This is a genomic window from Georgenia wutianyii, from assembly GCF_006349365.1.
Taxonomy (GTDB): Bacteria; Actinomycetota; Actinomycetes; order Actinomycetales; family Actinomycetaceae; genus Oceanitalea; species Oceanitalea wutianyii.
This window is the reverse complement of the sequence record NZ_CP040899.1, coordinates 2,116,177-2,173,847: the sequence shown is the minus strand read 5'-3', so window position 1 is coordinate 2,173,847 and position 57,671 is coordinate 2,116,177. Positions and strand designations below refer to the sequence as shown.

Here is a 57,671-nt window from a genome sequence, read left to right as displayed (position 1 = left end):
GACCGTACGCGCAGGTGCAGGTACCAGGGACCAGGCGAACGCGGCCGCCCAGGCGTCGGCGTGGACCTTGCGGTCCAGGTAGTCGGTGGAGTGCTCGTAGTCGCGCCACCGGCGAGCGAGGGCGCGCACGGCGGCGGCGTCGTCCTGGGGCTGGAGTAGCGCTGCCCGAGCCCGGGTCAGGGTGTGCGTGGGTGTTGTGGCATCGAGGTCGAGGTCGAGCTGGTCCTGGCCGCGCCCGTGGGCGCCACGTTCAGCGCTGTTGCGTTTGCGGACAGCGGTGGCGACCTGCTTGTCGTCGCCCTCCAGCGGCTTGAAAGCTTCGTCGGGGACACCGGCGGCCAGCAGAGCCGGGGTGGTGCCGAGGAGGGAGTTGCCGACACGGATGCGGGCGTCGAGGAAGCTGAGCGCCTTGCCGGGTTCGACCGCTTCGAGCCAGAGGGAGACCTTGGCGAGCTCGGCGGCGAGCGGGTTGAGGTCCACTCCGTACACGCAGCGGCCGACCACGTCTCGGAGGGCATGGCGCACGTCGGCCGGGGTGGGCTCGTCCTCCCCGGAGCGCGCCGACGCCAGGCGCTGGGCGATCCGGCGAGCGGCAGCGACGATGAAGTGCCCCGAGCCGCACGCCGGGTCGCAGACGGTCAGAGCGAGCAGCCGTTGTTCGGCTTCTTGCGCGGTGCGCGCGCCGGCGACCGCGTCGTCCAGGACGGGGTCCAGGGCGGTGTCCAGGAGTGCGGAGACCAGCCCCGGAGGGGTGTAGTAGGACCCTGTGGTCTTGCGCTCGTTGCCGCTCAGGTGCTCCAGGGTGAAGCGGTGGTCCTCCACGGAGACCCGGGGCACTAGCTCCAGGAGAGCCTCGTAGACGCTGCCGAGTTCCTCGGCCCCTAGGTTGCGGTAGTCGACCGGCTGCAGACGCTGGCCGGTCGTCGGTAGCCAGGCGAGATCGCGGACCGCCGCCAGGAACGCGTCGTTGGCCAGTTCGGCGCCCAGCAGCGGCTCGCCCTGACCGTCCTCAGGGTCGAACAGCCCGCCGAGAGCGGGCAGGGCAAGGTCGGCTTGCCCGTCCCCGCCGAGGGCGCGCAGCACCAGGCGTTGGGCTTGCCACAGGTCGGCGTACGAGGCCGATCCTTGGCGCTGGCGGGCCTGAGTGCGCAGGCGCTGGGTGGACAGGTAGTCGGTGTAGCGCTGGCGGGCAGCGGCGGGTGCGGCCGGGTCCAGCAGGACACCACGGTCCTCGGTCACGAAGAGGAAGAGCAGGCGGTAGACCAGCCGCAGCAGGTGGCGGTGGAAGTCCTCGCTGCGCATCGCACCGCTGCTCAGGTCGGCCCGTAGGGCGCTGTTGCCCGGATGGGCCAGGAACCCGGTTCCCAGGTGGGTCAAGGCGTCCTCGACACCCGAGCGGAGCTTGTCCAGGGCGCGCGCACCGGCCTTGACCGAGTCGGCGCGCCACAGCTCGAGCCAGCACTCGGTGATGGAGGGCTCGCCGCCGTCGACTGCGCGGGCTTCGAGGCGGGACTGATGACAGGTCTGCCAGAACAGGAGGAACTCGGCGAAGAGCTCCCCGTCGAAGATGGCCTCGAGGTCGAACTCGATGAACGCCGACCCGGCAAGGGCGGTGGAGTCGCGCAGCAACCGCAGGCGCAGCCCGTTGGACACGATGGCCCACAGGTGTTCGTCGGTGCGGTTGAGCAGCTCCTGGACCATCGCCTGGGGGGCCCGGGTCGCTCCTTGGACGCCGGGGTTGCGACGGTCCAGGTCGACCCCGGGGGCGAGCAGGTGGATGGGTACGTGCTGCCACAGGTGGGAGACGGGGTAGTGATGGTCCTCGACGTCGATCCCGCCGGTGTGGGCGGCTAGACGCCCGTAGCCCAGTTCCTGCAAAAGGACCAGCAGCCAGCGCTCACGGACCGCGGCGGCACTGGTGCTGGACATCCCGCCCGGTTCGCGGGCCTGTGCCTCACGCCACGCTTCCCAGGCGCCGGTGAGGTAGGTCCAGGAGCGGTTGGCGGCATCGCGGATGCTCTCCCTTCCCGGCAGGTGGTACGAGGCGGCGGACCTTGATGTGGGGTCGCCGATGTCTCCGGCCTGGAGGTGCTGGAAGAGAGTCGGGGGGACGATGCCGCCCTCGAGGCGGATGGCCTGCAGGCTGCTCATGCCGCACCTGCCGGGAGGTAGACGAACACGCCCAGCAGGTCGACTGGCAGCTGAGGTTCCACCGACAGGCCCCGCAGTGTGAGGGCGCCGGCGCTCTCGCGGCCGCGGGCGGTCTGACGCACACGGGTATGGGCCTCGTGCAGCTGGTCGGCGGTGCGGTGCGCCTCCGCCTTGAGCTCGGCGTCCAGGTGGGGCAGGGCGCCCAGTACGCCGTCGATCATGGCGCGGGCGCGGTCGGGCGGGGTGTTGGCGGTGGGTCGGGCACTCATCAGGGCGGTGACCTCGTCGGCGGTGAGCCAGGTGGGGTTGGTCGGGACTCCGCGGAAGGCGAGCGTGCGTGCTTCCTCGGCGACCTCTGTACGGGTGCCGTGGCGTCCGGGCAGGGTGAGGTGGACGCGGAAGCGTGCCAGCAGCAGGACGGTCACGCCCGTGACGTCGGTCGTGGTGATCACCCCGGCTCGACGGGCGGGGCGAAGGTGGTGTTCCAGGCGGGGGTCCAGGGCGCCGTCCAGCACGAAGCGGGCCAGTGCTCCGACGCGCTCGTCGGTGCGGACCATCACGGCGGCACCCCGTGGGGCGGGCAGGTCACGGACCCACGCCAGTCTGTCGGGTGCGCTCAGCACGTCTCGCAGGCCGACGGGCACCGAGTGGGTGTGCAGGAGCAGACCGTCGGGTCGCGAGTCGACGCTGCCACCGACATCGGCGAGCGCGGTCCGGACGAAGCGCTCGACGTCATGCGGCCGTCCCAGGCGCGAGCGTGCGGCCTCAACCTCTCGGGCGACGTCGGACGGGTGGATGGAGGCCTGCGCGTACCGGCTGCGTGAGGCGGTCTCCTTCTCGGCAGCGGAGGTCCACTGCTCGTCCAGGTCGGCGACTTCCGGGTGAAGGTCAAGGTCAAGCGTGAGCTGTTCGCCTTGGCCCCCTCGCAGCAGGATGCCCTCCAGGAGGGCGGCCAGGACGCGGTCGTTGGTGTCGCTGGGTACGGGGACGCTGATGCCCAGGTCCTTGCGGATCTGGGCGTGTTTACGCAGGAGTACGTCCAGGACGATGCCGTCGATGCCGTTGTCGTCTCCGTACATCGTCACGGCGTGCACGATGTCGGCGGTCTGTCCGAACCGGTCGACGCGTCCCTCGCGCTGCTCGTGGCGGGTCGGGTTCCATGCCAGGTCGTAGTGGACGACGGCCTGGAAGCCCTCTTGCAGGTTGACGCCCTCCGACAGGCAGTCGGTGGCTACCAGGACCCGTCCGCCTGCGGTGTCCTGGTCCAGCAGGCCGCGGACGCGGGCGGCGCGATCCTCTGGTGCGAGCTCGCCGGTGACCACCTCGATGGGGACCCGTGCGAGTTGAGTCCGCAGATGCTCGGCGACGTAGTGAGCGGTGGGGATGAAGCGGCAGAAGACGATCGGGGAGATGCCCTTCCGCAGCAGGCCCTTCACCTGGGTGACCAGGGCCGTCAGCTTGCCATCCTCAGCAGGCGTGAGGGCCTCCGCGCGGCTGGCGAGGTCGGCCAGCAGTACGGCCTCGGGAGAGGCGGCCTGAGCTGGGATCGCGCCCGGTGCGGTGTCGTCGGCGTCGGTGGTGTCGTCCTCGACCTGGTCCAGGACTGCCGCCCGGCCGATGAGATCGGCGCCGTCCGGGGTGTCTGCAGCGGCAGATGCGGATCGGGCGCGCAGTGTTGCGGCCGCGGCCGCCGGCGAGGAGGCCAACGATCGGAGCAGCGACAGGGCCGACCACCATCGGACCCGCTGTTGGAGGGTCGTGCCGGATCGGTCCTGCACCTGACCGCGGGCGTAGGCGACGGCGTCGTCGAACAGGGCCCGGTATGCGTTGGACAGGGTGTAGGGGACCTCGCGGCTCTGGCGGTCGCTGGGGAACGTGGTTCCCTCGTTGAGGTATTTGCGCACGTCACCGCGGCGCCGCTGCACAAGGTGCCGCGCCAGGCGTTGCCGCGCGTTGTCGCTGGACAGGTCAATGGCGGCCAGGCCAGGGTCGAGGAGGCCGAGCATGTTGCGGAAGGCGCCCTCGTTGCCGGAGTGGGGGGTCGCGGTGACCAGGACGAGGTGTCGGTCAGGGTCGGCGGCAAGCTGCTGCAGGAGACGGTAGCGCTGGGTGCGGCCTCGCCCAGCGGCGCCGGCGTCGTCCACCACGCAGGTGTGTGCCTCGTCGACGATGACCAGGTCCGGGGCTGCCCGCAGGAAGTCGTCGCGACGGCGATCGGCTTTGATGAAGTCGGTGGAGACGATGGTGATGGGATGACGTTCGAAGATGGACTCCCCGTAGGCCAGACCGCGCTGCAGGCGGGTGACCGTCGAGCCCAGGACAAGCTCGGCGTGGAGCCCGAACTTCTCCCGCAGCTCGCCTTGCCATTGCTCGGCCAGGGACGGGGGGCACAGGACCGTCAAACCCCTCGCGGTGCCCTGGGCGAGGAGCTCGGCACCGACCAGGCCGGCCTCGATGGTCTTGCCGATGCCGACGTCGTCGGCGATGAGAAGCCGGACTGTCTCTTGGCGCAGTGCCATCAGCAGTGGGACGTACTGGTACGGCCGCGGGTCGACCGCTAGGGATGCCAGCGAACGGAACGGTCCCCCGGTGGAGCGGAAACCGATCCGCAGGGCGTCGCGCAGCAGGGCGGCGGAGCGGGCATCACCGAGGTCATCCGGGCTCGGAGGGGGAAAAGTGGCCGCTTCGACGGTCTCGACCGCCGGGAGGACCCCGGCCAAGTCGGCGTCGCCGCCTGCCAGAGGACGCAGGACAAGAAAGTCCTCGACGCTGTCCGGTAGGACGACCCATTCACGGCCACGGGCGCGGACGAGCGTACCGGGGGCGAAGCCGACCATCAGGCTGTCCCTCCAAAGACACTGGGGTTTTTCGTAATCGCCGCCTCGAGGGAGTCGGCGGGACCCACACGCACGACGTGCCACCCACCGAAGACAAGTGGGGTGACATCACGGGCGTGACCATTCTCGAAAAGCACGACAGCGTGAGCACTATCGAAGACCAGGTCCACGCTGACGCCCTCGACCTGGGTGTCGGTGCGGGTCGGGCTGCGCAGCCCGCGGAGGGCCAGCAGCTCGACCAACTCGGCGGCTCGGCCCGTGAGTACGCGCTCAAGGTGCGTGGGCGTGTCAGAGTCGTCGGGTCCGTCGGGGCCGCCCGGACCCTGCCGCTTGCCGCCCTCCTCGGTCGGATCAGGGAAAGTGCGCGAGCGGGCCAGACGCAAAAGGACGGAAGTGGCCTGCCGGCGGTCGATCTGCTCGTGGTGGCTCTGGTTTCCGTAGGTAAGCAGGCACCGATAGCAGCCCCGCACGCATGCGTCGGGTTCGTCCTGGCCCGTGATCGGGTCGACGTGGATGATCCGCAGAGCCTCCGCGGCAACCCGGGCCAGCGCATCGTCCTCGGAGTGGAGGCGGCGCAGCACGCCCGCGCCGCCTTCGGCAGCCTCGACCAGCAGGAACCGGCCCTGCTCGTCGTCGTCGGGCAGCTGTTCGCTGGTCAGCTCAGAGTCCTCGAGCTGGAAGGTCGCCTCGATGCCGCGCTCCACGGCGAACATCAAGGTGTACCGCTCGGTGTCGGTGAGGGTCTCGGCCCACCGGACCACGGCGATGTTGCGGCGGTCCTCGACGTAGGGGATCACGCGTGCCTTGCGCTTGACGTCGGCCGCAGCAGGAATGTCGTCGTCGGGGGCGTCCTTATCCAGTTCGGCTGCCTTGGTGTCGGACAGCCACTGGCCCTTGACGGTGTCGAGCCAGAACCCTCGGTCGGTAGTCGTCGCCCGCTTTCGTGGGCCGACGTTGGTGACGCGAAGCTCTGCGGCATCCCCGTAGCGCAGGTCCAGGACCGGGGTTCCCCCTTCGCGAGCCTGGGCACCGACACTGCCCGGTGCTGCGCCCCGGGGCAGGAACCGGTAGGTCGTGATCATCTCGAACCCGGCGCGTTGACGTTCTTCCTCATCGGCACTGATGCGGTCACGTCGGCGCGTGATGACTGTCTGCATCGGGAGCAGGTTGTTCAGCGCGTCCTCCAGCGGGCGTCCGCAGCTGTCGCATACGTCGATCCCAGGCTGACGGTCGTGGTGGTACCCGCAATGGAGGCACAGTCGCACCGCCGTGAGGGCCACGTTGCCGCCGTGGCCAGCACCCGCATCCTGACCGCTCTCGGGGCGGGGGAGATTGACGCGGAAGACCTGGTAGCGCGCCCCCTCGTGGTAGATCAGCGCGTTGGGCCCGAACTCCCGCAGCGCCAGGAACCTGGGTCGCTGCAGCCAGGTTGAGCCTGCTCCACGTTGCCCGGGCACGTAGGCGGCCAGGGGCAGGCGGGGGAAGGAGTAGCCGGGAAGGAAACCCTCCGAGGCGAAGTACCGGTAGGGGTAGAAGTCGCCCTGACCAAACGTGTCCATCTCGTTGAGCAGGAGGTCGCGCTGCCGACGCGCCTCGCTCTGGCGGGCCTCGGCGTTCTGCCGGTCCCTTTTCGGCAGTCCGGCGTCGGAGGCCATTCTGTACGCCGCGTCCATCTCGGCTCGCGCGGTCTGGTCCAGCGTGCGCCAGCGGTCGCATGCAGTGTCGAAGCTCGCGGCGGCGCGGGCCACGACGTCGTCGACCCACTGCGGGGTCCACCAGGCGGCCGCTTGTAGCTCGGGCACCAGAGGGTGCAGGACAGCACGGGCCGCAGCGGAGGCCCTGGCCGGTAGGTCCGGGTCGGCAAAGGCCGCGAGTAGGTCGGGTGTGACGGGGTAGCCCGGCTGGTCGACCTCGACGACGTCCTTCATCGACCGGCCAAGGCTGGCCGGGGTGCATGCGAGCCAGATGGCGTGCACGTGGGAGCGGAGGAGGTCCTCGTTCGCCAGGTCGATCCTCGGCGGAAGGACGCGTCCGGCGACCATCTGGTCGCTGCGCTTGAAGTAATACGAGTCATGGGCGTTGCCGCTGGCGCAGTAGGTGACCACGACAGCGGGCTGTCCAGAGCGACCCGCCCGTCCGGAACGCTGGGCGTAGTTGGCCGGGGTGGGCGGAACGTTGCGCATCGCGACGGTGTTGAGCGAGGCGATGTCGACCCCGAGCTCCATTGTGGGCGAGCAGTACAGCAGCTTGAGCTCGCCGGTCCGGAAGCGGTTCTCGCGGTCCTGCCGGTCCTCGGCGCGGACCTGGGCGGTGTGTTCGCGGGCGACGAGTCCGGCGAGTTCACGACCGGCATCGCGGTAGAGGTCCCGAAAGAACGGGACGACCCGAGGAGCCTTCTCCGCGGCGAGGGTCCGGCGAACGGGGTCCGGGGCACCGTGCTCGCCGTCGGAGGGCAGCAGGCGGATCTGGTGGGCCTTGAGACGGAACCCGTCGACCGGACCGTCCTTGGCCCGGGCGAGGAAGCCGTTGTCGGCCAGGAACGGGACGAGGGACTCGATGACCTCGTTCGTGGTGGTGAGGTCCAGCCTGCCGGCGTCGGGAAACTCCCGGGCGAGCCAGCGACCGAAGGCGCCCCTGGCGGACAGGGACAGCACATTGCGGGGACTTCCCTGGGTCTGGGACCCGATCGCGGCGATGCCTACGTAAGGGACCTGCTCGTTCTCTTCGACCGTCCAGACCCCGGTCAGGTGCTCGCGGCTCAGGGTGCGCAGGCGGTCGATGTGTTCCTGGCTGAACAGATCGGTGTCGATCGCCATAACCCGGCGGAACTCGTCCAGCAGGACTTGGACGATCTCGTAGCGCAGACCTGGTGCCGCTGAACGCAGGAGCTCGTGCGTACTGGTCCAGTACTCCTCGGCCTTGCAGAAGCGTTCAGCGATCGGGTAGTGGACGCGGATCAGCCCGGTCTGTTCGAGGTTGGGAAGGGTGATGCGCCAACCGCGCTTGAGGTCCAGCATCGCCCGAAAGGCGACCACCTGACGCAGTGCTCGCTGTGCCTGGGACAGGTCGAACGCGTTCGGAATCTGGGCGTAGTGGCGCGGGTCCAGGGAGAGGACCTTCGGCAGGGTCTCGGCGAACTCCAGTGGGTCCAGCCCTCCTGCTCCCTCCGCGGCTGTGGCCGCCGCGAACACCGCGGAACGCAGCTGCCCGACCAGGGCAAAGTCGTTGACGTGACCGGCCTGCAGGCTCGCGTCCTGACGGTTGTCGACGAACGTGAGTAGCTTCCGCACCTCGGTCGGAAGTCCTTCGGCGGCGTCGAGCGACCGGACGATGCTGGTCGACAGCACGGTCATCGCCGAGGACCTGCCCTCCTGGTCCAGGGCCACGACCTTGGAGAGCTCAGAGGTGCGGGGCTGGTTGTACGTCACCCCGCAACGCAAGCAAAAGAGCAACGCGCCTGGAATCCAGGTCGCCAGAAGGTCCGAGGTGGCCTCGTTCAGGTCTTGTGGAAGCGTGGCTTCACCCATGGGGCCCACCCGCACCGGGCGAGGGACCTTCTTGCGTCGGGAGGCGATCACCTTGGTCCCCGACGTCGTCTCTTCCAGCCATGACGTGGGGAGCCGGTCGATCGGGTCGGCCGGCCAGGGGTCGGCGGTGTCGACGAACAGGTAGCCGTCGTACTCGTCGGTCAGCTGGAGCCCGGTGCGCGCGACGAACCGCTGGCGCCTCTCGTCGTGGCGGGCCATGAGGTACTCCTGGCCGCACTCACGACAGAAGGCCAGCGGGTACAGGCGCCGCTCCGGCGAAGGCACGACCACCTGGTACTCGTGCTCGATGGCCCGAGTGGCCTCTGGCTCGGCGGTGACGTAGACGGAGGCACCCTTCGAAATGAACTGGTGCAGGCGGAAGGCGAACAATGGCCGGCCGGTCGCTGGGTCCTTGGCGCGTGAGCCGGCCAACAGGGTCTGGCGGATGGCGATCTGGCACGCCACCGGGCGTCGGCCGGTTAATTCGGCAAGCGCTGCTCCAGCCTGCTCGACGGTGCGGGGTGTACTGCGGACTAGGACACCAGATTCCGGCTCAGCGGTCAGGCCAAAGGTGTCCTCAATCCACGAGGCGAGCGGATCCGACCTCAGCGACCCATAGCCAGCGCTCAGGGCCGCGTCGGACGCCTCCGCGTCGCCGCGGGCATCGACGGCGGCCGCCAGGGCGCCTGGGTGAGGCGTGCGGTCGGTGGTCGCACGCACCAGGGTCTCGGTGATGATGTGCTCCGCGGCCACCGCGCTGCCAAAGATTCGCGAGGCGACCTCCGCAACCTCGCGGCGCTGCTCGGCGACGGTCTGGGCCGTGGACATCGTCGCGGAGGTACCGATGCACTGGAGGGCATCCCCGGCGCCTGTCGCCTGTCGGACACGGCGTACCAGCATGGAGACGTCGGCTCCTTGCCGCCCCCGGTAGGTGTGCAGCTCGTCCAGGACGAGGAACTGGAGCCCGCGTGCCGCGCCGAGGAGCTTCTCGCGCTCCTTCGGGCGAGTGAGGACCAGTTCCAGCATGACGTAGTTGGTGAGCAGGATGTCCGGTGGATCGGCGAGGATCCGCATCCGGTCCTCCTCGGACTCCTGGCCGGTATACCGCTCGAACGTCACCGGCTCGTTGCCGTCCCCGAAGCCTTCGTGAAGGAACTTGCGAAGCTCCTCGCGCTGGCTGTTCGCCAGGGCGTTCATCGGGTACACGACGATCGCCTTGACGCCCTTACCGCTGCCCTGGCGCAGGACCCGGTCCACGATCGGGACGATGTAGGCCAGGGACTTGCCCGACCCGGTCCCCGTCGTCAAGGCGTAGGAAGCCCCCGTCGCCGCGACCTCGATCGCTTCGCGCTGGTGTCGGTGGAGCGTCAGCGGGCGCGAGGTCGACGGCTCGTTCTTACCCACCCGGAAGATGTCACCGGCGGCGGCATGCAACACGCCCGATGCGACAAGCTCGTCGACCGTGCCCCCGCTCTCGAACGACGGATTCAGGGAGAGCCATGGGTCCGGCCACTGGGCGCCGCGGGCAGCCTGCTCGCGCACGGAGTCAACGATGCGTTCGTCACGAAGGTCGACGAACCCCTCGGTGAACTTCCGGTAGTCGTCGATTAGCGCTTCGTGGACCTTGAACGCATCCATGTCGTTGTCGTCACGCTCACTCTACATCGTTGGGAGCCGTTGCAGCAGTGCCGTCCAGCATCCCGGGACTGCAAGGCCTCATACAATGTACCGGGTCTGCTGCACGGATACGTGACATCTGATCTGTGGTGCCGGCAGGTGCCACTGGAAAGATGTGCACTGTGCCGAAGCCGTATCCCCAGGAGTTCCGCGACGACGTCGTTCGTGTCGCGAGGAACCGTGAGCCGGGTGTCCATCTGAAGCAGATCGCTGCCGACTTCGGCATCAGCGAGTCGTGCCTGACGAACTGGATGAAGACCGCCGACGTCGAGGACGGCAAGAAGCCCGGCACGACGTCAACCGAGAACGCCGAGCTGCGGGAGGCGCGGAAGCGGATCCGGCTGCTGGAGCAGGAGAACGAGGTCCTGCGCCGGGCGGCGGCGTATCTGTCGCGGGCGAACCTGCCGGGAAATGACGCTTCTATGCCTTTGGTCAAGTCATGCGGACCTGCAGTTCACGGAAGATGGAGCGGCAGACGTAGCGCTTGAGGCATCGTCGGATCTCGCGGTTGCTTCGACCTTCGCCGCGGCGCCGGGCGACGTAGTCGCGGGTGGTGGGGTCGTAGCTCATGCGGGTGCGCACGATGACGTCGAAGGCGCGGTTGAGCTGACGGTCTCCGGATCGGGACAGACGATGGCGTTGGGTGTTGCCTGAGGATGCGGGCAGCGGTGCGATTCCGCCGAGCGCGGCGAAGGCAGCCTCGGACCTGACACGTCCGTGGTGGGAGTATGCGCAGACGATGATGGCTGCTGTCACCGGCCCGATGCCCGGGTGCTCTTGGAGCCCGGGGGCGAGTTCGTCGGCGAGGAGCCGGAGCTCGTTGTGATTCTCGCGCAGTGCCGTGGTCTGCTCGAGCACAGCAGTTGCCAGCCGGCGCGCCTCGCGCCGTGCGACTACTAGCGGGTCGGCTGGTCGCTTGCTGCGGGTAATGCGCCAGGCGGCGATCGTACGGATCTGCGCGTCGCTGACTGCCTTCCTGGCGTCGATGCCGAGGTCGACACTGCGCAGCAGCGCGTTGAGTGCGTTGCGGTTGGCGGTGCGCTGCTGGTCGATGATCGAGCGGGCGGCGAGGAGCACGCGGAGAGCTGCTCGCCGTCCGGTCTGCCGCGGCCGGGCGAGCTGGTCGTAGTGACGTCCCAAGACAGACCTGGCGGCTGCCTCGGCGTCCAGGGCGTCGGACTTTCCTGTGTGGGCGTGGGTTACGCGGGCGCCGGGACGGACCTCAGCAACGTCGAAGCCTTCCTCGGTCAGTGCGGCGGTGATCCCGGCGCCGTAGGACGAGGTGCCTTCGACGGCTGCCAGGAGGCTGCCCTGGGTCCGGCGCAAGATCCACGTGATCGCTCGCGCGGTGCCGGCTTTGCTTGTCGGAAAGGACGCCGTATCAAGGACTGCGCCGCTGCGGGCGTGCACGAGACAGTAGGTGTGGTTGCGAGCGTGGGTGTCGATGCCGACGACGTGCTCGAAGAGTTCAGCAACGATGGTCATGGGACTCCTGACAGGTTGAGCGGAACATGGCCAGCTCGGTCCCGTGAGGTCGCTCAGAGCCACATCTGTAATGAGTCACGCCCGGAAGTGGAGCGCCCCGGGCGGACAGGCTTCTAATCAAGACATCTGGGCGCAGGGACCGACCCTCGACCCGGTGCGTGGACACGTCATTTTCAAGACACCGCCCTGGAGCGAGTCGGATATACCCGGAGTCACACGCGTGGGCCGAGGGCCAGCCTCCCAGCCAGCCACGGGCCAGCCGCTGTCCATTACAGATGTACCCGCTCGTCCGCGAGCTGGCCGAAGACGGGATCCCCGTCACGGTGACGTGCCGGGTGCTCAAGACCGCTCGCCAGCCCTACTACCGCTGGCTCGCCAACCCGGTCACCGACTCCGAGCTCGAGCAGGCCTACCGCGCAGGCGCCCTGTTCGACGCCCACCGCGATGACCCGGAGTTCGGCTACCGCTTCCTGGTCGACGAAGCGCGTGAAGCCGGTCAGCCCATGGCCGAGCGGACCGCATGGCGGATCTGCTCCCAGCAGGGCTGGTGGAGCGCGTTCGGCAAGAAGCGCGGCAAGAACGGCAAGAGGCCCGGCCCGCCGGTCCACGACGACCTGTGCGTCGTGACCGACGACAAGGGCCGGCAGCGGCACGAGTTCACCGCCGAGGGTCCCAACCAGCTGTGGCTCACCGACATCACCGAGCACCGCACCGGTGAAGGCAAGCTCTACCTGTGCGCGATCAAGGACGTCTACTCCAACCGGATCGTTGGATACTCCATCGACTCACGGATGAAGTCACGCCTCGCGGTGACCGCGCTCGACAACGCCGTCGCCAGGCGCGGTGACATCGCCGGCTGCATCGTGCACTCGGACCGCGGGTCGCAATTCCGCAGCCGGAAATTCGTCCACGCCCTCAACCGCCACGACATGGTCGGATCGATGGGCAGAGTCGGCGCAGCCGGGGACAACGCCGCCATGGAGAGCTTCTTCAGCCTGCTCCAGAAGAAACGTCCTGGACCGCCGCTCATGGGCTACCCGCGACGAGCTCAGGATCGCGATCGTCACCTGGATCGAACGGACCTTCCACCGCCGCCGACGGCAGGACGCTCTCGGACGGTTGACCCCCATCGAGTACGAGACCATCATGACCACGCCAGCCACTCAGGCAGCGTGACCCAACCTGTCACCTATCCGTGCAGCAGTGCCGTCCACTTTCAGCCGTCGTTGACAGTCGTGCCGGGCTTCACCCCGTCCTCCACATCGCGCTGTTCATCCAGTTCGTCAGGCACCACTTGCTGATGCCGACCTCAGCAGTGATCTCCTTCAGATGGAGACCCGGCGCAGGTTCCTTGCGACACCGGACCACGTCGTCGCGGAACTCCTTGGGATACGGCTTCGGCACAGTGCACGTACCCAAGGCAGCCCCGTGGTCCCGTGGTGCTCGTGACGAACGAGGACGCCGGCTCGGACGGCGACATCATCGCCGCCGGCGCCCAGGAGGTGGGCCCCGGACCGGCGGTAGGGGTGCGAACCTACGGGGGGCGGGGGGATTGAGGGGCGGTCACGCTCTGGGAGTGCGGCCGGCTCGTCCACCTCTGATGCCGGGTCGCCAATCCGCGTCGCTGCCGCTGACCGCCGAGCTGGCCCGGGCCGGCATCGCCGGATCCATCGGCACAGTGGGAGACGCGCTGCCGGACGCGCTGTGGGAGTCGGCGATCGGGCTGTTCAAGAACCGAGGATCATCGACGGTGGACCAGCCTGGAAGAACCACGCCGATGTCGCGACGACCTCTTCAGATAAGGATAGAGAGGGCCGACGCGTCGTCGTCCGGGGTATGCCGAGGACTTTCCGATGGTCGCGGCGGCGCCCGGTTATTCACCGCCGTCAAAAAAGCGTTCAATGCTAGAGCACAGCATATAGTTCACCCGTGAGAGTCGATTGTCGTTTCGCAAGGTCTGGCCATAGGCTACTGGTGTGCCCTTGAAGAGAACTGTCTCCTCCTCCTGTAGGTGCCGTAATGGAGGGAGCGTGGTGCGGCAATAGACCAGAGAGAGTGCCTCGTCGGGGTCGGGTACTGCATGGCTAAGAAGTTCTATCGCAGAATCTTCACCCACGATACTTATCGTGGCGTCGCGCGTGGCGGTTTGGCTCGCAACTTCATCGCTTAGTGGCCCGATCTGGACGAGCCAGTCAATGCCGCCCATGGGCTGGGCGGCCACTACGCGCCCGAGCGACACGACGCCTTTCCCCGCGTATCCCGCCGCCTGAGTCACAAGGTCTGGTAGGCCCGCGACCTCTGATGCTGGCAACTCCTCCCAGCTGTGCCATTCCTCGTAGTCGAAAGCGTCGAAATGCTCGACGATAAACTCGTCGGAAAACATCACCGGCTCGGCGCCGACCCAGATGTTAGCGTCTTCTACTTCGGCAAAGAGCTCGCCGACTTCCCTCTGCTCTTCTGTTGGTTGCAATGCCATTACTGCGATTATCCATGCAACAACTAGCGCGACCGCTCCGGTGCTGTGCGCTAGTTTATGAGAAAACCGAAGTGCGAGGAAGGATGCGACGATTACGCATAGTAGGGCTATGAATACTCTATGTATAAGCGGTAGGTCGACCAAGAAAAATTGTACTACGGCGAGAACTCCCGCGAACGTCGCGGCTGTGTTGCGGAGCCATCCGATAGGCAGTGTGCCCTCCTTCGGCTCTTGCTTAGTGGGCGGCCGTCCATGCTTCTTGGCCACCTTTTGTGAATTGCTTCCCGGCGCGTTCGTGGATGGGCCCCCTTTGCGCGCCGGCGTTTTCGCCGATGGGCCGTCCTTGCGGACGATTGGTTCCTTGGGGCTGCCGCTATGCGACTTGCTTTCGGCCATGTCTATCCCTCCCGAGTGCACAGTATCGCGCCACGGCCGGAACGGCGCCCGGTACGCGATCGAGTGACTGGGAGCTTCTTCGAGCTTCACTCCCGAACCGTTCGCTCGGTACGGAGTCGCCGCCGGTTGGGGCGTGATCTTCGCATCTGAGGTCGACGATCACGTCAAATGACAAGGGCCGTGTCTCGCCACGGGCGGGGGCGTTGGGCACGGCGATGTTTAGCAACCTCGTCCGCAAGAGGAGGCGCGCGTGTCCCGGTCGGACGCAAACCTCGCCGGGTCCCAAGTGATCCATGTGCCGGGCACCAGGACCCAGATCTGGGAAGTAGGGGGTGCGAAGCGTGGACGCGCCAGGGAACAGGATGTCGGTGAGACCATCGTGGATGGCGCCGACGTGGATGAAGTCATAGTGGTCGGCTCGTTGTCTAGGGCGTGGTCGGCCTGAATCGCCCCGGGTCTGGTGGAGGCTCGCAATCCATGGAGGATGAGAGTTATGGCAGCACCCAGGGAGTATCCCGATGAGCTGCGTGAGCGGGCCACGAGGATGGTCGTCGAACTGCGGCAGGCCTGGCGACGAAGAACGGTGCGATCCAGCGCGTGGCCGAGCAGCTCGGCATGCATCCCGAGACCCTGCGCAACTGGGTCCGGCAGGCTGAGATCGACGTCGGTGTCCGGCCGGGCACCACCACTGTGGATGCGGACCGGATCGCGAAACTTGAGCAGGAGGTCTGTGAGCTGCGGCGGGCCAACCACATGGCGGATTCAAGCCATGTGGTTCGCGCGCCGCAACTCACGGTTCTCCTGCTCGAGCTTGGCGATCCGCTCGGCCTCGGCGCTCGTGGTGCCCTGACGCGTGCCGCCGTCAATCTCGGCCTGCCGGACCCAGTTACGCAGGGTCTCCGGATGCATACCAAGCTGCTCAGCCACTCGCTGGATCGCTCCCTGCTTCGTGGCAGGGTCCTGCCGGAGATCCACGGCCATCCTCGTGGCGCGCTCACGCAGCTCATCGGGGTACTTCCTAGGTGCTGCCAGGACTCTCATCCTCCATGGATTGAGAGCCTCCACCAGACCCGGGGCGATTCAGCTAGGCCAATCGCAGGAGTCACTCGGCCAACTTTGCGATCGGGCAGTCAGGTCAGTTCACCTCAGGACACCTGGTCCGATAATGCCCGGGAGTGCGGCAGTGCCCGCACCGCCGCACGGCTGGCGTCCGCGTCGCCGTCACGGTGGCGACGGGCGCACCGCTCACAGCCGCCGGGGCGCTGGTCGGAACCAGGTCATCGAAGTAGTCCGACACGCTGAGGGCGTCGGCTGCGCGGTTGAGCTGGCGCAGCTCCGTGGTCGTGAGGACGCCGTCGGAGAGTGCCACCTCCCGCATGAGCTCCAGGAAGCGCTCGTTGAGTGCCGCGACCTGCGCCGCTCCCATGCCGGCCGAGCCTGCGATCCGGGCAAGCGCGCGTGCCTCATCACCGATGATCTTGCCGTCCGCCAGTGCCTCGCCCAGAACTTCGAGATACGCAGCGGCGGCGGCGTCGTCGAGCTCCTGGGTCGACATAGGCAGACGGGCGAGAAGTGAGCTCATCCAGCCGTCCTGGCCCTTGCGCAGGCTGACTGCGCGGGTCACGGGGCGGCAACCACCGACAGGGAACGGTCCCCGCAGATCGCGTCCGGGTGCGCAGGGGTAGGTGAGGGATCCGGCGTGACGGTCCATCATCCTGTTTAGGAGACCCGCCACCGCCCGCACATCACCCAAGGCGGCATGCGCGTCAGGCATGGCGATTCCCGCATGCTCCGCCAGAGTGGCGAGCTTGTAGTTCGGGGTGTTGAAGGTCTGCTTGCCGAGCCACAGAGAGCACAGGGCCGGCATGGTCGAGGTTCGTGCGCCGACCCGGCTGAGCTCCGCTGCCAGGAACCGCTCCTCGAAGGCCGCATTGTGAGCGACGACCACCGCCCCGTCGAGGCGGCTGAGGATCTCGCCGGCGACATCGCCGAAGAGCGGAGCGTTCCTGACCATCTCGTTGGTGATCTGGTGGATGAAGACTGCTCCGGTGTCTCGCCCCTCAGGGTTGAGGAGTGTGGAGTACTCGTCCTCGATCCGGCCAGAGGCGTCGACGCGCGCGATCGCGATCTCGATGACGCGGTCCCCATTGCGCGGGGAGAAACCAGTCGTCTCGACGTCAATGACGGCGAAGGGGCCGTCATGCCGAATCCCTCCCTTCCGGCCGAGCTCCGCGTAGGAGAAGAGCGGACCGACCCGGCCCGGCTCGGCGAACGGCACGCGGGAGCTCGAGTCGGCCTTTGGCCGCGGCGTCACGGTGACCGGCGCGGGAGCGGGCGCAGGCGCGGCTTCAGGGCGACGGCGAGTGGGCTTCGCGGGGCGTCGCGGCCGGAACAACAACAGCGCTAAGGCAATGACGGCGAGGCCGATGAACAGTTCCACTCATACTCCTTTAGAGGCTCACACACAGGTTGTGCCCCCCTTGGTCGTGAGCCTAGGGGGGAGCTCGGACATTGCTGTTCACCGGCACCTGAGAACAGACGCCGGCGTCTGGCAGCGGCGGTGCCAGTCACGGGCTCGTCCAGCGCTAGCCTGAGCGCGAGGGGTCCCAGCAGGAGGTCATCATCGAACAACAGCACAGCCCGACCGTTGCAGCTGAGGCCCGGCTGACCGGCGAAATCGTGCTCACCGAGGAGTTTGCCGCAGCGCTGCAGATCCTCGAAGGAGGTGGCAACCTCTTCCTCACCGGGAAAGCCGGCACCGGTAAGTCCACGCTGATCCGGCACTACCTCGAGCGCACCAAACGGCGCGTCGTCGTCGCCGCCCCCACAGGGATCGCGGCGCTCAACGTCGAGGGCTACACGATCCATCGGTTGTTCAGCTTCCAGACCACCACGAGCCTGGACGACGTCCGCTCGGGAACGTATCGGCCCGGTCGTTTCGCCACCACGCTGCGCCAGCTCGACACGCTCATCATCGACGAGGCCTCCATGGTGCGGGCCGACATCTTCGACATGGTGGTCACCGCTCTCGAGCGGTTCGGCCCGCAGCCCGGGGAACGATACGGGGGAGTTCAGCTGGTTCTCGTCGGGGACCTGTTCCAGCTGCCGCCCGTCGTCACGACCGGCGAGGAGGAGTACTTCAGTACCCGGTACGAGACGCCGTACTTCTTCTCCGCAGACCAGTTCGAGCGGGCTGACTTCCCGACTGTCGCCCTCACCACGGTCTTCCGCCAGCGGGGCGACCAGCGGCTCACCGCCCTCCTCAACGCCGTCCGCGAAGGAGTGCTCATCGAGGAGTCCCGCCGCGAGCTCAACTCCCGGACCAATCCCGACTTCGTCCCTGGCGACGACGAGTTCTGGTTGACGTTGGCGCCCACCAACCGAGTGGTCGACGCCCGCAACCGCCGCCACCTCGAGCGGCTCCCGGGCGACGTCATCGAGCACCGTGCCACCGAGCGCGGCGATCTCGGCCTGTTTGACCCGCCCGTGGAGCGAATGCTCCAGATCAAGGTGGGCGCCCAGATCATGATGGTCACCAACGACGGAGCAGGTCGTTGGGTCAACGGCACCCTCGGTCGCATTGCCGGGATCGAGAACGGCGAGCAGGGACTGCAGGTGGCGGTTGAGTTCCGTGATGGCTCGGCAGCGATGGTCGGTCCGTACACCTGGGAGGCGACGCGCCCAGTGGTGGAGGCCGGCGGGCTGCGGCACGAGGTGGTGGGTTCCTACACCCAACTGCCGTTCAAGCTCGCGTGGGCGATCACCATCCACAAGAGCCAGGGCCAGACCCTCGACCGGCTCGTCGTCGACCTCAGCGGCGGCGCCTTCGACTACGGGCAGGTGTACGTCGCGCTGAGCCGGTGCACCTCTTTCGACGGCCTGGTGCTCACTCGACCGGTGCTGCCCAAGGACCTCAAGACCGACCGGAGAATCCTGCGCTTCCTCCATTCCGCCACCGCGTCAGACGCCGCGACGGGGCGGTGCGCGCTCGCGATCCTCACGGTCGGAGACGAGGGGCGGATGTCACGCCCGCGGCCGGTGGAGATCGCCGTCGCGTTCGAGGACGGCACCGCGCTCAGCACCCTCGTCAACCCGGAGCGCGACCTGGCAGATGCGCGCACGACGTACGGGATCAGCGTCGATGACGTCCTGATGGCACCGACGCTGGCTGAAGTCTGGTCCGTCCTGCTGCCGCTGCTCGACGGCCACACGCCGGTCGGCGTGGAGACGGACAGGACACTGGGGCTCATTGACTTCGAGCTCAAGCGGCTCGGCACCGTGTCCTCACTCCCCTTGGGCATCGACGTGCCACGGGAGCGACTCAACGACGACGAGCGTCGGGGTCTCTCCGCCGGCACCGCTCTGGCACGCGCACGTGCTGCACTGTCGGCGTATGCCCGGCTCCAGCCGGAGGACGAGAGCGCGAGTGCCTTCACCGCCGTCGATGGCGCGGAGGCAGGAGCCAGCTACCTGCTGACGCGAGACCCCGACGAGCCCACGCCGTCGAGCGCGGTCCTGCCGACCTTGTCTGCGCTGGTGGAGACCAGCCGCGCGGTGAGCGACGTGCTGCTGCGCGGGGCAGGGGCAGCTGAGGTCCGTGACCGCGCGGTGTTCCTCAGCGATCCTGAGGTCGGCTCGGCGCTGCGCGGCATTGTCTCTGACCGACTCCACGCCGTGGTGGAGCGTGCCTCATCGCTGCCCCCTGTGCTCGCGGACCGGCTACGTGGGCTGGAGCAGATCCTCGGGATCGACGTCGTGAGCACTCTGCTCGGTGATGACGACGGCTCGGCCATCGGCGCCGTCCTCACACCGGGCACTCGGGTCTGCTTCACCGGGACGGCGTGCTTGCCGGACGGGCGGACGCTCAGCCGGGAGGAGATGACCGCCCTGGCCGAGGAGCGCGGCCTGGTGCCGGTAAACACGGTGACGAAGAAGAAGTGCGACGTATTGGTCGTCGCTGAGGTCGGCACGCAGTCGGGGAAGGCCCGGAAGGCAAAGGAGTACGGTCACCCGGTGTTCTCGGTGGCCGACTTCCTCGCGTGGGTCGACGGGACGTAAGCCCTTCCTTCGCGGATCATGCGGACGCGACCGACGCCTCCTGGAAGAAGTCCATCGGCAGCGGCCGGCGCAGTTTCCACGTGATGGCGATGGGCCGCTCACCCCGGTGGTTGACGTAGTCAGCGGGTCCGAGGAGCAGGTAGGGCGCCGTGCCGAGCGGCCCAACCTTCCGCGCGCGGGCGAGGAGCAGCACGTGCGAGCCCAGTTCACGGTGGTTGAGATACCGCTGGCCAGTCGGTGATGCCACGGTGGTGCGGGACTGGGACTCCCAGTGGAAGAGGCGCGGGCTGATCGCGTAGTCGTTGTACATCGTCGTGGGGGAGTAGTCGCGTTCGGACTTCTTCAGCGTCACGAACAAGGCGTCGGTATTCCATGGCTTCGAGTAGAGGACGCCCTCACGGAAGCTGTCAGCCCGCCGCTCCAGGCTTGCGTGATCGAGTGCCGCCACGATCTCGTCTCGGCTGTAGTGGGCGTGCGTCCTCAGCCCGAGCCTGGTGAGCGGTCCGTCGATCCCCGCCGGGACGTGGGTGATGGAGTCGAGCCCGAGATTGATGACCTCGCTGAGCTCGCCCCGGGCCGCTCGCTCGGGGCGCAGTGCCGCGAGTCCCTCGGCGTAGGACCCGAAGCCGCCTCGGTCCGGCCAGAGGCTGAAGAAGAGCATGCGGGCGTACCGCTGCTGGAGCTCGTCGACGGCGTCGTAGTCGGGTGCGTCCTCCGCGAGGAACGCCAGGTAGGCGGCCCCGCGCTCCAGGTCATCGACGTGCGCCAGGGCCGTGGCTCTGCGAACGAGCTCCTCGTGACGCGGTCCCCGCTCGGGAATGGCCAGGCCGGCGTCCGCTCGCAGCTGTGTCCAGCCGCGCTTGGGCTTGAGAACGTCGGCGAGCTCTGCGTCGGTCTCGCGCAGGAACGTCGCGAGCGAGACGTCGTCGTGCTCTCGCTTGAGCGACCTGAGCTCGTTGACGAGTGCAGCCCACCGCGGCTGCACCTGGGCCTTGATGCCATCGAGCACGATCTGCTGGCTCTGCCGGTCGAGCACGATCTGGCACCCCGACGGCAAGAACGGGAACCCCTTCTCGATCTGCTCGCGCAGGCCCTTTCGAGTGGCTCCCGTCAGGGAACGGAACTTGCGGTCGAACCGGAACTCCCTGCGCTGATGACCGACGAAGTCGAGCGCCGTCAGCACGGCCTTGGTCGGTGCGGCGCGCAGTCCGCGGCCGAGCTGCTGCAGGAAGATCGTGGCGCTCTCGGTGGGACGCAGGAAGAGGACGGTGTCGACCTCCGGCAGGTCGATCCCCTCGTTGTAGAGGTCAGCGGTGAAAAGGACGTTCACCTCACGCGACCGGAGGTCCCTGAGCGCCTGCGCGCGGGCATCGGATGGCGTCCCGCCGGACACGGCACGCGCGGGGATACCCGCAGCGGTGAACGTCTGGGCCATGTATTCCGCGTGCCGGACCCCGACGCAGAAGCCCAGGGCGCGCATCTGGCTGACGTCGCCGACCTTGTCCTGCAGCTCCTTGAGGATGATCCGCGCTCTCGCGTCGTTGCCGGTGTAGACGTTCTCCAGCTCCGCCTGGTCGTAACGACCGCGCTTCCAGCTCACATCCCGGAGGTCGACGTTGTCCGAGACGGCGAAATAGTGGAACGGGCTGAGGAGCTCTGCTTCGAGCGCGTCCCACAGTCGCATCTCGGCAGCTGTTCTCCCGCCGAAGAACGCCTCGCTGACGTCGATGCCGTCGGTGCGTTCCGGGGTGGCGGTCAGACCAAGGAGCTCACGGGGTGCGAAGTGGTCGAGGAGTCGCCGGTACGACGCGGCGTGGGCGTGGTGGAACTCATCGACCACGAGGATGTCAAAGGCGTCGGGCGGGATCGAAGCCAGCTCGTTCGTCACGGACTGGATGGTCGCGAAGACGTGCTGCCCGTGCTGAGGCCGCTGTCCCTGGCCCCACAGCTCTCCGAACGATCCATCGGCCAGGACTTCTCGGTAGGTGCGCTGCGCCTGCTCGAGGATCTCGATGCGGTGCGCGACGAACAACAGCCGCCACTCCTGCGGTGCGCCAGCAGCGAGATTGCGGTAGTCCAATGCCGCCACGACTGTCTTTCCGGTCCCCGTTGCGGCGACGACGAGGTTTCGGTGGCGGTCGTGGACGGTGCGTTCGGCGTCCAACTGCTCGAGGATCTTCACCTGGTGCGGGAACGGCCGCACCTCCAGCCCCGAGAGGTTGAGCGTCGAAGTCGAGGGCTTGCGTCCTGACGCGGCGGCGAGTGCGGCGTCGAGGCGGTCTCCGTCCCGGTCAGGGTCGTAGTCGATGTAGGACGGGTCGTTCCAGTAGGTCTCGAAAGTCGCGTCGAACTTGTGCAGGAGGGCGGGAGTGGCGACTGCGGAAAGCCGGACGTTCCACTCCACGCCATCGAGCAGGGCGGCGGTCGAGAGGTTGGAGGACCCGACGTAGGCGGTATCGAATCCGGTACTGCGACGGAACATCCAGGACTTCGCGTGGAGTCGGGTCCGCGCGATCTCGTACTGGACCTTGACCTGCGCGCCGAAGTCGTTGACGAGACGGTCGAGCGCCCGTCGCTCGGTCGCCCCGACGTACGTCGTCGTAATGACCCGCAACCGGCCGCCCCGAGCGGTGAACGCGCGCAGTGGCTCTTCGAGGACGCGCAGCCCGCTCCACTTGACGAAGGCGCAGAGCAGATCGACCTGCTCCGCTGAGTCGAACTCAGACCGCAGCTCCGCTCCCAGGTTCGGGTCACCCTTGGCATTCGTCAGCAGCGCGGCGTCAGACAGCGGGGTGCGCGGGCGGGAGTGCAGAACCTCTGCCACGTGCGCCTGAGGTTTGGGGCGAACCGCATGGAGTTGGCGCACGGGCGACTGCACGCTCGCCTGCGCTGCCTCGATGTGCTCGAGGACGTCGTTGATGAGGGTCAGCCGCGTCTGGGCGTTCTTCGTCTCGCGTAGAGCCCGCTCGAGCTCCTCCGCAACATGCCGCGCCAAGATGCTCGGAGCATCTGCCTCATCGACCTCCTGCTCGTCAATGACGCGGTGAGGCGGGAGTGAGTTGAGCGTCTGTTGCAGCGATGTGGTGATGAGCGATTCGTAAAGCCCGTCGTGCACGGTGGTGTCTCACGTTCCTCGTGGGCTGTCATCAGCCGAGATATCTACCTCGAGCTTAGGCGAGCGGGACTGCTGCACAAGGCCGGTAGGGCGTCTACGCGCTCAAATCGGATGCCGCCCTCGCGTCAGCGGGTGCTCCCAGCATCATCTCTGCCCCAGCGGCGTCGGCGACCGACGACGCTCTCGAGGACGCCGAAGAGATGGGTCTTATCAATGCGTTCGGCATGTTCTGGCGCCGCAGCGAGATCGACTGGAGCGTTCGCTCCTCGCGCCTGACTGGCGTCCAGTAATCGGGTCCTCAAAAGGTTGACTTCGGCGATCAGGTCGGCGTTCACCTTCTCTACGACGGAAACCGCGTCGTATACGTCGGGCGTGTGACCCACCCTCGCCTCGGTGCCAGGCTGTGGGAACACACCCGAGACCTGCTAACCGGGCGTTGGGAGCGCTTCTCCTGGTTCGCGTGAGAGGTGTACAGGATGACGGTATTCTCTCGCCCACACCGACCGCTGCCATCGGGCTGGCGGCTCTAATCGCCACGATGGAGGCCCTTCTCATTGAAGGGCTGGAGCCGCCGCAGAATCGGCGTCAAGGTGACGGCTTCAGTGCGGTTGAGTTCATCCAGATCCCGGACCGCGCAATTGAAGAAAGGTGTCGGCGCGAGGTGCTAATGGACCTCGTAGGGTGCTCTCCCGACTCGTCGGTTCGCTGAGCGAGTGTGCGTCGTGGCACGGACGGAGCCGATGCCACGCCGGCCCAAAGTGGGCCCCATCGATGTCTGCTCAGGATAGCGTCGGGCATGGCACCTAATAGCGAAGGAGCTTCGATGCACGACGAGTCCAGAGAAGGAGTCCCGCCCGTTCTACTCTCGTGTGGCGACAGTTGAGAGTGACCGTCGGCTCCGAATCACCACCGGTGGTGGGCCCGGGTTGGGTCGACACGAAGGTCAGCCCGATCATGGGCCTGTTCCCGCTCGCAGTCGAGCGGTACCTCAATGCGGCCGTAGCCGTTCACGCGCCGGGCGTGACGACGGTTACCACGGGGGCCCGCTACTACGCCCTGCACGGACTCGCGGCTCATGAAAAGGCGTCGAAGGGCCTGAGCGATGCCCAAGCCCAGGACCTGATGCGACGCATCGAGGTGGTCTTTGGCCTGGCCTGCCTCGTGCATGCCCATTCCGATCAGCACCCAGAGGACTGGAACGTCGAGGCCCACGGCGCCGACTTCCTACGCGCTCGCCTCAACGAAGGACCGGTGTACCTGGATCAGGCCGCCGGGGTGGGTACGGGCACGTACGCGAAGGCTTCGTGGGGGTTTTGGGGCCCATACAGGGGCTCGGAGATGACGTTGAAGGTCTTGGACACCAAGGGCCTATGCCCGGGCGACCGGTACGACGATGCCGCCGTGCGGGGCGCCCTCTCTGGCGTGCTCGATGTCGCCGAACGTGGCCAGGTCAGCGCAGACGACGTCGCCCACCTTGGTTCCGCGTGCCTGTGTCAGACCCGATACGGGAGCGACGGAGACTGGCTCGCTAACCTATTCGCGGGCGACCGACACGGCGAAGGCGTGGGCCACATCCTCGGCGAGACCATGGCGATGTTCGCCAACGCGATCGGGACCGCCCGCATCGATGACGAGGACGACCTCTATCGCTTCGCGATGTATCACCCCGCACACCTTGATTTGCCAGAACCCGACGATCGTCAGATACGGCGCCGCTGGCGCGGCATCGTCATGCGTGCTGAATCAGTCACCGCGTGGCGCTACCTGTGGGCCGACCTCTGCTCGCTCCTGCCTGCCCAAGGGGCGATGCCGGTCCATGAACTCCGGCAGTGGCTCGCCGACCACGCTCCTGTCGGCACTGTCGCTGACTTCGCGTCGTTACTGCCGGCCACCCGCGACGCAGCGGGGGTTCCGCTGCCCGCTGAGCGCGACCCATCACTCGATCATCTACCGGAACCGATTCGCCGGATCGCCGTTATCCTCCTGGGAGCCCGCAGGCTCGACGAGCTCACCGGCGCCGAACTCCTCGGCTTCCAAGGGCCCCCCGACAGACCCGAAGCCGTGGAAGAGCTCTCGCCGTACTGGGTCCGGGCGGTCACCCGAAACTGGGCCAACAGGTCGCTCCGCGACTTCAGTTCATACCTTGTCGACACCATGCTTAACCGTTCGCAACGGGTGGCGCTCCGTAAGTCCCGCTACCACGCCAAGTCAGGCAGGTTCACCATCCCGGCACGCGTCAACGTTCGCGATGACTTGGTTTTTCGCGTCTATGGGGAAACTCCGCGTCGCCCAGGGCTGCGATGGCGGCAGCTGCTTTCCATGGGGCGTCAGGTGGGACTCTTCGACCGCGCCGACGGCGTGTGGACCCTGGGGCAGCGGGGTGAGCTTCTTGGCGACGGCTCCTGAGGCGGCTGTCTCCGCAGAGACCGTTCCCGGACTACTTGCTCACCTGTGGGACGAGGCCTCACGTCCTGACCGGCAGGCAAGCGAAGCGCTATACCTGACTTTCAATGTCAGCCTCGAGTTCTTCGAGACCAGGCTTCTCGGCATCAGCAGGGCAGCAGGCGCGGCCGTCACCGTTATCGCGGATGCGAACCACTACGCACCGAACTCGCGCGCCATCAGTGGAGCCGGGAGGTCCTACGTCTCCGGTCTGGCCGCCATACCCGGGGCGTTCCATCCGAAGGTGACCGTTCTCGCGGGTCCAGAGCGCGCGCTCATCGGCATCGGATCGGGAAACCTCACGGTCAACGGGTGGCACCGCAACGAGGAGACGCTCACCCTGGTCACCGCAGACCGTGAGCATGGCTGCCCCGCGATCGTCACGGAAGTGATCGCCTGGCTTCGCGGCCTACCCGACCTCGTGCCCATCACCCGCCTCGCGGCAGACGGCATCCAGCGAACCGCCGCGGAGCTAGCGAGGCTCACGTCCGTGGCACCCCCGCTAGACACCGGCCACCGCCTCGTCACTACGAGCGGTGCCTCGATCATCGACCAGCTCCCAGTCGGGCACGCGGAACGCCTCGACCTGTATGCCCCCTTCCATGACCCCCAGGGAGCGGCGCTTGAAGCCTTGCTGACCCGGTATCGTCCCAAGGAGTTACTCGTAGCGGTCCAGCCCGGCCTCACCGTGATCGATCCCCACGCGCTTCAGCGAGCTGCGGCCAGCCACGGCGCCGCCCTCACCTTCCAGCCGGCTGGCGACGTGTATCGCCATGGGAAACTGCTTCAGGCCGTATTCTCCGACGGCACCGGATGGACGCTCACCGGAAGCCCCAACCTCACCGCGGCGGCTCTTCTGCGCCCCGTCGAGCAGCTTGGCAACTGCGAAGTCGGCGTCCTGGCGCCGTTAGCAGGCTCCCTGTACCCCGGCCAAGACGACGCGATACCCCTGGACAACGTACCGACGGTCCGGATCGACGCACCCGGCGAGGAGAAATCCGAGCGCGAGCGGTTCGGTCAGGGGCTTCCTGTGCTCCTCGGCGCTGTCCTCAACGGCAACCAGCTCGACCTCCAGTTCGCGAAACCGCTGCCCGCCGGAGTCGTGCTCGAGGCAAGCCGGTTCGATGACCTGCCCGAGCAGTATGTAAGCCTGGGCGTACTCCCCGCGGGGCGCGCCAGCGTCCAGCTCCCCATCCCCGAACAGTTCCAGCCCGGCACGCGGCTACACGTGCTCGTCTCAACGGCGGATGGACCGGTCTGGGGCCCGGACATCCACGTCACCGACCCGGTAGGGGTCCTCAAACGCGTCAGCCCATCCTCAAGCGGACGTACCAACGTCGACGTCCACCCGGGCGACCTCTTCGGTGACCCGGGCGTGGCCGAAGCCTGGCAGAAGGCACTGACCCAGTTGCTCTCCAGCCGGGGACGAGTGGCCCTCCCACGTGCCGCAATGGGCCAGCATGCCACCACCGGGCCGGGTGAGATCCGAGTCCGCCCGGCGGAGGGCTGGCACACAGTCGACGCGCCTGACGCGTGGGCCAGGTACACCGATGACGCGACCGTGCGGCTGGGGAACCAGATAGCGGACTTCGCCATCGGTGGACTTCCCAAGCTGACGAGCACGAATGCTGTTCAGGGCGGCGGCGCCGCACCGATCTGGTTCGACCGCTTCGCAGACATTGACCCCACGGCCGCCGACGACGAGCACAACGCCGAGGAGATCGATGCCCTCGAGGATCAGCTCGAGGCCAATGCGGCACCATCCGTCGATCATCGCAAACTCAGCGAGCGGGAGAAGGCCCGGTACCGGCGCTGGCTGCACACCCTCGCCGACCTGATGAAAACGGCACCCGCCATCGACCGGTCCGCCATGGTTGGACTCATCCTGATCGCCACTAACCTCGACATCTGGGACTCTGCCACTGAGACGCCCGGTTGGTTCGACCTATTCGCCGATGCTGTCCGCGCCCTACCCGGTGACGACGTACCGGAGCCGCTCACGTCTCAGCTCGGCTCGCTTGCCGCGGTCTGCCTCTTCCGCCTCGACGAAGCCCAGCCGGCCAACGGGCGCACGCACCAGAACCAGGTCTTCGACGACACGCGCGATGAGCTCCGCGACCTCATCGCCCGCGCCGACCCGGACGCTGTCGCGGCGAATTGCGAATCCCTCGGCGCCGGCGGACGCACTGGCACGGCGGTCCTCCACGTCGCCCCTGCAGCGGTCTGGGAACACCGCAACGCGATCCTCCGTGCGGACAGCCATGCCGACGCCCTGAATAAGCTGCAGCGGAACTTTCCCACGTCGGACGTCAAAGCGCTCGGCCCGCTCACATTCGAGATCCGGGGCGACTTCACCAACACGGTGAAGATCGCGGCACAGGCAATCACGCTCGTCGACGGACTCCCGACTGTAGCGGTCGACGCTGTGGGACGGAGCGACAGGTCGACGCTCATCCGTCACGACGACACGCTGACCCACGTCACAAGTATCGGACAGCGAACCGTCTACAAGACCTACCGGCTGACACGCCTCGTCGATCCGGTCGCCATAGCGAGCAACCGCGAGCTGGAGCAAAGCGCTCGCATCGACCGTGCGCCGTGGATGGCCCTGTCCCCGACGGCGCAACGAGCGCTCGACGCCGTGGCGCGGGTCGAACATGGCTCATCTTCGACGGCAAACTCGTTGAGTCCTACGTGATGAACAGGGGAGAAATGATGGCCGAGGCACTGAACTCCCCGTTCAAGGCCGAGTGCGTCCCCAGCCCGGTCATGCGCCCGAAGGGCGGCTGGAAGAACGTGACCGACGTCGAGATCGCCGTCCCCCGAGAACGTCGACTGGTTCAACCACCGACGCCTGCACGGCGAGATCGGGCTTGCCCCCTCGGAGTTCGAGGCCAACCACTGGGCGAGCGTCACACCCGAGCACTACCCTGAAAACACCCGTCCCGATCGGGGCTGGTTCCACGTAGCCGAGCCTCCACGAAACCCGGGGCGGTTCAGGCCGACTCGAAGCGCTTGAACTGGTAGATGGCGTGGTTCATGTGCTGCGCGTTGAACAGACCAAGGTTGTTGAGAGTCCTGAAGTCTGCGACGGTCAGGCCGGTGACCCGCTCGAACAGCTCCGCGTCGAGGGACTCGATGACGTGCTTGAGAGCTTCTTCCCGGTAGTCGGTGGCGTACATGAACACGGGGATCTTGGCCAGGAATTTCTGCAACTTTTCCCGGATCTCGGCACGCTTCTTGGCGGGGTGTTGCCCGATGAGGTGGGGATGGGCATGTCCAGAGGATCTGGATGAAGGCGGCCTCGGCTACGGATGCGCCCGGGTGGGACCACACGGTCAAGATGACCTGCGGCGGTGACGGCCCCGGCACCGGGGAGCGCAAGCAGCCCCGGTCCCAGGGCGTTAACGAGGTCGGAGCCGAAGCCGACGCCGGGGGCGCCGCCCCCCGGATTTGTTCCGGTTTACGAGGGAGGGTAGGGGAGCGCCGGCCTGTCTGCCACGGAGACGGCGACGAGTGAAGATCTTCTCGCCTTCGCCCGGTCGGGGACCACCTGACCGTGCGCGTCGCGGCGTATGTCAAGGACTATGCCCCTGACCGACGGCCCGAAGGCTGAGACAATGGACCTCAGCCCCCTGCCCGAGGAGTGCACGCATGACGAACCCGCTCGACCTGAGCCGCAATGAGCCCACCGCCGTCGAGAACCCGCTGCACCTCGAGGCGCCGGAGCCGACCACCGACGTCGTCGTCCACGAGCCGGAGAAGGTGGGCGGCTACATCCTCGTGGACGCCGAGACCCAGCAGAAGCACGCCGAGACTGCGCAGAAGTTCCTCGACGACCTGCTCGCCACGCCGCTGCACAGCCCGGAGTTCCAGACCAAGCTCGCCCAGCTCACCTCGCTGGGGGAGGGGACGATGCGGCAGGCGGCGGACTCCACCAACCGCATGCTGCAGCGCCCCGCCTCCGCCCTGGCCGCCACCGGCGCCGACCCGGCGTCGCGCACAGGTGCCTCGCTCGCCGAGCTACGCCAGATCGTCACTGAGCTCGACCCCAAGCGCCACGACCTCACCGGCGCGCGCAAGGTCTTCAAGTTCCTCCCCGGGGGCAGCGGCATCCAGCGGTACTTCCAGAAGTACGAGTCCGCCCAGACCCAGCTCGACGCCATCACCAAGGCGCTCAAGGGTGGTCAGGACGAGCTGCGGATGGACAACGCCGCGATCCAGACCGAGCGCGACGCCCTGTGGGCCTCCCTCGAGCAGCTCGCCAACTACGCCGTCCTCGCCCGCCACCTCGGCGACGGCCTCGAGCAGCGCATCGCCGGCCTGCGCGCGGAGGGCAGGGGCGAGGACGCCGCCGCCCTGGAGTCCGACGCGCTCTTCTACGTGCGCCAGCGCCACCAGGACCTCATGACCCAGATGGCCGTGTCCATCCAGGGCTACCTCGCCCTCGACGTCGTGAAGAAGAACAACACCGAGCTCATCAAGGGCGTCGACCGCGCGCTCGACACGACCCTCTCGGCCCTACGCGTGGCCGTCATCGTCTCCCAGGCGCTCGGGCAGCAGAAGATCGTCCTCGCGCAGGTCGACGCGCTGAACTCCACGACGTCGGACATGATCCTCGCGACGTCGGAGCTGCTGCGCTCCCAGGGCGCCGACATCCAGCGCCAGGCCGCCCAGGCCACGGTGGACCCGGCCATGCTCCAGCAGGCGTTCGACAACGTCTTCCAGGCGATGGACGAGATCGACCGGTACAAGGCCGAGGCCACCCAGGCGATGAAGCAGACGGTCCACGTGCTCGAGGGCCAGGTGAGCCGCGCCCGGATGCAGCTCGAGCGCAGCCGGTCCTCCGACACCCCCGACACCACGGGAGGGAGCTGAGCCATGTCCCGCTGGACGCTGGGCAACGTCGTCAAGGTCGGCCTCGCCGTCCTGTTCCTGCCGCTCGTCGCCTACCTCGTCCTGTTCATCGGCGCGGTGAAGAAGAACCTTCGCGCCGTCCTCGAGGGCCTGGTCTACGCGGCCGGGTTCTCCGTGGCCGTGTTCTGGCTCGGCTGGGGCGGCCCCGGCTTCCTCCTCGGCCTCGCCTCGATGGGGGCCTCCGGCGTACGGGCCTGGCACCTGCGCGACCTGTGGCTGCCCAAGCGGCGCCGCTGGTGGCACCGCTTCACCGGCGAGCAGAACGCGATCGGCCCCGTCCCGGACGCCCCGCCGGCAGAAGCCGCGCTCGAGGGCACCGAGGGACGCGTCGCCGCGCTCACCTGGGTGGGTGCCTACGCCACGCAGTACCGGATGCGCCTGCCGGCGACGGCGTACACCACCGTCCACGAGACGTGCCGGCTGCTCGGCAGCGTCGTCGAGGCGGAGGCGCGCGCGCCCTCCCGCGACGCGCGCCTGGAGTACGAGCTCGACGCCATGGTCCGCCAGTACGTCCCCGGCGTGCTGCGCGGCTACCTCGCCATCCCGCCCGCTCTGGTCGACCAGCGCCAGCCCAACGGGCGCACCCCCAACGAGGAGCTCACCGAGCAGCTCGGGCTGATCGCCGAGCAGGCGCGCTCGCTCAAGGCGACCCGCGACAGCCGCATCCCCGCCCAGCTCACCACCACCGGCAACTTCCTGCGCGAGAAGTACGGGGACCGGCAGCAAGACGCGTACGACTTCGGAATCAGGTAGGGCCAGTCCGGCCGCCGGGGTATCGCTCGCGCAGTTGAGCGCCCGCGCCGACTTCGGGATTAGGTACACCCGATAGAGGCGTCGAACAGTTGACCCATCACTGGCTGGCCGAGGGCTTCGTATCGACGGCGGTGAGCGCGCCGGTCGACCGAAGCGCCGACGTTACGATCTCCGATCAGGCGCGGGAACCGCCTTCCGATTTGAGCCGTCCGTGTCAGTGGCGACTGGTAGACATGGGGCATACCTACCGAGGCCCGTGGCGTTGGTGACTCTCGGCGTGGTGGTGGCAGACAGTGGGCACCGACAAGCTGTTGGCGATGCGGGCAAACGGCGAGGAGAACATGAGCGATCACGGAACGATGCATGGTCGATCGCCGGCCGTTTGGGACGATTTTGTGGGGGCTGCGACAGCGTTCCTCAGCTCCGTCGCCCGGCGAGAAGGGCAGACGACCTACACCGAACTCAACCGCGAGCTAACTGAGCGGACGGGCCGTCCCGGCTTCAACTTCGATAGTCAGGCCGAGCGCGCCGCTATGGGGTACTTGCTCGGACGGGTCGTCGAGCACACACGACCAGAGTCGGGCTGCATGCTCTCAGCCCTCGTGATCTACCTTGGCGGTAACGACCCTGGCAGCGGCTTCTACGCTCTCGCGAAGCAGCTCGGGCTGCTGTCGATCTCCGCCAGCGCGGACGAACGCTTGACTTTCTGGGCCGCACAAGTGAAGGGCTTGCATCGGCACTACGCAGCGGTCGAGCCACGGTCATGAGTTCGCCGAATGGTGGTTGAGAATCAGCGAGGCAGGGCGGTGCCGCCGACCAGCCGCGTTGGTGCCCGCTCTGCCCTAGCCTCCAGCCATTCCCCCGCACGCCAAGGTGTCCTCGATGTACGGAAGGTCATGTGCCTGTGAAAGCGACAGAGGCTGTCCTGCTGCCGTTCCTGAAGAAATCCCCTCAGTTCGTCATCCCGATCTATCAGCGCACCTATAGCTGGACGACCAAGGAGTGCCGGCAGCTGTGGAATGACATCCTCCGCGCGGGGCGCAACGAAGACGTTCGTGCCCACTTCATCGGTTCAGTGGTCTACATCGAGAAGGGGCTCTACCAGGTCTCCTCTCAGACCCCCCTCCTTGTGATCGACGGCCAGCAGCGACTCACGACCGTCATGCTGCTGCTCGAGGTGCTCGCCCGTCACATCGCCGAGACCGAGCCGGTGGAGGGGTTCAGTGCCAAGAAGATCCGCAGCTACTACCTGCAGAACCCGCTCGAAGAGGGCGAACTCCGGTTCAAGTTGCTGCTGACCCAGACTGATAGGGACACGCTTACGGCCCTGGTCGGGCAGCGTGAGTTGCCCGCCATTCGATCTCACCGAGTTGAGGAGAACTTCGCCCTCTTCGAGAACTTTGTGGCTGACCTGGGTGAGGACGTAAGCGCCCTGTGCGCGGGTTTAAACAAGCTCCTCGTGGTGGACGTCTCGCTGGATCGGGTGCTGGACAACCCGCAGCTCATCTTCGAGAGCATGAACTCCACGGGGCGCGAGCTCAGCCAGGCGGACCTGATCCGGAACTTCGTCCTCATGGGCCTGGAGCCCGGACACCAGACTGAGCTATACCGGCACCACTGGCGGCCCATGGAGCTCGACTTCGGCCAGGAAGGGTACGGCGCTCACTTCGACAAGTTCATGCGCCATTACCTCACCCTGAAGACCGGCGAGATCCCCAACGTCGGTGCGGTGTATGAGGCGTTCAAGTCTTACTCGAGGACGCCGAGCGTTGCAGCCGCGGGCGTTGATGCCCTGGTGGCTGACATCCACACGTTCGCCCGCTACTACTGCGCGATGGCACTCGGGAAGGAGTCCGACCAGGCTCTCGGCGAGGCGTTCCAGGACCTTCGTGAACTTAAGGTCGACGTTGCATTCCCGCTGCTGCTGGCCCTCTACCGCGACTACTCTGCCGGGATCTTGTCCAGGGATGACTTCGTCACGGCGGTGCGCCTGGTCGACGCATACGTCTTCCGGCGGGCAATCTGTGCAATTCCGACGAACTCGTTGAACAAGACCTTTGCAAACTTCCACAAGAACCTGCGGCCGGAGGCGTACCTCGAGAGCATGAAGGCAGCACTGCTCCTGCTGCCTTCCTACCGGCGCTTCCCCAACGATGAGGAGTTCATGCGCGAGTTCCGCACGCGGGACCTGTACAGCTTCCCACGCCGCAGTTACTGGCTTCGTCGGCTGGAGAACCACGGCCGCAAGGAACGCGTCGCGGTCGACGAATACACAATCGAGCACATCCTTCCGCAGAACCCCAACCTCTCGAACGAGTGGCGGACAGCACTCGGCGAGGACTGGGAGCGGGTCCATCAGACCAAGTTGCACACACTTGGCAACCTCACCCTGACTGGCTACAACAGCGAGTACTCCGACCGGCCCTTTGCTGAGAAGCGTGACATGCAGGGAGGGTTCAAGCACAGTCCACTGCATCTGAACGACGGCCTTGCATCCGTCGAGGTCTGGCACGAGGGCGCAATCGACGCCCGCGCCCACCGCCTCGCTCAATAGCCACCAAGGTCTGGCCGGCACCCCACCTGCCTGCCGAGGTCCTCGCGCTGTATCGCCCTTCCACACAGCGCCCGGCTACGACGTACACCATCGACGACCACCGGCACCTGGCCGAAGGGACACAGTCCCGCATGCTCTTCGAGTCGCTCCGTACCGAGATCCTCGCTCTGGACGCGGGCATCACTGAGGAGTTCCTCAAGCACTACGTCGCCTACAAGGCCGAGACCAACTTCGTCGACATCGTCCCGCAGGTCTCCCGGCTCCGGCTATCGCTGAACATGCCGTTTCATGAACTGCACGACCCACGCGGCGTCGCCACCGACGTCAGCGGTGTTGGGCGCTGGGGGAACGGCGACGTCGAAGTGGGACTTACCGGCCTGGCCGACCTGCCCTACATCATGGGCCTGATCCGCCAGTCGTTCGAGATTCAACTCGGCGAACCCGAACGGACACTGGTGTAGACGCGCGCCCCTCCACGTGACCTCATCGCTCCGGGCGAGATACCGTCAGCCGCGGTCCGATGTGGGTCGAGGCAGACAGAGAGGTTGCGATGAGCGTCGAGGTCTGGGTGACCCTAGGCGGTGTGATACTCGCAGGCCTCCTGGCCTGGCACCAGCTGCGGGCGTCACTGTACGTACGCAGGCGTGAGTTCGAAGACATCTACGTCCAGCGCTACTGGGAGATCTCCAACCGGCTGAACCTCGACCTCCGGATCGGCAGCTACAGCGGCGGTGACTTCGCCGAATTAGCCGATGCTGAGGACAAGGACGCGCAGTACCTCGCCATGTGGGACTACCTGGCGCTATGCGAGGACCAAATTGACCTGCGGAAGAGCGGCAACGTCACCGACGAGGCGTGGGCCGTCTGGAGCAGCTCGATCGCGGGCACGGTCAGTCGCTACCCCTACGAGGCGTTCTACGATCTCATCGAGCAGGGGCTGGATGAAGCCCACGTCGATGAATCCGACCGCCCCTGGGAACACCTTCGAACGCTCAGGCACGACCCGGGCGCGGGACTTCCCGACCCGTACCCGCTCTCCGGCACCGGATGGCGCCAGCGGTGGCGCCGCTACGCCACAGGGCGACGGGAGCGGGTCGCGCTGACTGGCCTCGAGGTCGAACGCCTCAAGATGCGACGACGATAGGGTCACTCAGCCCGTAACTGCGATCCGCACCTGCCTGTCAGTTGGCAGGACGTCAACGCCGACCGCCACGCGTTCGCGGACAGGACGCAGCGTTCGCCGCGGGACAGGTCGCTTGCGCGCAACATCAGGTGGACCAAGCACTGGCAGCCGCTGCGACGTCGGTGATCAACCGGTGTGGATGAGACCTGGGGCGACAGGATAGGGCGAGCTCACACGGGCTTGTGGCGTTCGAGCGCGTTTCCTGGGCTCCATCGTCAAGCGAAACTGGACGGTGAACTGCTCCTTCTCGACGACCTGCGTCGATGGCGACGTGCGCAACGTATTGACCCCGATCCGTAGAAGTACGGCGCCAACTGCCCTACGCTGACGCGACGCATCTGAAAAGAGGAATCCGTGGAACGCAGTCTCTCCAGGTACGAAGAGTGGGCAATGGGGGAAGTTGAGGAACACCGTCGAGCCCAGCTTGCCCGGTCGCCGCGGCGCCTCGTCCCAGCGCAGGTACGCAAGGTGTCGGACCGTGCAGCGACGGTTGCCAGGAACGTGCCGGGCGCCGAACGCGTGCAGGGCGCTTACATGAGAGCTGCTGAGGGACTCACAAGGGCTGCATCGAAGGCTGGGCAAGCCACTATCACCCCGGACCGAGTTGTCCGGGCGTACAAGCGGCGCGGGTACGCGGTCGACTGCCTGGAGGACATCCGCGCGCTGGACCTTGAGGTGGTCGAGCGCAGAGTTCACCCGCGCCGCAAGAACCTCGCGTACTCAACCACTGCCTTCGCAGGAGGGGCCGTTTCTGGCGGAGTGATCACCGGGGGCGAGGCGCTGTTCGCAGCCGGGTCCGTTGCCGGAGCCGGTGCTGGCGGTGTGCCTGGTGTGGGGACCGTCGCCACGGCGATAGCGGCAGACACGGCGTTCACTCTGGCGCTCATGAACCGCGCCATCACGCACACGGCGCTCTACTACGGATACGACACCTCGGAGCCGAGCGAGGCGATCTTCGCGATGTCCGTCATGAACCTTGGAAGCGCGACGACGAGCGCTGCCAAGACGGCGGCCTACCAGGAACTGTCTCAGTTGACCCAGCAGCTGGCGCGCCGCGCTACTTGGCGGCAGCTGAATGAGCGAATCCTTCCGCGAATCGCAGCAAAGTTCGGCGCAAAGTTCGGGTTCAAGATCACGCAGCGCAAGCTCGGAACTCTCGTCCCCGTCGCGGGCATCGCCATCGGCGCCGGACTCAACTTTCACCTGCTCGACAGCGTTGGCGACGCGGCCTATTGGGCATATCGCGAGCGGTTCCTGCGGGAGAAGGCGGAGGACTTCTCGCTCTCGCTCCCAGCGGTGGAATTTGAGGACATCTCAGCGGAAGACGCAGCAGCCGGCGAGGACGAAGGCACGATTGATGTCATCTCGATCGTGGAGGAGACGCTGCGGGAAGTGGACGAGCCGCCGTCAGTCGAGGCTGGGTTGCCCGGGCCTGAAGGACGCTAGTTCAGCGCCCGCGTCGACTCCGGGATCACGCCGTCGGCGTACAGGCTCTTCGCGACGTCCTGGAGTGCGGTGAGCGCGACCCGCTGGGTCAGGGGCCCGTAGGAGATCCGGGCGACGCCGAGGGCCTCGTACTCCGCCGCGGTGAGCGCGCCGGGCAGGCCGATGACGCTGACCTTGCGCTCGCCGATGCCCTCGACGAGCCGGCGGGTGACGTCGGCGTCGAGCACTCCGGGGACGAAGACGATGTCGGCCCCTGCCGCGAGGTAGGCGCGGCCGCGCTCGACGGCGTCGGCGATCGACTCCTCGACGGGACGGCCACCGCCGCGCACGAACGCGTCCGTGCGGGCGTTCAGCGAGAAGGGCACGCCCTCGGCCTCGCCGGCGGCGACGACGGCCTCGACCCGCGCGGCTGCCTCGGCGACCGGACGCAGCCGGTCCTCCATGTTCGCCCCGACGATGCCGACGCCGATGGCGCGGCGGGTGGTCTCGCCGGTGTCCTCGTAGCCGTCGTCGAGGTCGGCGGTGACGGGCACGTCGCCGGCAGCCTCGACGATTCGACCGACCATGTCGAGCGTGAGGTCGAAGGGGATGGTGCCGTCCGGGTAGCCGAAGGTCGCGGCGATCGAGTGGCCGGCCGTGGCGATCGCCCTGGTCTCCGGCAGCGCGAGGACGGCCTTCGCCGAGACGACGTCCCAGACGTTCACCACCCGGAGGATCTCGGGGGCGGCGTGCAGCGCGGAGAGCGCGCGCGCCCGCTCGGCGGGGGACGTGGTGGTCGAGGTCTGCGTCATCCCGCCAGGCTAGTCGGACATCTCGGGCGCGTGGGCCCGGACGGTGCCCCTGCCCGAGTGCGAGCGCTGGTCGTACAGTGGAGCCGGGGCCGCCGTGGGGGCGACCGGACCCGAGGAGATGGTCACGATGACCGAGGCAGGCATCGACGTCAGCGTTCCTCCCAGCGGCACCGGCTGCGCCGAGTGCCTGCGCGACGGCGGGTGGTGGGCCGAGCTGCGCCGGTGCGCCGCGTGCGGGCACATCGGCTGCTGCGACAGCTCGCCGGGCACCCACGCAACAGCGCACTACCGGGAGACGGGGCACCGGTACATGCGCACCTTCGAGCCAGGGCAGTCGTGGTGGTGGGACTACGAGACCGAGTCCGTCACCGCCGGCCCGGAGCTCGCCCCGCCGCAGAGCCACCCGCTCGACCAGCCCACGCCGGGCCCGGCCGGAGCCGTGCCGCCCGACTGGCCCGAGCACCTCCACCGCTGACACCGCGTCAGGCGAGAAGCTCCCAGGACCCCGCGCCCGGGCAGGTCCGCCGGACGCTGCCTACATTGGCCCGATGGAGCCCTTCTCAGCCGCGAGCGTGCCCGACCTCACCGGCCGTACCGTCGTCGTCACCGGAGCGAACAGCGGTCTCGGCCGGGTGACCGCGCAGGTGCTCGCCGGTCGCGGGGCGAGCGTCGTCCTCGCCGTGCGCGACGTCGCCAAGGGGGAGGAAGCGGCGCGGCAGATGCCCGGCGACGTCGACGTCCGCCGCCTCGACCTCGCCGACCTCACCTCCGTGCGGGCCTTCGCCGCGGGCGTCGACGAGCCGGTCGACGTCCTCGTCAACAACGCCGGCGTCATGATCCCGCCGCTGGGCCGCACGGCGCAGGGCTTCGAGCTGCAGCTCGGCACCAACCACCTCGGCCACTTCGCGCTCACCAACCTCCTGCTCCCGAAGATCCGCGGGCGCGTGGTCACCGTGTCCTCCAACGCCCACCGCGCCGGAGCGATCGACTTCTCCGACCTCAACTGGGAGCGCCGGCGGTACCGCCCGATGGGCGCCTACGCCCAGTCCAAGCTCGCCAACCTCCTCTTCACCACCGAGCTGCAGCGCCGCCTGGAGGAGGCCGGCTCTCCGGTTCGTGCGGTCGCCGCCCACCCCGGTCTCGCGGCGACCAACCTCCTGCGCGGGCCGGGTGGCCGGCTGCAGGCCGTGCGGGACCGCCTCATCACGGCGTTCGCCCAGACCGACGAGGACGGTGCGCTGCCGGTGCTCTACGCGGCCGTCGCCGACGTCCCCGGTGGCAGCTACGCCGGGCCGGGTGGCCGGTTCGACCGCGGCGCCCCCGCCCTCGTCGGCCGCTCACGGCGGGCGCGGGACGCCGAGACCGCCCGCAGGCTGTGGGCGGTCTCCGAGCAGCTCACCGGCACGACCTTCCCGGTCGAGACCGTCCGGTCCTGAACAGTCCGCCGTCGCGACCCGCGACGACGGGGAACGGGGGTCAGGCTGTCCGTTCGACGCGCACGACGACGTCGTGCAGCGGGAGCTCACCCTCCCGCGTCGTGACCGTGCGAGCGCGCTCGGCGGCGGTCCGCACCGTCCACGACGACGCCGCGAACAGGGCCGCGACGTCGGCCGCGCTCACCTCAGCCTCCCGGGGGTAGTGGTGCTCGGCGTCGCCCGAGCCGTGGGCGATGACGAGCAGCGTGCCGCCGGGAGCGACGAGGTCGGACAGGCGCTGGTAGAGGTCGAGCTGGGGGATCGCGGCGTGCGCGTAGCACGTGACGACGAGGTCCCATCGCTGCGCCGGCTCCCAGGCGAGGAGGTCGGCCTCGACCCAGGACAACCGGCCCGTCACGGACGCGCGGCGGGCGTTCTCGCGCGCGGCGGCGAGCGCGGCGGCGGAGATGTCCACCCCGGTGACGTCCCAGCCGTGAGTCGCGAGCCAGATGGCCTCCGCTCCGGCGCCGCACCCGGCGTCCAACGCCGTCCCGGGCGTCAGGTGGGCGGTCTCCTCCGCGAGGTAGGGGCTGGCCGCAAGCCGGTCGTGGGACGCCTCGGCCCAGTGCCGGTCCCAGTAGGGCCGGTCGAAGGCGTGGTCGTCGTGCTGGTGCGGGGCGGGGTCGGCCATGGCGACACTGTGCGGCCGGCCCGGCACCAGGGCAAGCCTCGCGGGCCAGGAGGGAGGGAGCAGCGCCGTCGCGCCGCCGGCACGCTCGCCGGGGACGCAGACTGCGCTCACGTCGACTCGCCGAGGACCACCTGCGACGGCGCACTGTCCCACTCCGGGACCGGTAGGCCGAGGACCACCCGGGCCGCCCGCCGACCGTAGGCGGCGCCGTCGATCCGGACCGTCGTCAGCGACGGCCGCCAGAGCCGGGCAGCCGCGTCCTCGTCGAAGCCGATGACTGCCAGATCCTGCGGCGCGCGTAGCCCCAGGGTCGCCATCCCGGCGAGCACGGCGAGAGCGACGTCGTCGCTGTGGGCTGCCACCGCGGAGACCCCCTCCTCCCGGACGAGGCGCTCGACGGTCTCGGCTCGTCGCGCCTCGTCGCCCCCGATGACCGTCTCCACGAGCGGTGGCAGGCCCAGCTGCCGCGCGGCACTGCGGGCGTGTGCGCGTCGCGTGCGCGCGAACGGAACGTCCTCCGCCGGCCCGACGAACGCGATCCGGCGGTGGCCGCGCTCGACGAGGTGCCGCAGCTGGGCGAGGGTGTGAAAGGCGAACCCGGCATGGTCGCCGGCGGCCACCCCCGAGACGACGTCGTCCTCCTCCCCGCCCGTCGTCACCACGGTGAGGTCGAGGGTGGCCCGCGGGGCGACGGCGTCGATGACGTCCGCGATGATCCCGCCCGGCTCCGCGGTGACGAGGAGCGAGTGGCCGTGGCGGCGCAGCTCCGCGGACATCCCCTCGACCAGCGTCGCGACGGTGCTCCCGCCGATCATCGCGCCGACGTTGAGGAGGACGACGGGGGATCGGCCCTCGCGCAGTGCACGGGCGATCCGGTGGGGGACGTACCCGACCGAGTCGGCCGCGCGGCGCACCCGTTCCCGGGTGCTCGGGGTGATCGTCTGCCCGGCCGTGCCGTTGAGCACGTAGCTCACCGTCGCCGTCGAGACGCCGGCGAGGTCCGCGACGTCGCGGATGGTCGGACGGCGCGCCAAGGACTCGCGAGTCACGCTCCGACGCTAACACTTAAACGATTAAGTGACTACGTTTCCCGTACCACCCCACGACATCCGAGCAAGGAGGTATGCGATGAAGGCATGGCAGTTCGAGGGCACCGGAAGGCCGATCGCGCTCAACGAGATCCCTGACCCCCAGCCGGGGCCGGGCGAGGTCGTCATCGACATGCGCGCCGCCGGGCTGTGCCACAGCGACGTCATGTACATGCAGATCGGTGAGCGGGCGATGCCCTTCCTGCCGATGACCCAGGGCCACGAGAACGCCGGCGTCATCAGTGCGATCGGCGAGGGGGTCACCGGGTGGGAGGTGGGCGACGCCGTCGGGGTATGCCCCTCCGGCGTCAGGCCGCCGGCGGGCATGTTCACCCCCGGCGGGTTCGCCGGCAAGATGGTCGCGCACTCCGCCGACCTCGCGCGCGTGCCCGAGGGCATGGACTGGGCGCTCGCCGCCCTCGCCACCGACGCCGGCATGACCTCCTACCACGCGATCATCAAGGTGGGCGGTGCGCGCGAGGGCATGAAGGTCGGCGTCATCGGCTACGGGGGTCTGGGCCAGGTCGGCGCGCGTGCCGCGGTCCTCAAGGGTGCCGAGGTGCACGTCGCGGAGACGAAGGAGTCGGTCTGGGACCTCGCCAGGGCGGCGGGAGTCAGCGGCGTGGTCGCCGATGCCGCGGAGTGGGCCGGCCAGAGCTTCGACCTCGTCGTCGACTACGCGGGCTACGACACCACCCAGCGCGCCCTCGACGCCGTCCGTCGCGGGGGGACGGTGGTCCAGGTGGGGCTCGGGCAGCCGACGTTCACGATCAACGCCAACACCATCCTCGGCAAGACCATCACCGGCTCGCTCGGCGGCACCGTCGAGGATATCGAGGAGGTCTACGAGCTCCTGCGCCGCGGGGAGATTCAGCCCGCGTACGAGGTCATCGGCTTCGAGGAGATCGGCGAGGGCCTCGGCAGGCTTGCGCGCCACGAGGTCACCGGCCGCCTCGTCGCCCGGATCGGGGACTGAGCGCGAGCGGGGCCGCCCCACAGGTGGCCCCGCTCGGACTTCGGCTGGGCGGAGACGTCCAGGCTCGGGACGCGGTTCATCCTGCTGTCCGGGCTCGTGGCCGAGATCCTCACGCTGCTCACCGCCTCCGGCGACCTCGGACTGTTCACGCGCAACCTCGCCGGGATGACGGGTGCCGGTCTACTCCTCAGGAGGCACCTGGGCGTGGTGGTCGCGGCCCTCGTGCCCGTGGCGTGGGGGATCGCGATGCTCACGTTCGGCAATCCGGACGGTGACCGCGTCCTGTCGTGGGCCGGCCTGCCCACCGTCACCCGGGACTCCCTCGCCGCTCGCGCGGGCGGGGAGGCCGCCCCCTCGCGACCTCCCCGCCCCGTGCCCTGCCCGCGGTTAGCGGAACGACGCCGCCCGGCGGCGAGTGGACACCGCCGCCGTCCCTCCGGCGAGCAGGACAATCAGGAGGCCGAGCAGCGCCGCGGCCGGCGCGCCCGTCACCGGGAGGCTGCCGCCTCCCGCCGTCGGCCCCTCGCCACCGCCCGGCGCGGGCGCCGGGTCCGGGGCGCCGGTGGTCGGCGGGGCGGTGGGCTCCTTGGTCGGCACACCCGGACCGGGCACCTCGGCGGCGGCGAGCGCCACGAGGTACTCGTAGATCGCCAGCCCGATCTCCTGGACCACGGGGTTGCCGATCTCCTGGGCCTCGGCGAAGGAGGACGTCGTCGTCACCTCGGTGAGCACCGCGACGGCGGCCTCGTGACCGGGCACGAGGAAGTAGCCGACGTCGTGGGTGACGTTCCCGGTCTCCCCGGTCTTGTGGGCGACGGGCGCGTCGTCGAGGACGGCGCCGAACTTCGTGTCGACCTCCTGGTCGCCCATCCAGGTGAGGATCTGGTCCCGCGAGCCGGCGGCGAGCAGGTCATCGCCGTACATCGCCTCGAGCAGACCCATGGTGTCGGCGAGGTCGAGGACGTTGGCCGGGTCGCTGATCCGGTCGCCGGGGAACATCTGCCGGTTGAAGCGCATGACCTCCAGGCCGAGGTCGTCGAGCAGCTCGCGCGTGGTCGGGATGCCCGTGTAGTAGAGCAGCACGTTGGTCGCGGTGTTGTCGCTCTGCACCACCATGAGCCGGGTCAGCTCACGCACCGTCGTCGTGTACGGCATCTGCTCGTGCTGCAGGCTGCCCGAGCCCGCCACCACCATGTACGGCGAGATGGTCACCGGCGCGTCGAGGTTGAGCATGCCGCGCTCGGCCTGGCGCATCACCGTGGCGAGCAGGGAGAGCTTGATGACGCTCGCCGGGTTGTACGGCGCGGGGGAGCCGAGCAGCAGCGCGCCGCCGTCGCCGGCGAGGTCGGTGAACCCGACCGAGGCCCGGATTCCGCGCGCCTCCGCGCGGTCGAGGAAGGGCTGGACCACCGTCTCGACGTCGTCGGCCACGTCGCCCGTGACGCGGGCGAAGTCGTAGACGACGCGCGCCGCCTCCTGGACGAAGACGTCGGCCTCCTCCCGGGGCATGCCGGTGAAGGACGACGTCGCGGTGAGTGCGAGCTCGCGGCCCGGCAGGAGAATGACGCCGGAGTCGTGCGACACGTCGGAGAGCTCACCGGTCTTGTTCGCCAGGTGCGCCCGGGGCACGACGGCGCCGAACTTCGTGTCGACGAGCTGTCCGCGCATGAGGTCGAGGACGTACTCGCTCGAGCTCTCGCTGAGGATGCCCCCGTCCCACAGCAGCGTGACGAGCTCGGTGACCTCCGCGGCGGAGATGTAGTTCTCCTGGAGGGGAGGGGAGGCCGGGTGGATCATCTTGCGGCCGAGCCGGAGGTCCTCCAGACCGAGGTCGGCGGTGTACTCGTTGACGGCGTCGAACCCGCCCGCGAGGTCGATGAGGACGTTGGTGGCGGTGTTGTCGCTGACCTGGACCATGAGCTCCATGAGCTCGCCGACGGTGATGTCCAGGGGGAAGGAGCGGTCCTGGAGGGTGCCCGAGCCGCCCACGATGTTGGGGTCGCCGGCGGGGATGGTGACGACCTCCGCTAGGTCGAGGTCCCCGGCGTCGACGTCGGCCATCAGGGTGGCGAGCAGCGGCAGCTTGATGATGCTCGCCGCCTTGACCCGCTCGTCCGTCCCGGCCACCAGGCTCGCGCCGTCGTGGTCGCCGGCGAGACCGGTGACGGCCACGCTCAGCGTGACCCCGGCCGCTGCCGCGTCGGCGACGACGGCGTCGAGCCCGGCCTGCAGCCTGTCCCAGTCGTGCGTCGGCTGGGCGGAGGCGGAGCCCGCCCCGCCGAGCGCGAGGGCGGCGCCGAGCGCTGCCGCCGTCACCGCCCGGACCGCCTGTCGTGATCCTGTGCGCATGCGAGGTCCTCTCTGCGTCGTGGTGGACACGACGAGTGAAGCCGCCGGAGGTTGCCGCTCTGTTTCGCGCGTTACCGACATGTCACGCGACCTGAGACCGCCCTCCCCGGTGTCGGTGCGCTCGGTTACCGTTCGTGCGGGGGCCACACCGATGCCCCCTTTGCCGACCACCATGGGGGAACCTCCGTGACACCACCGATCCACTCGCCCCGCGGAGCGCGCCGTTGCGCCCGCGCCGGACTGAGCCTGGGCGCCGCCACCGCGCTCGTCCTCACGCTCGCCGGACCCGCCGCCGTCGCCGACACCGGTGACGGCGTGACGTCCCTCGGTACGGCCGCCGACCTGGGCGTCTCCGTCCCGGGCGACGCCGCCGAGCTCACCAGTGAGTTCGCCGCCTCGCCGACGGGCGCCTACTTCGTGGAGTTCGCACCGCGGCCCACCACCCAGGGCGGGAGCACCGCCTCTGTCCAGCGCGTCCAGCGCGACTTCGTCTCCGAGGCGCAGGACGCCGGCATCGACCTCGAGGTCCGGCACACCTTCTCCAGCCTGTGGAGCGGAATCTCGGCCGACATCGACGACGCCGACATCGAGCGCGTGGCCGACCTGCCGCAGGTGCGGGCCGTCTACCCGGTCCTGCCCGTCGCCGCGCCGGAGCGTCCGGTCTCCGAGCCGGAGCTGCGCACCGCGCTGACGATGAGCGGCGCGGACGTCGCCCAGAGCGAGCTGGGCTTCACCGGCGAGGGCCTCAAGGTCGGCGTCATCGACACCGGCGTCGACTACGACCACCCCGACTTCGGCGGCGCCGGCGTCGACGGCGAGACCCCCTTCCCCAACGACAAGGTCGTCGCGGGCTACGACTTCGTCGGCGACGACTTCAACGCCGACTCCACGAGCGCCGGCTACCAGCCCGTGCGCTTCCCCGACGCCGACCCCGACGACTGCGGCGGTCACGGCACGCACGTGGCCGGGATCGTCGCCGCTGATGGCGACACCGCCGCCGGCGGCGTGCGCGGCGTCGCGCCCGACGCCCAGATCGGCGCCTACCGCGTCTTCGGCTGCGAAGGCTCGACAGAGAGCGACATCATGGTCGCCGCCATGGAGCGCGCCCTGGCCGACGGCATGGACGTCGTCAACCAGAGCATCGGCTCGGCCTTCTCCACCTGGCCGCAGTACCCCACGGCCGTGGCGAGCGACAACCTCGTCGACGCCGGCGTCGTCATGGTCGCCTCCATCGGCAACAGCGGCGCCTCCGGCACGTGGTCGGCCGGAGCGCCCGGTGTGGGCGAGGACGTCATCGGCGTCGCCTCCTTCGACAACGTCTCGGTGACCGCCAACGTCGTCGACATCGACGGCGAGCAGCACCCCTACTTCCCGGCCACCGGCTCGCCCGAGCCGCCGACCGAGGGCTCCCTGCCGCTGACCCGGCTCGGTGACCCGGGCACTCCCGCGGCGCGCGGCTGCCCGGACGTCCCGACGTCCGTCGCCGGCCAGGCGGTGCTCATCGAGCGCGGCGCTGACCCGGCCGACTCGGGCTGTGACGCGAGCTTCTACGCCAAGGCGCTGCGGGCGCAGACCGCGGGCGCGGCGGCCGTGCTCATCTACAACAACGTCCCCGGGCTCATCAACCCGACCGTCGAGGGCGCCACGCCGATCACCATCCCGGTCATCGCCATCTCCCAGTCCGCCGGCCTCGCCGCGGACGCGGCGGTGCTCGACGGGGGCGCGACCCTCACCTGGACCGACGAGGTGGGCACGACGCCGAACCCGACCGGCGGGCTGATCTCCTCGTTCAGCTCCTACGGGCTGGCCGCCGACCTCAGCCTCAAGCCCGACATCGGCGCCCCCGGCGGCAACATCTACTCGACCTACCCGCTGGAGAAGGAGGGCGGCTACGCCACCGCCTCCGGCACCTCCATGGCAGCGCCGCACGTCGCCGGCGCCGCGGCGCTCCTGCTCCAGGCGCGACCGGACCTCGACGCGCACGAGGTGCGGGACATCCTGCAGAACTCCGCCGACGCCGCCGCGTGGTCGGGCAACGCGACCGCCGGTCTCCTCGAGCCGGTCCACCGCCAGGGTGCCGGCATGCTCGACATCGACGCCGCGATCCTCGCGACCACGACGGTGACCCCGGGCAAGCTGTCTCTCGGGGAGTCCGAGGGCGGGCCCGTGACGAAGAACCTCACGGTGACGAACGACGGCGACGCGGCGGTGACCTACGACCTGTCGTCCACGGATGCCCTCGCCACCGCGGGCAACCCGGACAACCCGAGCTTCTTCGGTGGTGCGGCGACCGTCGTCATGCCGGACCTCGTCACCGTCCCGGCGGGGGAGAGCGTGACCTTCCCGGTCACCATCAGCCCCGCCGCGAGCCTGGAGCTCGCGCAGTACGGCGGGTACGTCGTCCTCACCCCGCAGGGCGAGGGCGAACCGCTGAGCGTGCCGTTCGCCGGGTTCGCGGGTGACTACCAGGCGCTCCCGCTGCTGGAGAACCTCGGCAACGTGGACCTCCCGGCGCTCGCCACGCTCACCGAGTGCGACCGGCTCATCGGGATCGACTGCACGGCCGGTGCCGAATGGGACCTCGCCGCTGCCAACACCTTCTTCTCGATGGCCGACGGCGACGTGCCCACGGTGCTCATCCACCTCGAGCACCCGGCACAGTCCCTGACGTTCACGGTCTTCCAGGCGATGCCCGAGGGCGCCGCCCCGAACGCGGCGACGCCCGGCCAGGCAGTGGCCCGGTTCGAGCAGCACGTGGGCCGTGACTCGGGTGGATTCACGGCGTGGACGTGGGACGGCACCCGGTCCACCACCGGCACCGCCCGCAGTGCGGTGCCCGACGGCCGCTACGTCCTCGAGGTCCGCGCCCTCAGCGCGCTCGGCGACCCGACCAACCCCGCGCACGTCGAGACGTGGTCCACCCCGGCCTTCGTCATCGACCGCGACGGCGACGGCCAGGTGCCGCCGCTCGAGCCGGAGCAGCCGGTCGAGCCGGAGCAGCCCGCGGTGCCGGAGTACGGGTTCTTCCTCAACGACGGCTGGTCGCCGGTGGCGGGTCACGTGTTCGCCTACGGCCGGTTCACCGACGAGGTGCTCATCGGTGACTGGGACGGCAACGGTACCGACACCATCACGGTGCGGCGGGGCAACGAGTTCCACGTGAACAACGCCCCGCGTGGCGGGGCAGCCGATGCGGTGTTCGTCTACGGGCGGCCCGGTGAGGTCGTGCTCGTGGGTGACTGGGACGGGGACGGGACCGACACCCTGGCGGTGCGCCGCGGGGCGGAGTACCACGTGAAGAACTCCCTGTCCGGTGGCCCGGCGGACCAGGTCGTGGTCTACGGCCGGGCCGGTGACTCCGTCCTGGTCGGTGACTGGGACGGGGACGGGGCCGACTCCTTCGCGGTGCGCCGCGGGGCGACCTACCACGTGAAGAACTCGATCGCCGCGGGTCGGGCCGATGAGGTCTTCACCTACGGTCGGCCCGCCGACGTCACCCTCGTGGGTGACTGGGACGGGGACGGGAAGGACACCTTCGCGGTGCGCCGCGGGGCGCAGTACTTCGTGAAGAACTCCCTGACCGCCGGCCAGGCGGACTTCACCCGGGTCTACGGCCGGGCCGGGGACGAGATCTTCGTGGGTGACTGGGACGGGGACGGCAAGGACTCCCTCGGGATCCGCCGCACCCCCTGACACCTGAACGCCTGAGCTCCTGAGCTCGAACGGCACGGGGTCCTGCACCACCACGGTGCAGGGCCCCGTGCCGCGTTTGTCCGTCCTCGCGCCCGTCGTGTCCTCATGCCTTGCGCGCACGTGCCGATAGTGCGGGGAGAGGCACCGAGGAGGGAGAGGCCGTGACGGAGCACCGCGAGGCGACCGGAGCGGCGTCGCCGCGCGCACGGGAGCACCACGCCGCCCGCCGCGGCGGGTCGCGGCGAGGGCCTGCGCGACTGGTCACGCCGGCACTGTCCGCGGCTCTCCTCATCGCTGTCCTCGGCTGCGGCGCCATGACCGACGAGGCCGCGGTCCGCGGCACGGACAAGGCCGAGCTCAAGGACGCCGGCTGGGCCGCTGCCGAGGCGACCGCCGACGCCGACCCCATCCCGACTCCCGACCAGGACGCGACCCCCGACGTCCACAGCGCACAGCGCTCGGCCAAGGCCTTCCTCGCCGCCGGGCCGGCGTCGCGCAGTGGGCTCATCGCCCAGCTCGAGTTCGAGGGTTACCCGGCGCGCGATGCGACCTGGGCCGTCGACCAGCTCGACATCGACTGGGAGGAGGAGGCCACCCGGTCGGCCACCGGCTACCTCCAGACCATGCCCTTCTCGCGCGACGGGTTGGTCGACCAGCTCCTCTCCGAGGGCTTCACCCAGGAGCAGGCCGAGCACGGCGTCACCGAGGCCGGCCTGTAAGCGGCGTCGGAGGGCCGAGGGAGTGCCGTGGCGGTCGGTCACTTGGCGCCCTCCCCGGTCGCCACGAAGGGCTGGTGCCCGTTGCGCGCAATGAGCCTTCGCCGCCTCCCCGTAGTCGGCGCGCCCGGCCTTGCGTGCTCCGGCGGGCGGGCGTGGGATGGGTGTCATGGACCTCTTCGCCCAGCCCGGAGCACCCCGGCTGCGGTTCGACGTCGACACCTCGGCGTGCGACCTCGACGACCTCGCGCCGTGCGGCGGCGTCGAGGTCACCGTCGGGGGCGACGTCGCGTGGGCCGACCTCGTGCAGCGGGCAGTGGCCTCCGCCTGGCCCGGGGTCGAGCGGCTGGGCGGGTACGGCGGCACCGTGGCCGACGTCGTCCGCGAGAACGCCGAGGCCGACGGGCAGGCGGTGGCCGACGTCGTCGCCTCCGTGACCGCCCACGACCTCACCGATAATCGAACCCGCGGCTTTGCCTTCACCGAGTGCGCGTTCGGTCCGGGCACGTCGCGCTTCCAGGAACGGCTGCCCGGCGGGCGGTACCGCTACGACGTCCTCGAGGTCGCCTTCCTCTTCCAGCTGGGCGACCTCACCACGCCGATCCGCGACCCGGAGCTCGCCGCCGCCCTCGGCGTCGAGCCCGGTGGCCGCGTGCCCATCGCGGAGTACGCGGCGCGTCGCGGCATCCGGAGAGGCTGACCCACCCTCAATCGCGGTGCACGATCCAGCGCTCGGCGCAGGAGGGTTCGTCAGCGCAGGTGGGCGGCGAGGTAGTGGCCGGTGAGGCTGGCGGCGTCGCGGGCGATGTGGTCCGGGGTACCGACGGCGACGACGCGGCCGCCGGCCTCGCCACCGCCCGGTCCCATGTCGATGACCCAGTCGGAGTTGGCGATGAGGTCGAGGTCGTGCTCGATGACGATGATCGTGGCGCCGCGGTCCGCGAGCCGCTGGAGCACCGCGAGCAGCGTGCGGACGTCGAGCGGGTGGAGCCCGACGCTCGGCTCGTCGAGGACGAACACGGCGTCGGACTGGTCGCGGTGGAGCTGGGTGGCGAGCTTGAGTCGTTGCGCCTCCCCGCCCGAGAGCGCAGGGGTGTCCTCACCGAGGGTGAGGTAGCCCAGACCGAGGTCGGCCAGCGCCTGCAGCCGGCGCCGCACCGGGGCGATGTCCCCGACCGCCTCGAGCGACTCGACGACGGTCAGCCCGAGCAGGTCGGGCAGGGAGAGCCCGCCGCGCCGGATCTCACTGGCCGCCGGTGCGTAGCGGGAGCCGCCGCAGTCGGGGCAGGCGATGTCGACGTCGGGCAGGAACTGCACGTCGAGGGAGACCTGGCCGGTGCCCTGGCAGCGCGGGCAGGCCAGCGAGCCGGTGTTGTAGGAGAAGTCCGACGCGGTGAGACCACGGCCGCGCGCGTCGTCGGTCTGGGCGTAGGCCTTGCGCAGGTCGTCGTACACCCCGGAGTAGGTGGCGACGGTCGAGCGGACGTTGACGCCGATCGGCGTCGCGTCGACGGTGTGCACCCGGCGGATCCCCGGGGCGTCGATCTCGCGCACGTGGGCCGGGACCCGGTGCGCGTCGTCGTCCCCGGAAACGGCGAGGAGCGCCGGGACGAGCGACTCGAGGACGAGCGTCGTCTTGCCCGAGCCGGACACCCCGGTGACGGCGACCAGCCGCCCCGTCGGCAGCTCCACCTCCAGCGGGTGCACGGTGTGGATGGCGCCGGTGGCGAGGCGGATGCGCCCGGCGTCGAACATCGCCGCCTCCGTCGCGCGCTCGCGGACGACGACGGGCTCCTCGCCGGTGAGGAAGCCCTGGAGCAGGGAGTCGGGTTCGGCCGCGAGGTCGGCCGCGGTGCCCCGGGCGACCACCCGACCGCCGGCGGCGCCCGAGCCCGGCCCGATCTCGATGAGCCAGGACGCCTCGCGCAGGATCTGGACGTCGTGGTCGACGAAGACCACCGAGTTGCCGTCGGCGAGGAGGTCACGCATGACCCCGAGCAGGCCGTCGACGTTCGAGGGGTGCAGCCCGATGGACGGCTCGTCGAGCACGTAGAGGACGCCGGTCGTCCGGTTGCGCACGGCGCGTGCGAGCTGGACACGCTGGCGCTCGCCGGTAGACAGGGTGGAGCCGGCGCGGTCGAGGGTGAGGTAGCCCAGGCCGAGCTCGACGAGCCGGCGGGCCATCGACCGGAGCGTCTGGACGAGGCCGTCGGCCATCTCGTGCATGTCCGGCGGGAGGGGCGCGGTGACGGTGCCGGACCAGGCAACGACGTCGTCGAGGGTCATCGCGGTGACGTCGGCCAGCCCGAGCTCACCGATGCGGGGAAGGCGGGCGCGCTCGCTCAGCCGGGTGCCGCTGCACGCCGGGCACACGCGTTCGGTGAGGAATCGGGCGACCCGGCTGAGGCGCTTCTCGTCGGTCGCCCGCTTGAGCTCCTCGGTGACCGTGAGGCGGGCGTTGCGGAAGGTGAAGTCGAGGTCGTAGACCGACGTCTTCGTCGGGAAGGTGATGTGCTTCTTCTCCTCCGGGCCGGCGAAGACGATCTCGCGCTCCCAGTCGGACAGGTCCCGGAAGGGCACGTCGGTCCGCACGCCGAACTCCCGGGCGATGGCGGGCTGGACCTTGAAGTTGAACATCTGCCAGGGCAGCACAGCGCCCTCGTCGATGGTCTTGGACTCGTCGGGAACGAGGGTGGCGTCGTCGACGTCGCGCACGACGCCGGTGCCCGTGCACTCCGGGCAGGCACCCTCGGAGTTGAAGGCGAGCTGCTCGGCACCCGGCGCCGCGACGGTCGCGCCGCACTCGGGGCAGGTGAAGGGCACCTCGGCGGCGACGTCGATCGTCGGCGGCACCCGGTGGCCGTTCGGGCACACGTGCGTGGCGAGCCGGGAGAACATCAGCCGCAGCACGTTGAGCAGCTCGGTCGAGGTGCCGAACGTCGAGCGCACGCCCGGGACGCCGGGCCGTTGCCGCAGCGCGAGGGCCGCCGGCACGTGCTCGACGGAGTCGACGGCGGCCCGCGGGGCGTGCGCCATCCGGCGCCGCGTGTAGGTGGACAGCGCCTCGACGTACCGCCGCGACCCCTCGGCGTACAGGACCCCGAGCGCGAGGGACGACTTGCCCGAGCCAGACACCCCCGCGACGGCCACGAGCTCCCGCAGCGGGATGTCGACGTCGATGTGCTTGAGGTTGTGCACGCGCGCGCCGCGCACCGAGATGTGGTCGGGGGACGAGGTCATCCGGTCCTCCTCACCGGTCGGGACAGGCGCACGGGCAGAGGCCGAGCGTAACGACGTCCTGGGACGCCGGCTCCGGCAGCGCTCCCCGCTGCCGCGACCCGACCGCCGTGTTAGACAGGTGTCATGCCTCTTGACGGTGAGTACGCCCCGAGCCCTGCCACCCGCGCCCGCGAGCAGGCCGAGCTCTACGAACGGACCGGCGGGAAGGAGGGCGGCACGCTCGGCGGGCGGCCCGTCGTCATCCTCACCAGCCGCGGCGCGAAGACCGGCAAGCTGCGCAAGACGCCGCTCATGCGGGTCGAGCACGACGGCGCCTACCTCGTCGTCGCCTCGATGGGCGGTGTGCCGAAGCACCCCGTCTGGTACCACAACCTCGTCGCCCATCCCGAGGTCGAGCTGCAGGACGGCGCCGAGAAGTGGGACATGACCGCCCGCGAGCTCAGCGGCGAGGAGCGCGAGGTGTGGTGGGAGCGGGCCGTCGCGGCGTTCCCGCCCTACGCCGACTACCAGGAGCGCACCGAGCGGGTCATCCCCATCCTCCTGCTGGAGCGCCAGGACTGAGCGGCGCTCAGACCTCCTCCAGCACGGACAGGACGTTGCCGGCCGGGTCGGGGAACCAGGCGATGACCGGCCCGCCGCCGCGGAAGATGCCGTCCGCGTCCGTCTCCATCGGGGTGCCGGGGTAGCGCTCGAAGACCACCCCGCGGCGCGTCAGCTCGGCGACCGTCGCCTCGACGTCGGGCACCGGGAAGTTGAGGACGGTGTAGGTCGCGGGGACGTGGTCGGACTTGGCGTAGGCGACCACCCGGGCGCCCCCGGGCAGCCCGATGAGGACGACGCCGGGCTCGCCCGCCTCGCTCACCTCCAGACCGAGGGTGTCCCGGTAGAACCGGGTGGCGGCGTCGATGTGGTCGACGGAGAAGCCGGCGAAGGCGCTGGTGTGCTCGAACAGTGGAGTGCTCATGGGGTGTAGACCCGCGGGCGACACAGGAGTCATCGCGGCCGGGCAACGCGCCGACGCCCGCCTAGCATGAGGGCATGTCCCAGGCAGGTGAGGGAGTGCAGTCGTGACGCCGTCCGCCCGCTCGGCGGTCCCGCCGTTCCAGGTCATGTCGATCCTCGACCGGGTCGCCCGGCTGCGCGCGGAGGGCCGCGACGTCATCTCGCTCTGCGCCGGTGAGCCCGCGGGTGGCGCGCCGCGCGAGGTGCGCGAGCTCGCAGCGGCCACGCACGCCTCCGGTGCCGCGCTCGGGTACACGAGCGCGGTCGGTCTGTGGTCGGTGCGCGAGGCGATCGCCGGCCACTACGCGCGCTGGTACGGGCTCGAGGTCGCCCCCGAGCAGGTCGCCGTCGCCACCGGGTCCTCCGGGGCGTTCATGCTCACCTTCCTCGCCGCGTTCGACGTCGGCGACGTCGTCGTCCTCGCCCGGCCCGGCTACCCCGCCTACCGCAACATCCTGCGGACCCTCGGCTGCCGGGTGGTGGAGGTCGACTGCGGGGCGGACACCGGCTTCCAGCCCACGCCCGAAGTGCTCGACGCCGCGCTCGCGGAGCACGGGCGCATCGCCGGGCTCGTCGTCGCCTCCCCGGCCAACCCCACCGGCACGATGATCGACCGCGAGCGGATGACGGCGCTGGCGGCCTGGTGCGCCGAGCACGACGTGCGCCTCGTGAGCGACGAGATCTACCACGGCATCACCTACCCGACCGACCCCGCGGCGCCCGACGCGCGCGGGGTGTGCGCGTGGGACGTGCCGGGCGCCGAGTCCGCCGTCGTCGTCTCGTCGTTCTCCAAGTACTGGGGGATGACCGGCTGGCGGCTCGGGTGGGCGCTGCTGCCCGCCGACCTCGTCGCGTCGGTCGACGCGCTCGCCGGGAACATCGCCCTCTGCCCGCCGGCCCCCGCACAGCTCGCCGCGCTCGGGGCGTTCTCCGAGGCGAGCTACGCCGAGGCCGACGGGCGCGTCGCCGGCCTCGCCCGCACCCGCAGTCTTTTGCTCGAGGACGTCCCGTCGCTCGGCTGGGGGCCGCTCGCTCCCGCCGACGGCGCCTTCTACCTCTACGCGGGCCTGGGGGAGCGGCTGGGCGGGTACGCGTCCTCGGTCGAGTGGTGCGCGGCGCTGCTCGAGGAGGAGGGTGTGGCCCTCGTGCCCGGTGTCGACTTCGACGGCGCGCACGGGCAGGGGTACGTGCGGCTGTCATTCGCCGCCGGCGCGGACGCCGTCGCGGAGGCGGTCACGCGGATCCGGAGGTTCCAGGAGCGCTGACCGCGCCAGAACAGGGCGAAGCGCAGAGCTCGACGTCGGCGGTCCAGCCCCGCACGGCGTGGAGGTCGACTTTGCCACCTCCCGCGCGGCCTCACGACGACGCCTGATCCCCCCTCTCCCGTCCCTCCCACTCTGAGACACCCCTGACGACCCTGGGAAACCCCTCGCAACACCCCTGGGCACCCCGGAAGGGTGTCCCAGATGAACTGACGCCCAGTCCTTCGCCCTGCCTGCCGTCTGGGACACCCCTTTGGCGACTGAGACGCCTCTCACCGCACGCGGCGACGCTCCATACGGTGTCCCAGAGGAATGCTCGAGCAGGACCCCGCGCAGCCAGCCTCGGGCGCGACTCAAACCCTGCGGACACCCCGCCCAGCGTCGGAGCGCCCCAGATGGGCGTCCCAGGGCCTTGCCTGCGAGAGCCAGCGGAGCAACAGGCCGGTTTGGCAATGTCGTCCGACCGCGCCCCGAACCGGACGATCGAAACGACTACGGCAGTTCTGCCGCGGCGTTACGGTCCCTTTACTGCCTCTGGCAGCACCTCCACTATCAGATAGGACGGGCCGCGACATGGCTCAGCGTTTCAATCCTGCTCCCGGCTGGCCGGATCCGCCGGAGGGGTGGATTCCCCCTCACGGCTGGCAACCGCCGGCCGAATGGCCGACCGCACCTCCCGGTTGGCATTATGTGGTCGACGACGATCACCCGGTGGCCGTCCATGACCAAAGCGCGGCGCCACATCACACGAGTCCGTCCCGCCCGTGGTACCGGAAGAAGCGCCTCCTGATACCGGCTGCGGGGCTAGTCGCCATCCTCGGGATCGCCGCCTTGGGCGGTGGACAGGATGAGCCCGCACCAACCGCATCGGTGGAGAGCACGACAGACGCCGTCGAGCGCGAGACCGAGACCGCTGATGGCGAGGCTGAGGCTGAGGCCGCAGCCGAGAGGGAGGCCGAGTCCGCTGCCCAGGCCGAGGCAGAAGCGGCGGCAGAGGCGGAAGCCGAAGCGGCGGCTCAGGCCGAGGCAGAAGCGGAAGCCGCGGCGCAGGCCGAAGCTGAGGCCGCTGCGGCGGCCCCGCAAATGAGCCCCGCCCAGTCCAACGCTCTGCGTGCCGCCGAGAACTATCTCTCGTTCATGCCGTTCTCACGGGATGGACTGATCGAACAGCTCTCGTCGGAGTACGGGGATGGGTATTCGGTCGAGGATGCGACGTTCGCAGCGGACAACGTGCAAGTGGATTGGAACGAGCAGGCCGCAAGAGCGGCGGAGAACTACCTCGAGATCATGCCGTTCTCGCGGGACGGGCTCATCGACCAACTGACGTCAGAGCACGGGGACCGCTACACCCTGGAGCAGGCAACCTACGGGGTGGACCAGGCAGGTCTGTAACGGCCACGCATACGAGAATCCTGTTCTCGGCCGGGCGGAACTCGGCTCTCGGGCGGAAGTCCGCTGACACGCTGAAGTCGGCTCTCGTGCGGAAGTCGGCTGTCGCGCGGAAGTCGGCTGTCGTGCGGAAGTCGGCTGTCGTGCGGAACTCGGCTGTCGCGGGGGAGAGAGGGAGGGGGCGAGGGCTTGATTAGGGGCTGGGGCTACGGGAGGCGGGCCTGCTTCATCAACGCGTTGGAGTAGACGTTGGAGATGCGGGTCCCGCCGAGCCAGGCGGTGAGCCGGGCGGCCTCGGCGTCGAGGGCGGCCCTGCCCTCGGCGCCGACGTCGCGGTGCGGGACGACGCGGACGGCGCCGTCGTCGTCCTGCACCCAGGCGCCGACGATCCGCCCGCCCCACCAGGCCGTGTTCCCAGCGTTCCCGTTGGTGTCGAAGAGGTACGGGACGTCGGCGGGGTCGAGGTAGAAGCCGCGGCCCTTCCAGCCCATCGTCGTGGGGTCGAGGGTGGGCAGGAGGGCCGCCCAGGGCCCGGGGTCCGGGACCGGCTCCTCGTCACCGGGCAGCACCCAGCCGACCTGCCCGCCGTCGAGCGACACCTCCACCGCGTCGAGGGCGGCGAGCGCGGACCGCACGGCGGCCTTGGTCGAGCCGAGCCACCACTGGACGTCCTCGACGGTGCCGGGGCCGAATGTCGTCAGCCAGCGGCGGACGAGCTCGGCGTACCCCTCGTCGGAGGTCAGCGGAGCGGGACGCTCGCCGAGCCACGCGTCCGCGAGCGTCCACGTCGGGCGGTTGATGCGCCAGTGACCCGCGTTGGGACCGCGGGAGATCCGCCCCTCCGCGCCGAGCATGGTGAGGACGCGGGGGCCGATCTGGAACGTGCCCCCGTACTTCTTGTCGAGGTTGACCGTCATGGAGCCGGTGAGCTCGGGGACCCGCTCCCGCAGCTCGCGCGCCGACAGCGGGCCGGACCGGGCGAGGTGGGCCAGGACGGCGCTCGCGGCCGCGTCGACCCACGCGGCGCCGTCGTCGGCCACCCCGTGCTTCTCGATGTCGCGGGCGATGACCCGGCGCTGCTCGGCGGCCACCCGCGCGCTCGCGCTGCCGAGCGTGGCCGGCAGCAGGTCACGCGGGAAGACGAACAGGGTCCGGCGCATCGCGAGCTGCTTGACCAGCGAGCGGTCCTCGTACAGCGCGGCGTCGACGTCCTCCGGGCTCACGCCCTCGGTGCGGGCGTGGACCGCGAGGTGGACCGTCGCCGGTTCCGTCGCGTGCAGGACGGTCATCGCCCGCGTGACGGCCACCGGGTCGGCCAGCCGGTGGGCGGGGTGCAGGCCGTGGCGCACCGCGAGGCGGGCGCGGCGCTCGGCGTCGTCGATGTGGCGCATCGGGGTCCACTATGCCGGGCGGGGCACCAGTTCAGGCGGTGCGCGCGCCGACGGTCCGCCGCGGCAGCCCGACAGCGACGACGGTGGCCGCCCCGATGAGCGCCACGGACGCGAGCACGGTCCCGCCCCACGCGCCGAGCTCCCACGCCTGGCCGAGCACCACCCCGCCCACCGAGGAGCCGAGGTAGTAGGCGAACGTGTAGAGCCCGGAGCCGTCCGACGGCCGCGGGCTCAGGCGGGCGGCGTTCGCCGACGCGGTCGCGTGGACCATGAAGAAGCCCGCGGCCACGACGGCCAGCCCCACCCACACGAGGACGAGCGAGTCCGGGACGGTGAGCCCCACCCCGGCCAGGCACGCCGCCAGCCCGACGAGCGCCGTCGTCCGCAGCCCGGCGCGCCGCTCGAGGCGCCCGGCGAGCGAGGACGTCGCCGTCCCGGCGAGGTAGGTGAGGTAGAACATCGAGCCGATCCCGGTGCCGAGGAGGAACGGCGGGGCGCTCGTCCGGTAGCCGATGACGTTGTAGATCCCGACGAACATCGCCATCGCGAGCCCGGCGAGGACGTAGAGACGCACCCGTGCGGCGCGACCGGCGGCCGGGCCCCGCCCGGCGGGCGTATCACGCACGGTGCGGGTCCGGGCGGTGATCCCGCCCGGCAGGAGGAGGAACGCCGCCGCGGTGAGCGCCGCACCGACGACGGCGACGACGAGCAGCGCCGTGCGCCACGAGGCGACGTCGGCGACGACGCCGCCGAGCACCCGCCCGCCCATCCCGCCCACGGTCGTGCCCGCGATGTAGAGCCCGGCCACCCGCGTCACCGATCCCGGGTCGATGTTCTCCGCCACCCACGCCACCGCGGCGGCGGGCACGGCCGCCAGCGCCACGCCCTGCACACCCCGGGCCACGAGCAGGAGCGCGAACGACGGCGCGAACGCGGCGAGGATCCCGGCGGCTGCGGCCGCAGCGAGTCCCAGGACCATGAGCCGGCCCCGCCCCAGCCGCTCGGACAGCCGCGCGAAGGGCAGGACGGCGACCGCGATGGCGAGCGTCGAGACCGAGACGAGCAGGCTCGCCCGGGTCGCGTCGACGCCCAGGTCGCGCGAGACGAGCGGGAGCAGCGGCTGGACGACGTAGATCATCGCGAAGGCGGCGACGCCGGTGGCCGCGAGTGCGAGCAGGGCTCGGCGGAACCGCGGGTCCGCCGGTCGCAGACCCGCACCGGGAGGATGCGGGGCGGGCACCCGGTCACTGTAGGTGCCACGGACCGGGAGCGCGGGGAGTCCGGAGGGCACGCGCGTCCCGTGGACGACGAGCGGGGCGCCTGGTGCTGCGACGCCCCGGCGACGCGCCCGCGCGGTGCTTGCCACGCGGGGAGCGCACTGGTTCACTCGCGCCATGTCGGTGTGACGTACACCACATTGGACGCAGGGGGGCGTGCCGTGAAGACGAACCGACCGACGACAGGACAGCAGGGCCGAGGACTGCTCGCCATCGGGGCGGCCGCGCTCCTCCTCGCGGCGTGCGGCTCCGACGCCGAGCCCGACGGCGGCGAGACAACCACCGGGGGCGGTGCGACCGGTGGCGAGGACGTGAGCATCGGGCTCATCACCAAGACCGAGACGAACCCGTTCTTCGTCACCATGCGGGAGGTC

35 protein-coding genes and 5 pseudogenes (2 of these 40 only partly in view) are annotated in these 57,671 nt (G+C 69.4%); 23 read left to right on the top strand and 17 right to left on the bottom strand.

Translation table 11 applies throughout. From position 1 onward, the window contains the following. The 3 genes in view from FE251_RS09625 to FE251_RS09615 are tightly spaced (each overlapping or abutting the next) and all read right to left on the bottom strand, a layout consistent with a single transcriptional unit that may run on beyond the window. On the bottom strand, positions 1 to 2,151 hold the 5' portion of the coding sequence (locus FE251_RS09625) for an Eco57I restriction-modification methylase domain-containing protein (RefSeq protein ID WP_139948621.1). Its footprint begins 1,869 nt before the window's first position; the window shows 2,151 of its 4,020 coding nt (coding positions 1-2,151); it begins with the start codon at positions 2,149 to 2,151; its stop codon lies off the left edge, out of view. Continuing rightward, positions 2,148 to 4,988: a helicase-related protein gene (locus FE251_RS09620; protein ID WP_139948620.1), complete on the bottom strand. Its 2,841-nt coding sequence runs from the start codon at positions 4,986 to 4,988 to the stop codon at positions 2,148 to 2,150. Before FE251_RS09620 ends, FE251_RS09625 begins: the two co-directional genes overlap by 4 nt. After that, positions 4,988 to 10,153: a DEAD/DEAH box helicase gene (locus FE251_RS09615; protein ID WP_139948619.1), complete on the bottom strand. Its 5,166-nt coding sequence runs from the start codon at positions 10,151 to 10,153 to the stop codon at positions 4,988 to 4,990. Before FE251_RS09615 ends, FE251_RS09620 begins: the two co-directional genes overlap by 1 nt. Positions 10,154 to 10,314: 161 nt before the next feature. On the opposite strand from FE251_RS09615, the pseudogene FE251_RS15730 reads away from it, so the two are divergent. Continuing rightward, positions 10,315 to 10,587 (top strand): annotated as a pseudogene (locus FE251_RS15730) (transposase); the annotation flags it as partial. 37 nt (positions 10,588 to 10,624) lie between these two features. Here the strand turns inward: FE251_RS15730 and FE251_RS09605 are convergent. Further along, a complete protein-coding gene (locus tag FE251_RS09605) occupies positions 10,625 to 11,677 on the bottom strand; it encodes an IS110 family RNA-guided transposase (protein WP_139948618.1) in 1,053 nt (350 codons plus the stop codon). A gap of 266 nt (positions 11,678 to 11,943) precedes the next feature. Between FE251_RS09605 and FE251_RS15725 the strand changes: the two are divergent. Together FE251_RS15725 and FE251_RS09595 are read left to right on the top strand one after the other, a co-directional pair. Next, positions 11,944 to 12,853 (top strand): annotated as a pseudogene (locus tag FE251_RS15725) (IS3 family transposase); the annotation flags it as partial. Between the two features lie 251 nt (positions 12,854 to 13,104). Further along, positions 13,105 to 13,233: pseudogene (locus FE251_RS09595) on the top strand (S41 family peptidase); the annotation flags it as partial. Positions 13,234 to 13,550: 317 nt separating this feature from the next. Here the strand turns inward: FE251_RS09595 and FE251_RS09585 are convergent. Next, the gene (locus tag FE251_RS09585; protein ID WP_139948615.1) at positions 13,551 to 14,153 is read right to left on the bottom strand and encodes a hypothetical protein; all 603 of its coding nucleotides are present in this window, start codon (positions 14,151 to 14,153) and stop codon (positions 13,551 to 13,553) included. A gap of 963 nt (positions 14,154 to 15,116) precedes the next feature. Between FE251_RS09585 and FE251_RS16075 the strand changes: the two are divergent. Then, positions 15,117 to 15,287: pseudogene (locus tag FE251_RS16075) on the top strand (transposase); the annotation flags it as partial. 24 nt (positions 15,288 to 15,311) lie between these two features. Here the strand turns inward: FE251_RS16075 and FE251_RS09575 are convergent. Further along, the gene (locus FE251_RS09575) at positions 15,312 to 15,590 is read right to left on the bottom strand and encodes a transposase (protein WP_139948614.1); all 279 of its coding nucleotides are present in this window, start codon (positions 15,588 to 15,590) and stop codon (positions 15,312 to 15,314) included. Positions 15,591 to 15,684: 94 nt separating this feature from the next. Next, positions 15,685 to 16,989, bottom strand: coding sequence for an exonuclease domain-containing protein (locus FE251_RS09570; protein ID WP_139948613.1), 1,305 nt, complete (start codon positions 16,987 to 16,989; stop codon positions 15,685 to 15,687). A 236-nt stretch (positions 16,990 to 17,225) separates the two neighbouring features. On the opposite strand from FE251_RS09570, the gene FE251_RS09565 reads away from it, so the two are divergent. Next, the gene (locus FE251_RS09565) at positions 17,226 to 19,607 is read left to right on the top strand and encodes an AAA family ATPase (RefSeq protein WP_139948612.1); all 2,382 of its coding nucleotides are present in this window, start codon (positions 17,226 to 17,228) and stop codon (positions 19,605 to 19,607) included. Positions 19,608 to 19,623: 16 nt separating this feature from the next. Here FE251_RS09565 and FE251_RS09560 read toward each other — a convergent pair whose 3' ends face one another. After that, positions 19,624 to 22,722: a DUF3427 domain-containing protein gene (locus FE251_RS09560; RefSeq protein WP_139948611.1), complete on the bottom strand. Its 3,099-nt coding sequence runs from the start codon at positions 22,720 to 22,722 to the stop codon at positions 19,624 to 19,626. An 885-nt stretch (positions 22,723 to 23,607) separates the two neighbouring features. Here FE251_RS09560 and FE251_RS09555 point away from each other — a divergent pair. Next, positions 23,608 to 25,128: a hypothetical protein gene (locus FE251_RS09555; protein ID WP_139948610.1), complete on the top strand. Its 1,521-nt coding sequence runs from the start codon at positions 23,608 to 23,610 to the stop codon at positions 25,126 to 25,128. Next, complete coding sequence (locus tag FE251_RS09550; RefSeq protein WP_139948609.1) at positions 25,103 to 27,862, top strand: phospholipase D-like domain-containing protein; 2,760 nt, start codon at positions 25,103 to 25,105, stop codon at positions 27,860 to 27,862. The genes FE251_RS09555 and FE251_RS09550 overlap by 26 nt, the downstream gene beginning before the upstream one ends. A gap of 298 nt (positions 27,863 to 28,160) precedes the next feature. Here the strand turns inward: FE251_RS09550 and FE251_RS09545 are convergent, their stop codons facing one another. Further along, positions 28,161 to 28,346 carry a hypothetical protein gene (locus FE251_RS09545; RefSeq protein WP_139948608.1) on the bottom strand — a complete coding sequence of 62 codons (186 nt, stop codon included), beginning with the start codon at positions 28,344 to 28,346 and terminating at the stop codon, positions 28,161 to 28,163. A gap of 472 nt (positions 28,347 to 28,818) precedes the next feature. On the opposite strand from FE251_RS09545, the gene FE251_RS09540 reads away from it, so the two are divergent. From FE251_RS09540 to FE251_RS09515, 6 genes and pseudogenes are all read left to right on the top strand, one after another. Then, positions 28,819 to 30,042, top strand: a complete 1,224-nt coding sequence (locus FE251_RS09540; RefSeq protein ID WP_139948607.1) for a toxic anion resistance protein — start codon at positions 28,819 to 28,821, stop codon at positions 30,040 to 30,042. Between the two features lie 3 nt (positions 30,043 to 30,045). Then, entirely contained in the window at positions 30,046 to 30,834 is a 789-nt protein-coding gene (locus FE251_RS09535; protein ID WP_139948606.1) for a hypothetical protein, read from the top strand. A 293-nt stretch (positions 30,835 to 31,127) separates the two neighbouring features. After that, complete coding sequence (locus tag FE251_RS09530) at positions 31,128 to 31,601, top strand: hypothetical protein (protein WP_223147520.1); 474 nt, start codon at positions 31,128 to 31,130, stop codon at positions 31,599 to 31,601. 137 nt (positions 31,602 to 31,738) lie between these two features. After that, positions 31,739 to 33,849 (top strand): annotated as a pseudogene (locus FE251_RS09525) (GmrSD restriction endonuclease domain-containing protein). A gap of 89 nt (positions 33,850 to 33,938) precedes the next feature. Beyond that, positions 33,939 to 34,532, top strand: coding sequence for a hypothetical protein (locus FE251_RS09520; RefSeq protein ID WP_139948605.1), 594 nt, complete (start codon positions 33,939 to 33,941; stop codon positions 34,530 to 34,532). 393 nt (positions 34,533 to 34,925) lie between these two features. After that, complete coding sequence (locus FE251_RS09515; RefSeq protein ID WP_139948604.1) at positions 34,926 to 36,017, top strand: EcsC family protein; 1,092 nt, start codon at positions 34,926 to 34,928, stop codon at positions 36,015 to 36,017. On the opposite strand, the gene FE251_RS09510 is transcribed toward FE251_RS09515, so the two are convergent. Further along, entirely contained in the window at positions 36,014 to 36,808 is a 795-nt protein-coding gene (locus FE251_RS09510; RefSeq protein WP_139948603.1) for an isocitrate lyase/PEP mutase family protein, read from the bottom strand. The two genes, FE251_RS09515 and FE251_RS09510, sit on opposite strands and share 4 nt — an antisense overlap. 127 nt (positions 36,809 to 36,935) lie before the next feature. Between FE251_RS09510 and FE251_RS09505 the strand changes: the two genes are divergently transcribed. Together FE251_RS09505 and FE251_RS09500 are read left to right on the top strand one after the other, a co-directional pair. Then, positions 36,936 to 37,283, top strand: a complete 348-nt coding sequence (locus FE251_RS09505) for a UBP-type zinc finger domain-containing protein (protein WP_139073753.1) — start codon at positions 36,936 to 36,938, stop codon at positions 37,281 to 37,283. 73 nt (positions 37,284 to 37,356) lie between these two features. Continuing rightward, positions 37,357 to 38,244 carry an oxidoreductase gene (locus FE251_RS09500; protein WP_139948602.1) on the top strand — a complete coding sequence of 296 codons (888 nt, stop codon included), beginning with the start codon at positions 37,357 to 37,359 and terminating at the stop codon, positions 38,242 to 38,244. A 40-nt stretch (positions 38,245 to 38,284) separates the two neighbouring features. Here FE251_RS09500 and FE251_RS09495 read toward each other — a convergent pair whose 3' ends face one another. Further along, the gene (locus FE251_RS09495; RefSeq protein WP_139948601.1) at positions 38,285 to 38,914 is read right to left on the bottom strand and encodes a class I SAM-dependent methyltransferase; all 630 of its coding nucleotides are present in this window, start codon (positions 38,912 to 38,914) and stop codon (positions 38,285 to 38,287) included. Between the two features lie 107 nt (positions 38,915 to 39,021). Then, entirely contained in the window at positions 39,022 to 39,963 is a 942-nt protein-coding gene (locus FE251_RS09490; protein ID WP_139948600.1) for a LacI family DNA-binding transcriptional regulator, read from the bottom strand. Between the two features lie 79 nt (positions 39,964 to 40,042). Between FE251_RS09490 and FE251_RS09485 the strand changes: the two genes are divergently transcribed. After that, positions 40,043 to 40,978, top strand: coding sequence for a zinc-binding dehydrogenase (locus tag FE251_RS09485; protein WP_139073736.1), 936 nt, complete (start codon positions 40,043 to 40,045; stop codon positions 40,976 to 40,978). Between the two features lie 387 nt (positions 40,979 to 41,365). On the opposite strand, the gene FE251_RS09480 is transcribed toward FE251_RS09485, so the two are convergent. Next, the gene (locus tag FE251_RS09480; protein WP_168202702.1) at positions 41,366 to 43,327 is read right to left on the bottom strand and encodes a serine hydrolase; all 1,962 of its coding nucleotides are present in this window, start codon (positions 43,325 to 43,327) and stop codon (positions 41,366 to 41,368) included. Positions 43,328 to 43,513: 186 nt separating this feature from the next. On the opposite strand from FE251_RS09480, the gene FE251_RS16020 reads away from it, so the two are divergent. The 3 genes from FE251_RS16020 to FE251_RS09465 all read left to right on the top strand — a co-directional run bounded on the left by FE251_RS16020 (position 43,514) and on the right by FE251_RS09465 (position 48,436). Then, positions 43,514 to 47,020: a S8 family serine peptidase gene (locus FE251_RS16020; protein ID WP_223147517.1), complete on the top strand. Its 3,507-nt coding sequence runs from the start codon at positions 43,514 to 43,516 to the stop codon at positions 47,018 to 47,020. Between the two features lie 161 nt (positions 47,021 to 47,181). Continuing rightward, positions 47,182 to 47,739, top strand: a complete 558-nt coding sequence (locus FE251_RS09470; protein ID WP_139948598.1) for an Ltp family lipoprotein — start codon at positions 47,182 to 47,184, stop codon at positions 47,737 to 47,739. Between the two features lie 166 nt (positions 47,740 to 47,905). Continuing rightward, positions 47,906 to 48,436, top strand: a complete 531-nt coding sequence (locus tag FE251_RS09465) for a UDP-N-acetylmuramate dehydrogenase (RefSeq protein ID WP_139948597.1) — start codon at positions 47,906 to 47,908, stop codon at positions 48,434 to 48,436. A gap of 50 nt (positions 48,437 to 48,486) precedes the next feature. On the opposite strand, the gene FE251_RS09460 is transcribed toward FE251_RS09465, so the two are convergent. Then, positions 48,487 to 50,976, bottom strand: coding sequence for an excinuclease ABC subunit UvrA (locus FE251_RS09460; RefSeq protein WP_139948596.1), 2,490 nt, complete (start codon positions 50,974 to 50,976; stop codon positions 48,487 to 48,489). A 123-nt stretch (positions 50,977 to 51,099) separates the two neighbouring features. On the opposite strand from FE251_RS09460, the gene FE251_RS09455 reads away from it, so the two are divergent. Then, positions 51,100 to 51,537, top strand: a complete 438-nt coding sequence (locus FE251_RS09455; protein ID WP_139948595.1) for a nitroreductase family deazaflavin-dependent oxidoreductase — start codon at positions 51,100 to 51,102, stop codon at positions 51,535 to 51,537. Between the two features lie 7 nt (positions 51,538 to 51,544). Here the strand turns inward: FE251_RS09455 and FE251_RS09450 are convergent, their stop codons facing one another. Next, positions 51,545 to 51,940, bottom strand: a complete 396-nt coding sequence (locus FE251_RS09450; RefSeq protein WP_330998288.1) for a VOC family protein — start codon at positions 51,938 to 51,940, stop codon at positions 51,545 to 51,547. A 145-nt stretch (positions 51,941 to 52,085) separates the two neighbouring features. Here FE251_RS09450 and FE251_RS09445 point away from each other — a divergent pair, with 145 nt between their 5' ends. Then, positions 52,086 to 53,243: a pyridoxal phosphate-dependent aminotransferase gene (locus tag FE251_RS09445; protein WP_139949306.1), complete on the top strand. Its 1,158-nt coding sequence runs from the start codon at positions 52,086 to 52,088 to the stop codon at positions 53,241 to 53,243. 570 nt (positions 53,244 to 53,813) lie between these two features. Beyond that, positions 53,814 to 54,632 (top strand): Ltp family lipoprotein, encoded by an 819-nt coding sequence (locus tag FE251_RS09440; protein ID WP_139948594.1) that lies wholly within the window; start codon positions 53,814 to 53,816, stop codon positions 54,630 to 54,632. A 203-nt stretch (positions 54,633 to 54,835) separates the two neighbouring features. On the opposite strand, the gene FE251_RS09435 is transcribed toward FE251_RS09440, so the two are convergent. Together FE251_RS09435 and FE251_RS09430 are read right to left on the bottom strand one after the other, a co-directional pair. Next, positions 54,836 to 56,020, bottom strand: coding sequence for a winged helix DNA-binding domain-containing protein (locus FE251_RS09435; protein WP_139948593.1), 1,185 nt, complete (start codon positions 56,018 to 56,020; stop codon positions 54,836 to 54,838). Between the two features lie 31 nt (positions 56,021 to 56,051). After that, positions 56,052 to 57,386: an MFS transporter gene (locus FE251_RS09430; protein WP_139948592.1), complete on the bottom strand. Its 1,335-nt coding sequence runs from the start codon at positions 57,384 to 57,386 to the stop codon at positions 56,052 to 56,054. Positions 57,387 to 57,458: 72 nt separating this feature from the next. Here FE251_RS09430 and FE251_RS09425 point away from each other — a divergent pair, with 72 nt between their 5' ends. Further along, positions 57,459 to 57,671: the 5' end (the start) of a substrate-binding domain-containing protein gene (locus FE251_RS09425; protein WP_168202701.1), read on the top strand. Its footprint extends 831 nt past the window's final position; the window shows 213 of its 1,044 coding nt (coding positions 1-213); the start codon lies at positions 57,459 to 57,461; its stop codon lies beyond the right edge, outside the window.

Bases quoted from the DNA above. Each gene is read 5' to 3' on its own strand.
- FE251_RS09620 (WP_139948620.1), bottom strand. From the start codon at position 4,988: ATGGTCGGCTTCGCCCCCGGTACGCTCGTCCGCGCCCGTGGCCGTGAA.
- FE251_RS09615 (WP_139948619.1), bottom strand. From the start codon at position 10,153: ATGGATGCGTTCAAGGTCCACGAAGCGCTAATCGACGACTACCGGAAG.
- FE251_RS09605 (WP_139948618.1), bottom strand. From the start codon at position 11,677: ATGACCATCGTTGCTGAACTCTTCGAGCACGTCGTCGGCATCGACACC.
- FE251_RS09585 (WP_139948615.1), bottom strand. From the start codon at position 14,153: ATGGCATTGCAACCAACAGAAGAGCAGAGGGAAGTCGGCGAGCTCTTT.
- FE251_RS09575 (WP_139948614.1), bottom strand. From the start codon at position 15,590: ATGAGAGTCCTGGCAGCACCTAGGAAGTACCCCGATGAGCTGCGTGAG.
- FE251_RS09545 (WP_139948608.1), bottom strand. From the start codon at position 28,346: ATGTACGCCACCGACTACCGGGAAGAAGCTCTCAAGCACGTCATCGAG.
- FE251_RS09540 (WP_139948607.1), top strand. From the start codon at position 28,819: ATGACGAACCCGCTCGACCTGAGCCGCAATGAGCCCACCGCCGTCGAG.
- FE251_RS09535 (WP_139948606.1), top strand. From the start codon at position 30,046: ATGTCCCGCTGGACGCTGGGCAACGTCGTCAAGGTCGGCCTCGCCGTC.
- FE251_RS09520 (WP_139948605.1), top strand. From the start codon at position 33,939: ATGAGCGTCGAGGTCTGGGTGACCCTAGGCGGTGTGATACTCGCAGGC.
- FE251_RS09510 (WP_139948603.1), bottom strand. From the start codon at position 36,808: ATGACGCAGACCTCGACCACCACGTCCCCCGCCGAGCGGGCGCGCGCG.
- FE251_RS09505 (WP_139073753.1), top strand. From the start codon at position 36,936: ATGACCGAGGCAGGCATCGACGTCAGCGTTCCTCCCAGCGGCACCGGC.
- FE251_RS09500 (WP_139948602.1), top strand. From the start codon at position 37,357: ATGGAGCCCTTCTCAGCCGCGAGCGTGCCCGACCTCACCGGCCGTACC.
- FE251_RS09495 (WP_139948601.1), bottom strand. From the start codon at position 38,914: ATGGCCGACCCCGCCCCGCACCAGCACGACGACCACGCCTTCGACCGG.
- FE251_RS09485 (WP_139073736.1), top strand. From the start codon at position 40,043: ATGAAGGCATGGCAGTTCGAGGGCACCGGAAGGCCGATCGCGCTCAAC.
- FE251_RS09480 (WP_168202702.1), bottom strand. From the start codon at position 43,327: ATGCGCACAGGATCACGACAGGCGGTCCGGGCGGTGACGGCGGCAGCG.
- FE251_RS09465 (WP_139948597.1), top strand. From the start codon at position 47,906: ATGGACCTCTTCGCCCAGCCCGGAGCACCCCGGCTGCGGTTCGACGTC.
- FE251_RS09460 (WP_139948596.1), bottom strand. From the start codon at position 50,976: ATGACCTCGTCCCCCGACCACATCTCGGTGCGCGGCGCGCGCGTGCAC.
- FE251_RS09455 (WP_139948595.1), top strand. From the start codon at position 51,100: ATGCCTCTTGACGGTGAGTACGCCCCGAGCCCTGCCACCCGCGCCCGC.
- FE251_RS09450 (WP_330998288.1), bottom strand. From the start codon at position 51,940: ATGAGCACTCCACTGTTCGAGCACACCAGCGCCTTCGCCGGCTTCTCC.
- FE251_RS09445 (WP_139949306.1), top strand. From the start codon at position 52,086: ATGTCGATCCTCGACCGGGTCGCCCGGCTGCGCGCGGAGGGCCGCGAC.
- FE251_RS09440 (WP_139948594.1), top strand. From the start codon at position 53,814: ATGGCTCAGCGTTTCAATCCTGCTCCCGGCTGGCCGGATCCGCCGGAG.
- FE251_RS09435 (WP_139948593.1), bottom strand. From the start codon at position 56,020: ATGCGCCACATCGACGACGCCGAGCGCCGCGCCCGCCTCGCGGTGCGC.